General features: G+C 70.9%; 55 protein-coding genes and 1 pseudogene (1 of these 56 running past the window's edge). 35 read left to right on the top strand and 21 right to left on the bottom strand.

From position 1 onward, the window contains the following. Positions 1–536: the 3' portion of an ABC transporter permease gene (locus ACZ7IB_RS24845; protein ID WP_470915773.1), read on the top strand. 211 nt of this gene lie to the left of the window's left edge; only the last 536 of its 747 coding nucleotides appear in the window; the start codon falls outside the window, past its left edge; it ends in the stop codon at positions 534–536. A 202-nt stretch (positions 537–738) separates the two neighbouring features. Here ACZ7IB_RS24845 and ybaK read toward each other — a convergent pair whose 3' ends face one another. The 4 genes from ybaK to ACZ7IB_RS24825 all read right to left on the bottom strand — a co-directional run bounded on the left by ybaK (position 739) and on the right by ACZ7IB_RS24825 (position 4,928). Further along, positions 739–1,239, bottom strand: a complete 501-nt coding sequence (gene ybaK / locus ACZ7IB_RS24840; protein WP_470915771.1) for a Cys-tRNA(Pro) deacylase — start codon at positions 1,237–1,239, stop codon at positions 739–741. Positions 1,240–1,271: 32 nt separating this feature from the next. Next, positions 1,272–2,015, bottom strand: coding sequence for an LON peptidase substrate-binding domain-containing protein (locus ACZ7IB_RS24835; RefSeq protein WP_470915769.1), 744 nt, complete (start codon positions 2,013–2,015; stop codon positions 1,272–1,274). 5 nt (positions 2,016–2,020) lie between these two features. Then, positions 2,021–3,046: a hypothetical protein gene (locus tag ACZ7IB_RS24830; protein ID WP_470915768.1), complete on the bottom strand. Its 1,026-nt coding sequence runs from the start codon at positions 3,044–3,046 to the stop codon at positions 2,021–2,023. Positions 3,047–3,326: 280 nt separating this feature from the next. Further along, positions 3,327–4,928, bottom strand: coding sequence for an oxidoreductase (locus tag ACZ7IB_RS24825; RefSeq protein ID WP_470915766.1), 1,602 nt, complete (start codon positions 4,926–4,928; stop codon positions 3,327–3,329). Between the two features lie 139 nt (positions 4,929–5,067). On the opposite strand from ACZ7IB_RS24825, the gene hisD reads away from it, so the two are divergent. From hisD to ACZ7IB_RS24775, 10 genes are all read left to right on the top strand, one after another. Beyond that, on the top strand, positions 5,068–6,390 hold the full coding sequence (gene hisD / locus ACZ7IB_RS24820) for a histidinol dehydrogenase (protein WP_470915764.1): 1,323 nt from the start codon (positions 5,068–5,070) through the stop codon (positions 6,388–6,390). Beyond that, positions 6,387–7,523 carry a histidinol-phosphate transaminase gene (locus tag ACZ7IB_RS24815; protein WP_470915762.1) on the top strand — a complete coding sequence of 379 codons (1,137 nt, stop codon included), beginning with the start codon at positions 6,387–6,389 and terminating at the stop codon, positions 7,521–7,523. The genes hisD and ACZ7IB_RS24815 overlap by 4 nt, the downstream gene beginning before the upstream one ends. Then, complete coding sequence (hisB, locus tag ACZ7IB_RS24810; RefSeq protein ID WP_389646108.1) at positions 7,520–8,122, top strand: imidazoleglycerol-phosphate dehydratase HisB; 603 nt, start codon at positions 7,520–7,522, stop codon at positions 8,120–8,122. Before ACZ7IB_RS24815 ends, hisB begins: the two co-directional genes overlap by 4 nt. Then, positions 8,119–8,286 carry a hypothetical protein gene (locus tag ACZ7IB_RS24805; protein WP_176740053.1) on the top strand — a complete coding sequence of 56 codons (168 nt, stop codon included), beginning with the start codon at positions 8,119–8,121 and terminating at the stop codon, positions 8,284–8,286. Before hisB ends, ACZ7IB_RS24805 begins: the two co-directional genes overlap by 4 nt. A 10-nt stretch (positions 8,287–8,296) precedes the next feature. After that, positions 8,297–8,953 carry an imidazole glycerol phosphate synthase subunit HisH gene (gene hisH, locus ACZ7IB_RS24800; protein ID WP_470915760.1) on the top strand — a complete coding sequence of 219 codons (657 nt, stop codon included), beginning with the start codon at positions 8,297–8,299 and terminating at the stop codon, positions 8,951–8,953. Then, complete coding sequence (gene priA, locus ACZ7IB_RS24795; RefSeq protein WP_470915759.1) at positions 8,953–9,678, top strand: bifunctional 1-(5-phosphoribosyl)-5-((5-phosphoribosylamino)methylideneamino)imidazole-4-carboxamide isomerase/phosphoribosylanthranilate isomerase PriA; 726 nt, start codon at positions 8,953–8,955, stop codon at positions 9,676–9,678. The genes hisH and priA overlap by 1 nt, the downstream gene beginning before the upstream one ends. Then, on the top strand, positions 9,675–10,073 hold the full coding sequence (locus ACZ7IB_RS24790; RefSeq protein WP_327275742.1) for a RidA family protein: 399 nt from the start codon (positions 9,675–9,677) through the stop codon (positions 10,071–10,073). The genes priA and ACZ7IB_RS24790 overlap by 4 nt, the downstream gene beginning before the upstream one ends. Beyond that, the gene (gene hisF, locus ACZ7IB_RS24785) at positions 10,070–10,825 is read left to right on the top strand and encodes an imidazole glycerol phosphate synthase subunit HisF (RefSeq protein WP_470915758.1); all 756 of its coding nucleotides are present in this window, start codon (positions 10,070–10,072) and stop codon (positions 10,823–10,825) included. The genes ACZ7IB_RS24790 and hisF overlap by 4 nt, the downstream gene beginning before the upstream one ends. A gap of 174 nt (positions 10,826–10,999) precedes the next feature. Further along, positions 11,000–11,587, top strand: a complete 588-nt coding sequence (locus ACZ7IB_RS24780) for an ArsR/SmtB family transcription factor (RefSeq protein WP_470915756.1) — start codon at positions 11,000–11,002, stop codon at positions 11,585–11,587. 26 nt (positions 11,588–11,613) lie between these two features. Further along, positions 11,614–12,858, top strand: coding sequence for an MFS transporter (locus ACZ7IB_RS24775; protein ID WP_470915754.1), 1,245 nt, complete (start codon positions 11,614–11,616; stop codon positions 12,856–12,858). A gap of 15 nt (positions 12,859–12,873) precedes the next feature. Here ACZ7IB_RS24775 and ACZ7IB_RS24770 read toward each other — a convergent pair whose 3' ends face one another. Beyond that, a complete protein-coding gene (locus ACZ7IB_RS24770; protein ID WP_470915752.1) occupies positions 12,874–13,506 on the bottom strand; it encodes a TIGR03085 family metal-binding protein in 633 nt (210 codons plus the stop codon). Positions 13,507–13,590: 84 nt separating this feature from the next. Here ACZ7IB_RS24770 and hisI point away from each other — a divergent pair, with 84 nt between their 5' ends. The 11 genes and pseudogenes from hisI (at position 13,591) to lgt (ending at position 22,540) form a co-directional block, all read left to right on the top strand. After that, complete coding sequence (hisI, locus tag ACZ7IB_RS24765) at positions 13,591–13,971, top strand: phosphoribosyl-AMP cyclohydrolase (RefSeq protein ID WP_470915750.1); 381 nt, start codon at positions 13,591–13,593, stop codon at positions 13,969–13,971. Positions 13,972–13,982: 11 nt separating this feature from the next. Continuing rightward, on the top strand, positions 13,983–15,476 hold the full coding sequence (locus tag ACZ7IB_RS24760; RefSeq protein ID WP_470915748.1) for an anthranilate synthase component I: 1,494 nt from the start codon (positions 13,983–13,985) through the stop codon (positions 15,474–15,476). Between the two features lie 14 nt (positions 15,477–15,490). Next, positions 15,491–16,147: pseudogene (locus ACZ7IB_RS24755) on the top strand (TIGR02234 family membrane protein); the annotation flags it as partial. A gap of 132 nt (positions 16,148–16,279) precedes the next feature. Beyond that, the gene (locus ACZ7IB_RS24750) at positions 16,280–16,528 is read left to right on the top strand and encodes an HGxxPAAW family protein (RefSeq protein ID WP_470915986.1); all 249 of its coding nucleotides are present in this window, start codon (positions 16,280–16,282) and stop codon (positions 16,526–16,528) included. Positions 16,529–16,607: 79 nt separating this feature from the next. Then, positions 16,608–17,147, top strand: a complete 540-nt coding sequence (locus ACZ7IB_RS24745) for a DUF2752 domain-containing protein (protein ID WP_470915747.1) — start codon at positions 16,608–16,610, stop codon at positions 17,145–17,147. Between the two features lie 115 nt (positions 17,148–17,262). Then, positions 17,263–18,072, top strand: coding sequence for an indole-3-glycerol phosphate synthase TrpC (trpC, locus tag ACZ7IB_RS24740; RefSeq protein ID WP_093894906.1), 810 nt, complete (start codon positions 17,263–17,265; stop codon positions 18,070–18,072). A gap of 8 nt (positions 18,073–18,080) precedes the next feature. Continuing rightward, positions 18,081–18,296, top strand: coding sequence for a tryptophan biosynthesis modulator TrpM (gene trpM / locus ACZ7IB_RS24735; RefSeq protein WP_470915745.1), 216 nt, complete (start codon positions 18,081–18,083; stop codon positions 18,294–18,296). 135 nt (positions 18,297–18,431) lie between these two features. After that, a complete protein-coding gene (gene trpB, locus ACZ7IB_RS24730) occupies positions 18,432–19,712 on the top strand; it encodes a tryptophan synthase subunit beta (RefSeq protein WP_470915743.1) in 1,281 nt (426 codons plus the stop codon). Then, positions 19,709–20,521, top strand: coding sequence for a tryptophan synthase subunit alpha (trpA, locus tag ACZ7IB_RS24725; protein ID WP_470915741.1), 813 nt, complete (start codon positions 19,709–19,711; stop codon positions 20,519–20,521). Before trpB ends, trpA begins: the two co-directional genes overlap by 4 nt. A 75-nt stretch (positions 20,522–20,596) precedes the next feature. Next, positions 20,597–21,433 carry a DsbA family protein gene (locus ACZ7IB_RS24720; protein ID WP_470915737.1) on the top strand — a complete coding sequence of 279 codons (837 nt, stop codon included), beginning with the start codon at positions 20,597–20,599 and terminating at the stop codon, positions 21,431–21,433. 99 nt (positions 21,434–21,532) lie between these two features. After that, a complete protein-coding gene (gene lgt / locus ACZ7IB_RS24715; RefSeq protein WP_470915735.1) occupies positions 21,533–22,540 on the top strand; it encodes a prolipoprotein diacylglyceryl transferase in 1,008 nt (335 codons plus the stop codon). 201 nt (positions 22,541–22,741) lie between these two features. Here the strand turns inward: lgt and ACZ7IB_RS24710 are convergent, their stop codons facing one another. From ACZ7IB_RS24710 to ACZ7IB_RS24680, 7 genes are read right to left on the bottom strand one after another with little or no spacing between them, the layout of a single operon-like run. Next, positions 22,742–23,560: an HpcH/HpaI aldolase/citrate lyase family protein gene (locus ACZ7IB_RS24710; protein WP_470915732.1), complete on the bottom strand. Its 819-nt coding sequence runs from the start codon at positions 23,558–23,560 to the stop codon at positions 22,742–22,744. Further along, complete coding sequence (locus ACZ7IB_RS24705; protein ID WP_470915730.1) at positions 23,557–24,756, bottom strand: CaiB/BaiF CoA transferase family protein; 1,200 nt, start codon at positions 24,754–24,756, stop codon at positions 23,557–23,559. Before ACZ7IB_RS24705 ends, ACZ7IB_RS24710 begins: the two co-directional genes overlap by 4 nt. Next, positions 24,753–25,628: a ribokinase gene (locus tag ACZ7IB_RS24700; protein ID WP_470915728.1), complete on the bottom strand. Its 876-nt coding sequence runs from the start codon at positions 25,626–25,628 to the stop codon at positions 24,753–24,755. Before ACZ7IB_RS24700 ends, ACZ7IB_RS24705 begins: the two co-directional genes overlap by 4 nt. Next, positions 25,625–26,986 (bottom strand): ADP-ribosylglycohydrolase family protein, encoded by a 1,362-nt coding sequence (locus tag ACZ7IB_RS24695; protein WP_470915726.1) that lies wholly within the window; start codon positions 26,984–26,986, stop codon positions 25,625–25,627. The genes ACZ7IB_RS24700 and ACZ7IB_RS24695 overlap by 4 nt, the downstream gene beginning before the upstream one ends. Next, a complete protein-coding gene (locus ACZ7IB_RS24690) occupies positions 26,983–28,170 on the bottom strand; it encodes an ADP-ribosylglycohydrolase family protein (RefSeq protein ID WP_470915724.1) in 1,188 nt (395 codons plus the stop codon). Before ACZ7IB_RS24690 ends, ACZ7IB_RS24695 begins: the two co-directional genes overlap by 4 nt. Continuing rightward, on the bottom strand, positions 28,115–29,404 hold the full coding sequence (locus tag ACZ7IB_RS24685) for an ADP-ribosylglycohydrolase family protein (protein WP_470915722.1): 1,290 nt from the start codon (positions 29,402–29,404) through the stop codon (positions 28,115–28,117). Before ACZ7IB_RS24685 ends, ACZ7IB_RS24690 begins: the two co-directional genes overlap by 56 nt. Further along, positions 29,404–30,612: an ADP-ribosylglycohydrolase family protein gene (locus ACZ7IB_RS24680; RefSeq protein ID WP_470915720.1), complete on the bottom strand. Its 1,209-nt coding sequence runs from the start codon at positions 30,610–30,612 to the stop codon at positions 29,404–29,406. The genes ACZ7IB_RS24685 and ACZ7IB_RS24680 overlap by 1 nt, the downstream gene beginning before the upstream one ends. A gap of 264 nt (positions 30,613–30,876) precedes the next feature. On the opposite strand from ACZ7IB_RS24680, the gene ACZ7IB_RS24675 reads away from it, so the two are divergent. The 3 genes from ACZ7IB_RS24675 (at position 30,877) to ACZ7IB_RS24665 (ending at position 38,093) form a co-directional block, all read left to right on the top strand. Beyond that, positions 30,877–31,611: a VIT1/CCC1 transporter family protein gene (locus tag ACZ7IB_RS24675; protein WP_470915716.1), complete on the top strand. Its 735-nt coding sequence runs from the start codon at positions 30,877–30,879 to the stop codon at positions 31,609–31,611. A 442-nt stretch (positions 31,612–32,053) separates the two neighbouring features. Further along, complete coding sequence (gltB, locus tag ACZ7IB_RS24670) at positions 32,054–36,640, top strand: glutamate synthase large subunit (RefSeq protein ID WP_470915712.1); 4,587 nt, start codon at positions 32,054–32,056, stop codon at positions 36,638–36,640. Then, positions 36,633–38,093, top strand: coding sequence for a glutamate synthase subunit beta (locus tag ACZ7IB_RS24665; protein WP_470915710.1), 1,461 nt, complete (start codon positions 36,633–36,635; stop codon positions 38,091–38,093). Before gltB ends, ACZ7IB_RS24665 begins: the two co-directional genes overlap by 8 nt. Positions 38,094–38,212: 119 nt before the next feature. Here the strand turns inward: ACZ7IB_RS24665 and ACZ7IB_RS24660 are convergent, their stop codons facing one another. Further along, positions 38,213–39,136: a rhomboid family intramembrane serine protease gene (locus tag ACZ7IB_RS24660; RefSeq protein ID WP_470915708.1), complete on the bottom strand. Its 924-nt coding sequence runs from the start codon at positions 39,134–39,136 to the stop codon at positions 38,213–38,215. 138 nt (positions 39,137–39,274) lie between these two features. Here ACZ7IB_RS24660 and ACZ7IB_RS24655 point away from each other — a divergent pair, with 138 nt between their 5' ends. The 3 genes from ACZ7IB_RS24655 to ACZ7IB_RS24645 are packed head-to-tail and all read left to right on the top strand — an operon-like array spanning position 39,275 to position 41,145. Further along, positions 39,275–40,018: a vWA domain-containing protein gene (locus ACZ7IB_RS24655; protein ID WP_470915705.1), complete on the top strand. Its 744-nt coding sequence runs from the start codon at positions 39,275–39,277 to the stop codon at positions 40,016–40,018. After that, positions 40,015–40,578, top strand: coding sequence for a HutD/Ves family protein (locus tag ACZ7IB_RS24650; protein WP_470915703.1), 564 nt, complete (start codon positions 40,015–40,017; stop codon positions 40,576–40,578). The genes ACZ7IB_RS24655 and ACZ7IB_RS24650 overlap by 4 nt, the downstream gene beginning before the upstream one ends. A gap of 60 nt (positions 40,579–40,638) precedes the next feature. Next, the gene (locus ACZ7IB_RS24645; RefSeq protein ID WP_470915701.1) at positions 40,639–41,145 is read left to right on the top strand and encodes a pyridoxamine 5'-phosphate oxidase family protein; all 507 of its coding nucleotides are present in this window, start codon (positions 40,639–40,641) and stop codon (positions 41,143–41,145) included. On the opposite strand, the gene ACZ7IB_RS24640 is transcribed toward ACZ7IB_RS24645, so the two are convergent. Genes ACZ7IB_RS24640 through ACZ7IB_RS24630 form a run of 3 tightly spaced genes read right to left on the bottom strand, consistent with a single transcriptional unit; the run spans position 41,125 to position 44,188 of the window. Continuing rightward, a complete protein-coding gene (locus tag ACZ7IB_RS24640) occupies positions 41,125–42,162 on the bottom strand; it encodes an acyl-CoA dehydrogenase family protein (RefSeq protein WP_470915698.1) in 1,038 nt (345 codons plus the stop codon). The genes ACZ7IB_RS24645 and ACZ7IB_RS24640 overlap by 21 nt on opposite strands. Next, on the bottom strand, positions 42,162–43,307 hold the full coding sequence (locus ACZ7IB_RS24635) for an acyl-CoA dehydrogenase family protein (protein WP_470915696.1): 1,146 nt from the start codon (positions 43,305–43,307) through the stop codon (positions 42,162–42,164). Before ACZ7IB_RS24635 ends, ACZ7IB_RS24640 begins: the two co-directional genes overlap by 1 nt. Next, positions 43,307–44,188, bottom strand: coding sequence for an enoyl-CoA hydratase (locus tag ACZ7IB_RS24630; RefSeq protein ID WP_470915694.1), 882 nt, complete (start codon positions 44,186–44,188; stop codon positions 43,307–43,309). The genes ACZ7IB_RS24635 and ACZ7IB_RS24630 overlap by 1 nt, the downstream gene beginning before the upstream one ends. 93 nt (positions 44,189–44,281) lie before the next feature. On the opposite strand from ACZ7IB_RS24630, the gene ACZ7IB_RS24625 reads away from it, so the two are divergent. From ACZ7IB_RS24625 to ACZ7IB_RS24605, 5 genes are all read left to right on the top strand, one after another. After that, complete coding sequence (locus ACZ7IB_RS24625) at positions 44,282–45,064, top strand: SDR family oxidoreductase (RefSeq protein WP_470915692.1); 783 nt, start codon at positions 44,282–44,284, stop codon at positions 45,062–45,064. Between the two features lie 30 nt (positions 45,065–45,094). Next, positions 45,095–45,706, top strand: a complete 612-nt coding sequence (locus ACZ7IB_RS24620) for a TetR/AcrR family transcriptional regulator (RefSeq protein ID WP_176740119.1) — start codon at positions 45,095–45,097, stop codon at positions 45,704–45,706. 31 nt (positions 45,707–45,737) lie between these two features. Beyond that, on the top strand, positions 45,738–46,895 hold the full coding sequence (locus tag ACZ7IB_RS24615; RefSeq protein ID WP_470915690.1) for an acetyl-CoA C-acetyltransferase: 1,158 nt from the start codon (positions 45,738–45,740) through the stop codon (positions 46,893–46,895). Positions 46,896–47,244: 349 nt separating this feature from the next. Beyond that, positions 47,245–47,448, top strand: coding sequence for a cold-shock protein (locus ACZ7IB_RS24610; RefSeq protein ID WP_003969786.1), 204 nt, complete (start codon positions 47,245–47,247; stop codon positions 47,446–47,448). A 178-nt stretch (positions 47,449–47,626) separates the two neighbouring features. Continuing rightward, positions 47,627–49,297, top strand: coding sequence for a DEAD/DEAH box helicase (locus ACZ7IB_RS24605; protein ID WP_470915688.1), 1,671 nt, complete (start codon positions 47,627–47,629; stop codon positions 49,295–49,297). 50 nt (positions 49,298–49,347) lie between these two features. Here the strand turns inward: ACZ7IB_RS24605 and ACZ7IB_RS24600 are convergent, their stop codons facing one another. From ACZ7IB_RS24600 to ACZ7IB_RS24585, 4 genes are read right to left on the bottom strand one after another with little or no spacing between them, the layout of a single operon-like run. Next, positions 49,348–50,412, bottom strand: coding sequence for an NAD(P)H-dependent flavin oxidoreductase (locus tag ACZ7IB_RS24600; protein ID WP_470915685.1), 1,065 nt, complete (start codon positions 50,410–50,412; stop codon positions 49,348–49,350). Next, the gene (locus ACZ7IB_RS24595; RefSeq protein WP_470915684.1) at positions 50,412–51,152 is read right to left on the bottom strand and encodes a CoA-transferase subunit beta; all 741 of its coding nucleotides are present in this window, start codon (positions 51,150–51,152) and stop codon (positions 50,412–50,414) included. The genes ACZ7IB_RS24600 and ACZ7IB_RS24595 overlap by 1 nt, the downstream gene beginning before the upstream one ends. Beyond that, entirely contained in the window at positions 51,149–52,003 is an 855-nt protein-coding gene (locus tag ACZ7IB_RS24590) for a CoA transferase subunit A (protein WP_470915984.1), read from the bottom strand. The genes ACZ7IB_RS24595 and ACZ7IB_RS24590 overlap by 4 nt, the downstream gene beginning before the upstream one ends. Before the next feature lie 47 nt (positions 52,004–52,050). After that, on the bottom strand, positions 52,051–52,794 hold the full coding sequence (locus ACZ7IB_RS24585; RefSeq protein ID WP_470915683.1) for an enoyl-CoA hydratase family protein: 744 nt from the start codon (positions 52,792–52,794) through the stop codon (positions 52,051–52,053). Positions 52,795–52,961: 167 nt separating this feature from the next. On the opposite strand from ACZ7IB_RS24585, the gene ACZ7IB_RS24580 reads away from it, so the two are divergent. After that, positions 52,962–53,882 (top strand): SDR family oxidoreductase, encoded by a 921-nt coding sequence (locus ACZ7IB_RS24580; protein ID WP_470915982.1) that lies wholly within the window; start codon positions 52,962–52,964, stop codon positions 53,880–53,882. Between the two features lie 61 nt (positions 53,883–53,943). Here ACZ7IB_RS24580 and ACZ7IB_RS24575 read toward each other — a convergent pair whose 3' ends face one another. After that, complete coding sequence (locus ACZ7IB_RS24575; protein WP_470915682.1) at positions 53,944–54,870, bottom strand: hypothetical protein; 927 nt, start codon at positions 54,868–54,870, stop codon at positions 53,944–53,946. Positions 54,871–55,107: 237 nt separating this feature from the next. Here ACZ7IB_RS24575 and ACZ7IB_RS24570 point away from each other — a divergent pair, with 237 nt between their 5' ends. After that, entirely contained in the window at positions 55,108–55,884 is a 777-nt protein-coding gene (locus tag ACZ7IB_RS24570) for a S1 family peptidase (protein WP_470915680.1), read from the top strand. The last annotated feature ends 230 nt before the right edge of the window (positions 55,885–56,114 follow it).

Here is a 56,114-nt window from a genome sequence, read left to right as displayed (position 1 = left end):
TCGGGCTCGGACTCCTCTGGCTGTGGCTGGCGCCGCGGGTTCCGCTGATCTCCGACAGCACGGCCGTCTTCCTCAGCGACAGCGAGGGCGAGGAGGCGATCGGCGCCGACGGTACGTTCGTGCTGCTGGCACTGGCTTTCGGTGCTCTCTCCGCGGTGCTGGTCTTCTTGTTCCAGCGGCGTGGCGGTATCGCCCTGGTGGTGGGGCTCGCGCTGGGCGGGCTGCTCGGTTCGCTGCTGGCCTGGCGGCTGGGGGTGTGGCTCGGGCCGGACCAGGACGTGGTCGCGCACGCGCGAGCGGTCGGCAAGGGCGTGGTCTTCGAAGCGCCGCTTCAGCTGAGGGCGAAGGCGGCGTTGCTGGCGTGGCCGCTGGGGGCGATGGCGGTTCATCTCGGGCTGACGGCGTTGTTCGGGCCACGGGATCCGGAGCCGGAGTGGGGGGTGTTCCCGGGGTGGGCCGCGGGTGGGCCTGTGCCGGGGGCGGGGCCGTCGCCCGCGGGTGGGGGTGTGCCGCCTGTGCCGCCGGCTGATTCTTAGGCGGGGTGCGGGGTGGGCCGCTGCGCGGGGCTTGTGCCCTGCCCGTCCCTTCCCGGTCCGGGGCTCCGCCCCGGACCCCGGTCCTCAAACGCCGGACGGAGCCGAAAAGCGCCCTCGAGCGCCGGGCAGGCTGAACGGCATCCCCAAGCGCCGGGCGGGCCGAAAGTACCCTCAAGCGCCAGGCTGAAGGCGCCCAGGGCGGCTACCCCCGGCCGATCTCCGCGAACACCGCCCCCGTCAGGGACGCCAGATCCGTGGGGGAGAGTTCGACCTCCAGGCCGCGGCGGCCCGCCGAGACGCAGATTGTTTGGTGGGACTGTGCCGACGCGTCCAGCACCGTAGGCAGCCGCTTCCGCTGGCCCAGGGGGGAGATGCCGCCCCGTACGTAGCCGGTGGTGCGTTCTGCGGCTGTCGGGTCGGCCATCGCGGCTCGTTTGCCGCCCACCGCGGAGGCCAGGGCCTTGAGGTCCAGGGAGCCGGCCACCGGGACGACCGCCACGGTGAGTGTGCCGTCGACGTCCGCGACCAGCGTCTTGAAGACCCGGTCGGGGGAGACGCCCAGTGCCTCGGCCGCCTCCTCGCCGTAGGAGGCCGACGCCGGGTCGTGGTCGTAGGAGTGGACGGTGAACGCCGTGCCGGCCGCGGTCAATGCGACCGTCGCCGGGGTGCCGCCGGACTGCTGCTTCTTCGGCTTCTTCGCCACGGGGGAGGGTCCTCGGGTCGGTCGGTCGTCAGTCAGTTGGGGTGGGTCGGGGCACGCGTCAGGTCCACCGCGGGCAAGGACGGAAGATGCCGGATGACGGCGGTCTCGGAGCGCAGCAGCGTCAGTTCCTCACGCAGTCGGGTCGCGGTGTCGGGTGCCTGGAGCAGCCGCTGCTTGCACGGGATGTCGAATACGGCCGCCGCCGCGACCAGGTAGGAGACGACGGAGGGGTCGTCGGGCAGGTCCGCACCCGTTGTCAGGGAGCGTTCGCTCGCCCCGGCCAGTCGCTTCTGGTAGTTGTGGAAGGCCCGCAGGACGCCCTCGGCGAGTGCGCCGGCCTCCTCGCCGGGTTCCTCGTCCAGCTCTTCGAGTTCGGCCGTCAGGTAGGGGCCGCTCGCGTCGACGGAGAGCAGCTTGACCCGGGTGGTGCCGGTCGCGAGGACCTCGAAGCTGCCGTCCGGCCGTTCCCGGATCTTCGCCGCGTCGGCGATGCAGCCGACCCGGTGGAAGGTCTGGATCGGGTCGGGGCCGAAGCCGTCCGCAGGACCGCGCTCGGCGGGGGTGCTCACCGCCTCCGGCATTCCGGCGGCCGTCGGGGCGATCTCGCGGCCGTCGCGGATCGCGACCACGGCGAAGCGGCGGGGTTCGTCGCCGTCGGTCTTCAGCAGCTCGCGCATCATGGCGCGATAACGCTCTTCGAAGACGTTCAGCGGCAGCACGAGGCCGGGAAACAGCACCGCGTTCAGCGGGAACAGAGGCAGGCGAGCGGTGGTCACAACGGTCAAGCGTAATGGCCGCGGGGCCGACCACGATCGGCCCGGCCCGACAAGGGCGTCGCACAGGCCACCCGGAGCCGCGCCTCGTCCCTCGCGTCGAGGAACCGGCCGAGCGGATCGTCGGAGACCGACGACCACGGGAACGACGCCGCATGGAGTCCGATCTGCCGGAACTGTTCCAGCGCCTCGCCCCAGCGGCCCCGCGCGACCAGCACGTATGTCAGCAGGTTGCGGACCTCGGCGGGCCAGGGATCGCCGGGCGCGAACGAGGCGGACAGCGCGATCGCCAGATCCGCGGCCGCGTCGATCCGTTCCTCCTGCACCGAGGTGGTTCGTAGGTCCGGCCCCTCGATCAGCAGGGCGAAGGCGGCCCGCAGCGGCAGCGCCTGCACCAGCGAGCTGGGCAGTGAGTCCTCGGCGGCCCGCTCGGCGAAGTCGAAGCACTCGCGGTGCGAGCCGTACCACGCGGCGGAGAGGTACCGCAGCGCCGCGACATGGCAGCCGTAGTGGTGCGAGGAGCGCTGGATCGCCTGCTCCCACAGCGCCTCGAACATGGTGTGCGTGGCATGGGTGCCGCGCGCATGGTCGAGCGCGAGCCGCCACGGCACCGGGTCGCGGGGGTCGCTCTCGGCCGCCGCGGTGATCAGCGGTCCCACTTCGCGCAGCTGCTCTGCCCGGACGGGCGACTCCCAGGCCCGGCGGACCGCCAGCTCGGCCTTGACGAGCAGCGCGTCCGGGTCGTGCGGTGCGGCGGCGAGCCAGTCGGTCAGCCAGCCGTCGCGGTTGCGGGCGAACGTGGCGAGCCGGCCCAGGTAGCGGTCCCGGTTCTCCCACTCGGCGCCGTCCCGGGTGGTGGCGAGGAGTTTCGCGGCCGGTTCGTACTCCCCGAGGGCGGCGGCGACAAGCGCCGGGGAGAGCCGTTCGTCGGGGGCGTCGAGCAGCACCGCGTCGTCCGCGGGCAGTCCGGCGGACCCCTGGGGGGAGCGCCGGATCGTGCGCGCGGTACGGAGCAGAGCGCGAAGGAATGGCATGGTGCAGACCATTGAAAAGCGCTGGTCGGGACGGCGCCAGGGGGGTGCTGTGAAGCTTTGGTGCCGAGTGGATGGGTTGTATCGAGCTGGGTCAATAAAAAGTAAAGGAAAGCGGGGAATCTGGCTTGTTTCCACTGATCCGGCCATCGGTCTCCGACACTTCGGCCGTCGCTCGGCAGATCGTTCGACCACGGCCTCCGGCCACCGCCGCGGCCACTGCGCAGAAGGGCTTCGGCCGGTCGGACGGTCGGTCGTCCGGCCGGCCGTGGCCGGTTTCCGGTCAGCCCCGGCGCAGCAGCCTTGAGGCGCCCGCCGCGACCGTCGTGGCCAGTATCCAACCCAGCAGGACGAGCACGGCCGCCGCCCACTGCCAGCCGTCCTCCATACGCCAGTAGCCGTCCTGGCCGAGATTGATGACCGGCACCAGCAGATCGAGTGCGTAGAGCGCCGGATTCCACTGCGGATGCTCATCCTGTTTGATCGCCGCCGGGACGTGCTGGGAGAAGGCCAGCGCACCCGCCGCCCACAGCACCGCCATCCACACCGCGGCCCGCCCCGGCCGGTAGCCGTACGCCACCGTCCAGTCCTGGAGGAAGCCCCAGAGCTTCGCGGCGGGCGGCAGCGTCTCGCGGCGCCGCCGCTGCTTGGCCAGCAGCACCTCGCGGGCATCCGCGTCCTCCCCGCAGTTGCGCAGCACCGTGGCGAGGCGTTCGTACGGCTCCGGTACGTACTCCGGGGTTGCCGCCGCCACCCACTCCAGGCGCCGGGAGAGCGGGAAGTGCCCGTACGGGACGAGGTTCTCGTACACGAAACCGCCCATCGCCAGACCGCCGGGCCCCGGCCAGCTGGTCGACACATCGATCAGCGTGACGACCTTCGCGCCGTTCAGCACGACCCGGCCCTCCTCCGGCCGTTCCGCGTTGAAACGCAGTTCCGGGGTGATGATCCGGCGCAGCGACAGCTCCTCGTGCCTGGCCAGAACGAACCGTGCCTTGTGCAGATCGACCGCGTCGCCGAACCGTCCGTCGTCCAGGCGTACCCCGCCGCGGCACTCGAAGATCTGCGAACGCGTACCGCGCGCCGGGGTCGGCGCCATGACGATGCCGTACGGGGGAGTGGTGCCCTGGTTCCCGGTGTCGATGCTCACCCACGCCTCGCTCATGTACAGCGTCCGCTCCACGGTCAGCTGAGGGGCGTTCAGTGCGCGCCGCCCCTCCCTGCCCCGCAGCCGGCTGCCGCGCAGACTCAGCGAACCGCCGACCTTCGCCCCGCGCAGGCTCAGTTCGCCGCGCGCCTCGACCATCTCCGCCTGCAGGTCCTGGGCGACCGCCAGTCCGTCACCGGCCAGGGCTCGGCCGCCCCGGTCGGGGCCGATCTCGATCTGGTTGATCAGCAGATCGGTGCCGATCTGTGCGTCGGTGAGCCGGATCCCGCGCTTGATGCGGCAGCGCGGCAGATGCAGATCGCCCTCGGTGCGCAGCCGGGCCGCCTCCAGTCGCGGCATCGCGCAGCCGACCATCCGCAACGTCGTGAAATGGCATTCGGGCAGCACCACCTCGCTCTCGAAGCGGCAGCCGGTCAGCTCGACGTACGGCGCGACGCGCCCGCCCGCGAGATCCAGCGTCCCGGTGATCCGTACACCCCGGAGCTTCAGCGCCGCGACCCGGCCGGGCCGCGGCGGTGGCCCGGACAGCAGCAGCCGGGCGACGACGCGCCCGTCCACACTGCGCTCCGGCCCCCAGGTGCGCGGCGCGAACGGATCGTCCCGCGCCGGGTCGCGGGCGCGCAGATCGTAGGTGCTGCCGTTCCGGAAGGCCTGCCACATGCCCAGCTCGGCCGCGCTGAGACCGTCCGGAAAATCGCCGTCGTGCGGTTCGGTCACGGGTGCCCCTTTCCGCTCGGAGCTGTTCTTCCCTCTGTGTGACGAAGTGAACGCAATTGGTCAGCAGTGACGGCCGGGACATGTATCAGCCAGTGATACGGGCGACCGGACGCCGGAGTCGGTCTGAGAGAATTGCGGTGTGATCTCTCGAATCGATCTGCGCGGCAACGCCCTCCCCGAGGGTGGAGCCCTGCGCGACCTGCTGCCCCGTGCCGAGTTCGACGTGGAGGCCGCCCTGGAGACGGTGCGGCCCATCTGCGAGGACGTACGCCATCGTGGCTCGGCGGCAGTGATCGAGTGGGGGGAGAAATTCGACGGCGTACGGATCGACTCGATCCGCGTCCCGGCCGCGGCGATCGCCGAGGCACTGGAGCGGCTCGACCCCGCCGTACGGGCCGCCCTGGAGGAGTCGATCCGCCGCGGCCGTCTCGTCCACCGCGAGCAGCGCCGCACCACGCACACCACCCAGGTCGTCCCCGGCGGCACCGTCACCGAGAAGTGGGTGCCGGTCGAGCGCGTCGGGCTGTACGTACCGGGCGGGCGCTCCGTCTACCCGTCCTCCGTCGTCATGAACGTCGTACCGGCCCAGGAGGCGGGCGTCGAGGGCATCGCCGTCGCGTCCCCGCCACAGAAGGACTTCGACGGTCTGCCGCACCCGACGATCCTCGCCGCCTGCGCCCTGCTCGGCGTCGACGAGGTTTACGCGGCCGGCGGCGCCCAGGCCATCGCGATGTTCGCGTACGGAACGGCCGAATGTCTTCCGGTGAACCTCGTCACCGGCCCCGGCAACATCTATGTCGCCGCCGCCAAGCGCCTCCTCAAGGGCCGGATCGGCATCGACGCCGAGGCGGGCCCCACCGAGATCGCGATCCTCGCCGACTCCACCGCCGACCCGGTGCACGTCGCCGCCGACCTGATCAGCCAGGCCGAACACGACCCGATGGCCGCCGCCGTCCTCGTCACCGACTCCGAGGAACTGGCCGCAGCCACCGAGGCCGAGCTGAAGCCGCAGGTCGCGGCGACGAAGCACGTCACCGACCGGATCGAGCCCGCGCTGGCCGGCCGCCAGTCCGCGATCGTCCTGGTCAACGACCTGGAGGACGGCCTCGAGGTCGTCGACGCGTACGCCGCCGAGCACCTGGAGATCCAGACCGCCGACGCCGCCGCGCTCGCCGACCGGGTCCGCAACGCCGGGGCGATCTTCGTCGGCCCGTGGGCCCCGGTCTCGCTCGGCGACTACTGCGCGGGCTCCAACCACGTCCTGCCGACGGGCGGCTGCGCCTGCCACTCCTCGGGCCTGTCCGTGCAGTCCTTCCTGCGCGGCATCCACATCGTCGACTACACGCGCGATGCGCTCGCCGAGGTCACCCACCATGTCGTGACCCTCGCCGAGGCGGAGGACCTTCCCGCCCACGGCGCCGCGCTCAAGGCCAGGTTCGGCGGAGAGGTTCCGCAGCAGTGACGCACAGCAACACCACCCGCATGGACGATCTTCCGGTCCGCGACGAACTGCGCGGCAAGTCCCCGTACGGGGCGCCGCAGCTCGACGTACCCGTGCGGCTGAACACCAACGAGAACCCGTACCCGCTGCCCGAGGCGCTCGTAGACCGGATCGCCGAGCGCGTCCGCGAGGCCGCCCGCGACCTCAACCGCTACCCCGACCGGGACGCCGTCGAGCTCCGTACGGAGCTGGCCCGCTACCTCAGCCGCACCGCCGGGCACGAGGTCGGCCTCGCCAACGTCTGGGCGGCCAACGGCTCCAACGAAGTGCTCCAGCAATTGCTGCAGACCTTCGGCGGCCCGGGGCGCACCGCGATCGGCTTCGAGCCCTCGTACTCCATGCACGCCCTCATCGCCCGCTCCACCGGCACCGGCTGGATCTCCGGACCGCGCAACGAGGACTTCACCATCGACGTCGAGGCCGCCCGGAAGACCATCGCCGAGCACCGGCCCGACGTCGTCTTCATCACCTCGCCCAACAACCCCACCGGCACCGCCGTCGACGCCGAGACCGTACTCGCGCTGTACGAGGCCGCCCAGGCGGCCAAGCCGTCGATGGTCGTCGTCGACGAGGCGTACGGCGAGTTCAGCCACCACGCCTCGCTGCTCCCGCTGATCGAGGGCCGGCCGCACATGGTGCTCTCGCGCACGATGTCGAAGGCGTTCGGCGCCGCCGGACTGCGCCTCGGCTACCTCGCCGCCGACCCGGCCGTCGTCGACGCGGTCCAGCTGGTGCGCCTGCCGTACCACCTGTCCTCCATCACCCAGGCCACCGCGCTCGCGGCCCTGGAGCACACGGATACGCTGCTCGGATACGTCGCGCAGCTGAAGAGCGAGCGCGACCGGATCGTCACCCGGCTGCGCGCTCTCGGCTACGACGTCACCGACTCGGACGCCAACTTCGTCCAGTTCGGCCGCTTCGCCGACAGCCACACCGCCTGGCAGCAGATCCTCGACCGGGGCGTCCTGGTCCGGGACAACGGCGTACCGGGATGGCTGCGGGTCTCCGCGGGCACCCCGGCAGAGAACGACGCGTTCCTCGATGCGGTACGCACGCTTGTAAATGAGATCGCCAAGAAGGAGCACGACGCATGACTCGCGCGGCCCGCGTAGGAAGAGTCGAACGCACCACCAAGGAAACCTCGGTACTCGTCGAGATCAACCTTGACGGCACCGGCAAGGTCGACGTGTCGACCGGGGTCGGCTTCTACGACCACATGCTCGACCAGCTCGGCCGGCACGGACTCTTCGACCTCACGGTCAAGACCGACGGCGACCTGCACATCGACTCGCACCACACCATCGAGGACACCGCCCTCGCCCTGGGTGCCGCGTTCAAGCAGGCCCTCGGCGACAAGGTCGGCATCTACCGTTTCGGCAACTGCACCGTCCCGCTGGACGAGTCGCTGGCCCAGGTCACCGTCGACCTGTCCGGACGCCCGTACCTCGTGCACACCGAGCCCGAGAACATGGCGCCCATGATCGGCGAGTACGACACGACGATGACCCGGCACATACTGGAGTCCTTCGTCGCCCAGGCGCAGATCGCCCTGCACGTCCACGTGCCGTACGGGCGCAATGCCCACCACATCGTGGAGTGCCAGTTCAAGGCGCTCGCCCGCGCCCTGCGCTACGCCAGTGAGCACGACCCGCGCGCCGCCGGGATTCTTCCCTCCACGAAGGGCGCACTGTGACCGGCCTCAACACCATCCTGATCCTGGTCGGCCTGTTCCTGGCCGGCGGGGTCTACTCCTTCTCGAAGCAGAAGATGCCCAAGGGCGTCATCGTCCTGCTCGGGCTCGCGTCCGTGATGTGCCTGGTAGCAGGCGTCATGCGGATCCAGGGACTCTGGGACTGAGGTACGACTTGTGAGCGACAAGAAGAAGAGCGGCAAGAAGAAGGTAGTCGTCTTCGACTACGGCTTCGGCAATGTCCGGTCCGCCGAGCGGGCCCTCGCCCACGTCGGCGCGGATGTCGAGATCACCCGCGACTACGAGAAGGCGATGAACGCCGACGGGCTGCTGGTGCCCGGCGTCGGTGCGTTCTCCGCCTGCATGGAAGGGCTGAAGAAGGCCCGCGGTGAATGGATCATCGGCCGCAGGCTCTCCGGCGGACGCCCCGTCATGGGCATCTGCGTCGGTATGCAGATCCTCTTCGAGCGCGGCATCGAGCACGGCGTGGAGACGGAGGGGCTGGACGAATGGCCCGGCACCGTCGCCCCGCTGAAGGCCCCGATCGTCCCGCACATGGGCTGGAACACCGTGCGGTCCCCCGAGGACTCCCAGCTCTTCGCAGGTCTCGACCCCGAGGCCCGGTTCTACTTCGTGCACTCCTACGCCGTGCACGACTGGAGCCTGGAGGTCACCAACGCCAAGATCCGCGCGCCCCGGGTCACCTGGGCCACCCACGGCGAGCCGTTCGTCGCGGCCGTGGAGAACGGCGCCCTGTGGGCCACCCAGTTCCACCCCGAGAAGTCCGGCGATGCCGGCGCCCAGCTGCTGACCAACTGGATCGAGACGCTGTAATGCCGAAGCTTGAACTCCTCCCCGCCGTCGACGTACGCGACGGCCAGGCCGTCCGCCTCGTCCACGGTGAGTCCGGCTCCGAGACCTCCTACGGTGACCCCCTGCAGGCCGCCCTCGCCTGGCAGCAGGCGGGCGCCGAATGGCTGCACCTGGTCGACCTGGACGCCGCGTTCGGCACCGGTGACAACCGGGCGCAGATCGCCGAGGTCGCCCGCTCCATGGACATCAAGGTCGAGCTCTCCGGCGGCATCCGCGACGACGCCTCGCTCGCAGCGGCTCTCGCCACCGGCTGCACTCGGGTCAACCTCGGCACCGCCGCCCTGGAGACCCCTCAGTGGGTCGCCAAGGTCATCGCCGAACACGGTGACAAGATCGCCGTCGGCCTCGATGTCCGCGGCACGACACTCCGCGGCCGCGGCTGGACCCGCGACGGCGGTGACCTCTACGAGACGCTCGCCCGCCTCGACTCCGAGGGCTGCGCCCGCTACGTCGTCACCGACATCGCCAAGGACGGCACGCTCCAAGGCCCCAACCTGGAGCTCCTGAAGAACGTCTGCGCCGCCACCGACAAGCCCGTCGTCGCCTCGGGCGGCGTCTCCTCGCTGGACGACCTGCGGGCCATCTCCTCGCTCGTCCCGGACGGCGTCGAGGGCGCGATCGTCGGCAAGGCGCTGTACGCCAAGGCGTTCACCCTCGAAGAAGCACTGCGGGTGGTCTCCGGATGAGCGACTCCGTCAACCGCATCTCCTCCGGCGCCCCCTGGGAGGACAAGTTCGGCTACTCCCGCGCGGTCGAGCTGCCGAACGGCCTCGTCCTGGTGGCCGGCTGCACGTCGGTGGAGAACGGGCAGATCTCCGCGGGCGGCCCGTACGAGCAGACCGTCACCTCCTTCAAGGTCGCCTTCGACGCCCTGAAGCAGCTCGGTCTGGGCCGCGAGGACGTCGTCCGCACCCGGATGTACATCACGCACGCCCGGGACGTGGACGAGGTCGGCCGCGCCCACAAGGAGCTCTTCGACGACGTCCGCCCCGCGGCGTCGATGATCATCGTGTCCGGTTTCGTGGACCCGAGCCTGGTCGTCGAGGTCGAGGTCGAGGCATACCGGGCAGGTGCGCGATGACCCTCGCGGTACGCGTCATTCCGTGCCTGGACGTCGCCAACGGCCGGGTCGTCAAGGGCGTCAACTTCCAGAACCTGCGCGACGCGGGCGACCCGGTCGAGATGGCGAAGCTGTACGACGCCGAGGGCGCCGACGAGCTGACCTTCCTGGACATCACCGCGTCCAGCGGCGACCGGGAGACCACCTACGACGTGGTGCGCCGCACCGCCGAGCAGGTCTTCATCCCGCTCACGGTCGGCGGCGGCGTCCGTACCGCCGACGATGTCGACAAGCTGCTGCGGGCCGGTGCGGACAAGGTCGGCGTCAACACCGCGGCCATCGCCCGCCCGGACCTCATCCGGGAGATCGCCGAGCGCTTCGGCCGTCAGGTCCTGGTGCTCTCCGTGGACGCCCGGCGCACGCCCGCGGGCACCTTCGAGGTCACCACGCACGGCGGCCGCAGGGGCACCGGCATGGACGCCGTCGAATGGGCGCACCGGGCCGCCGAGCTGGGCGCGGGCGAGATCCTGCTCAACTCGATGGACGCGGACGGCACCAAGGACGGCTACGACACCGAGATGATCGCGGCGGTACGGGAGCACGTGACCGTCCCCGTCATCGCCTCCGGCGGCGCGGGCCGGCTCGAAGACTTCGCGCCGGCCATCGCGGCGGGCGCCGACGCGGTGCTCGCCGCGTCCGTCTTCCACTTCGGTGATCTGCGGATCTCCGAGGTCAAGGGCGCGCTCAGGGAGGCCGGACACCCGGTCCGCTGACCGCAGCAGTCATCGATCGCCGGGCGGAGCCGATTTTTCGGCTCCGTCCGGCGATCGCCGTTTCGAGGGCCGTCTCCTCTCTCCGATCGTGGCGACATCGTCACCGGGAACTCCGCAGCTTTTATTGCGCAATAAAGATTGCGCAAGTTTCTTTTCCTATCTACGGTGGGAGGCATGGCAAGCAATGAATCGCGCCGGATCTCGGATCTGGAGACCCTGAAGGCGTTCGGGCACCCGCTGCGGATGAAGCTCTACCGGGCGCTCTACATCACCCGTAAGGCCACCGCCTCCCAGCTCGCCGAGCAGGTCGACGAGCAGGTCTCGCTGGTCAGTTACCACCTGCGCAAGCTCGCCGACCACGGTCTGATCGAGGAGGCCGAGCAGCAGGGCAAGGACGGCCGCGAGCGCTGGTGGCAGCCCGCCTCGAAGGGGCTGAGCTTCCGTGACGAGGACTTCAGCGACGCACCCGAGAAGGTCGCCACGCACACCGCTGTCGGCCGGCTCTCCTTCGACCAGCGCAGCGAGCTGTACCTCCGCTACCTCGACTCGGCCCAGAGCTGGTCACCCGAGTGGCGCAGCGCCTCCTCCGGCTCCGAGTACCTGGCCCGGCTCACCGCCGAGGAACTCGCCGCGCTCAGCCGCGAGGTGCACGAGCTGATCGACCGGTACGAGGAGCTCGGACGTGCCCGCGACGAAGCGGGCGACACGGAGGGGCGCGAGAACGTCGCCATGCACCTGTACGGATTCCCGTTCCGAACCTGAGCCGGCGCCCCGAGAGGACGACCCTCATGACCGTCACCGTCACGGCCACGAAAGCTCCCGAACGCCCCGCCCACCGCGACGGCAACGTCCTGCGCTGGCTCGGTGCCTACACCGCTTCGATGATCGGCGACAGCGTCTACTACATGGCGCTCGCCTGGGCCGCCGCCCGCACCGGCAGCGCCTCCCAGACCGGACTCGTGCTCGCCGTCGGCTCCATACCCAGGGCCTTACTGATGCTCGGCGGGGGAGTGCTCGCCGACCGGATCGGACCGCGCCGCGTCGTCATCGGCAGCGACGCCGCCCGCTGCCTGGTCGTGCTGGGCCTGGCGGGCGCGCTGCTGCTCACCTCGCCCGCCGTATGGATGCTGATCGCCGTCGCGCTCGTCTTCGGCGTGGTCGACGCCCTCTTCCTGCCCGCCGTCGGCGCCCTGCCGCCCCGGATCACCGCCTCCGGACAGCTGGCCCGAGTCCAGGGGCTCCGCGGACTCGCCTCCCGTACCGCCAATGTCGTCGGAGCCCCGCTCGGCGGCGTCGCGGTGGCCGTCGGCGGCCCGAGGCTCGCGTTCGCCGCGGCCGGGGTGCTCTTCGCCGTATCGCTGCCGCTGCTCCTGTCCCTGCGGATCAGTCCGTCACCCGCCCAGGAGACTGCCGAACCCTCCGGTACCGCCTGGCACGATCTGACCGACGGGCTGCGTCACATCCGCCGTCACCCGGTGCTCGGACCGCTGATGCTCACCGTCGCCCTCAGCGAACTGGGCTTCGCGGGGCCGCTCAACCTCGGACTGATCCTGCTCGTCCGTGAGCGCGGCTGGGGCGCTTCCGGGATGGGCTGGGTCGTCGCCGCGTTCGGGATCGGCGCCGGTGCGTCGGCCCTGCTGCTCGCCGTGCGCGGCCGGGTGCCACGGGCCGGTCTCGTGATGTGTCTGACCGTACTGGTGGGCGCGGTGGCCATCGGGGCACTCGCCTACGTCCCCTCGGTGGGCCTCGCCGCTGCCGTCGCCGTCTGCATCGGGCTCTTCGCCGGCCTCGGCGGCTCCCTGTGCGGCGCCCTGACCCAGACCGTCACCGACCCCGCCTACCTGGGCCGGGTCACCTCGGTCTCGACGCTCTTCACCCACGCGATCGCACCGCTCAGCTACCCGGTCGCGGGAGCCGCCGTCGCCGTATGGGGGACGGGCCCGGTGTTCGTCGCCAGCGCCGCGGTGTGCGCGGCGGGGGCGACGGCCGGTCTGGCCTTCACCCGGCTGCGCCGCGCTGAACTCCCGCGCTGACCCGTCCCTGTACGCCTACATCCCCAGCTCCGCCGTGTGCAGCCGGGCCACCGCCTCCTTGCCGCCCTCGAGGTCCACCGTCGCCGCGTCCTGCCGGCCGAACGCGAAGAGCAGCAGCTCGCCGGGCTCGCCGGTGACCGTCACCACCGGGGTGCCCTTGTGTGCCACCGCCGTCTGGCCGTCCGGGCGGCGCAGCACCAGCCCCACCGGGGATTTGCGGCCCAGCAGCCGGGCCGTCTTCTCGGCGCGCGACCAGAGCACATCGGCGAAGACCGGGTCCAGCTCCCGCCGCGACCAGTCCGGCTGGGCCCGGCGCACATCCTCGGCGTGGACGTAGAACTCGACGGTGTTGGCGGCCTCGTCGATCTGCTTCAGGCCGAACGGGGACATCCGCGGTGGTCCGGTACGGATCAGCTGGATCAGCTCCTCGTACGGCTTCGCCGCGTACTCCGCCTGCACCCGTTCGAGGCGGTTCTTCAGCACGCCCAGCACCACCCCGCCCGCCGCGTCCGGGCGGCGCTCGCGGACCACCACATGGGCGGCCAGGTCCCGGGTCGTCCAGCCGTGGCACAGGGTCGGGGCTTCCGGTCCCGCCGCCTCCAACAGGTCGGCGAACAGAAGTCGTTCACGCTTCGCATGGGTCGACATGCTCGCCAGCGTACGACCGCCGCACGCGGTCCGCCCAGTGGACGCTGCACAGAACCGCTCCCGCGGCCACGGCACAATGGGCGCATGACCAGCGCGCCCACGCCCAGCACTCCGCCGTCCGGCAACCTCGATCCGGCCATCGCGGCCCGCCTCAAGCGCGGTGCCGACGGCCTCGTCCCGGCGATCGCCCAGCAGTACGACACCGGTGAGGTGCTGATGCTCGGCTGGATGGACGACGAGGCCCTGCACCGCACCCTCACCACCGGCCGCTGCACCTACTGGTCCCGCAGCCGTCGGGAGTACTGGGTCAAGGGCGACACCTCGGGCCACATCCAGCAGGTCAAGTCCGTCGCCCTCGACTGCGACGCCGACACCGTCCTCGTCAAGGTCGACCAGACGGGTGCCGCCTGCCACACCGGCGACCGCACCTGCTTCGACGCAGACGTCCTCCCGCTCGCTCAGTAGGGTCAGCCGTCATGGATCTCGATACCTTCCGCAAGCTGGCCGTCGACCGGCGCGTCATCCCCGTCAGCCGCCGGCTCCTCGCGGACGGCGACACCCCGGTCGGGCTCTACCGCAAACTCGCGGGCGAGCGCACCGGCACCTTCCTCCTCGAATCCGCGGAGAACGGCCGCACCTGGTCGCGCTACTCCTTCATCGGGGTACGCAGCGCCGCCACCCTCACCGCCCGCGACGGACAGGCCCACTGGCTGGGCACCCCGCCCGTCGGCGTCCCCGTCGACGGCGACCCGCTGCAGGCCCTGCGCGCCACCATCGAGACCCTGCACACCCCCCACGACCTGGTCGTCGACGACGGGCTGCCCCCGTTCACCGGCGGCATGGTCGGCTATCTGGGTTACGACATCGTGCGCCGCCTGGAGAAGATCGGCGACAGCGTCGAGGACGACCTCCACGTACCCGAGCTGACCATGCTGCTCACCTCGGACCTGGCCGTACTCGACCACTGGGACGGCAGCGTCCTGCTGATCGCCAACGCGATCAACCACAACGACCTCGCGACCGGCGTCGACGAGGCGTACGCGGACGCCGTCGCCCGTCTCGACGCCATGGAGCAGGACCTCTCGCGCCCCGTCGAGAACGCCCCCGCCGCCCTCCCGCCGTCCGAGCTCCCCCCGTACACCGCGCTGTGGGGCGGCAAGGCGTACCAGGACGCGGTCGAGGACGTGAAGGAACGCATCGGGGCCGGCGAGGCCTTCCAGGTCGTCCCCTCCCAGCGCTTCGAAACCCCGTGCACGGCAAGCGCCTTGGACGTCTACCGGGTGCTGCGTGCCACCAACCCGTCGCCGTACATGTACCTCTTCCGCTTCGACGGCTTCGACGTCGCGGGCTCCAGCCCGGAAGCCCTCGTCAAGGTCGAGGACGGACGCGCCATGGTCCACCCGATCGCCGGTACCAGGCACCGCGGCGTCACCCCGCAGGAGGACCAGGCGCTCGCCGACGAACTCCTCGCCGACCCGAAGGAACGCGCCGAGCATCTGATGCTCGTCGACCTCGGCCGCAACGACCTGGGGCGGGTCTGTGAACCCGGCAGCGTCGAGGTCGTCGACTTCATGTCGATCGAGCGGTACTCGCACGTGATGCACATCGTCTCCACCGTCACCGGCCGCGTCGCCGAGGGCCGCACCGCCTTCGACGTCCTCACCGCGTGCTTTCCCGCGGGCACCCTCTCCGGCGCTCCCAAGCCCCGCGCGATGCAGATCATCGAGGAGCTCGAACCGACCCGCCGCGGACTGTACGGAGGCTGTGTCGGCTACCTCGACTTCGCCGGGGACTCCGACACCGCCATCGCGATCCGGACCGCCCTGCTCCGCGGCGGCACGGCGTATGTCCAGGCCGGAGCAGGTGTCGTCGCCGACTCCGACCCGGTCGCCGAGGACACCGAGTGCCGCAACAAGGCCGCCGCAGTGCTCCGCGCGGTGCATACGGCCAACCGGCTCCACGGAGCATGAGGCGGTAAGGGATAGTGGGGTACGTGAGTGCTGTCCCCGTACCCCAGCCCCGTGCCCGAGCCGCCTCCGCGTCCGACGTCGCGGGAAGCCGCCGCAGCCTGGCCGCCGGCCTGCTCCTCGGGGCGGCCGGCGCCACCGTCGTCCTGCTCGCCTCCGGCCAGACGTGGGCCGAGGGCCGGGCGGCCGTCGGTGGCGGCACCCTGCCGCTGACCGCCGACGGCCAGGACGTCACCGGTCTTCCGGCGGCCCTCGCCATCGTCGGCCTGGCCGCCCTCGTCGCCGTCTTCGCCGTCCGCAGCGGCGCGCGGCTGATCGTCGCCGGGCTCCTCGCCCTCAGCGGCCTCGGCGCCGGACTGAGCGCCTACCTCGGCGCCTCCGACAGCTCGGCGCTCGACGAGAAGGCCGCGCAGACCACCGGCGACGCCTCGGCGACCATCGAGGCCCTCAGCCACACCGCGTGGCCCTACGTCACCGCAGCCGGCGGCCTGCTGATCCTGCTCGCCGGGCTGCTCGCCCTGCGGTACGGGAAGCTCTGGCCCACCATGTCGGGACGGTACGAACGGGACGGCACCCCCCGCCCCCGCAAAGCCGCCCGCACCGTCCCGGACCCGGACCGGCCCGAGGACCTGTGGAAGGCCCTGGACCGCGGCGAGGACCCGACGCGCGAGGCATGCCCCCCCCACCTCACGTCCTACCCGCACGTACGGGACAATGAGGCCGAGCTTTCTGCACAGCGGCACCAACAGCGGCACCAGCTTTGCGTACAGCGATACCAACAGCGCATCACCAACAAGGAGCAACTCATGGCGGGCAGCAGCCACGGACACACCCCGGCCGCCTGGACCGGTGTCATCATCTCCTTCTTCGGCTTCTGCGCCGGAGGCGTCTTCATGGTCGCGGCCAACCCGGTCGGCTTCTGGGCCAGTATCGCCGTCATCTTCCTCGGCGGGATCGTCGGCCTCGCGATGAAGGCCGCCGGCCTCGGCATGCCGAAGGAGTCCGCCGAGATGGCCGCGGCCAGGGCGCGGGCCGGACAGGCTCAGATCTCCTGACGCACGCACCACCCGTACGAATGCGAGGCGCAGCCCGGCCCGGGCTGCGCCTTTCCGCATCAGCGGGGACAATCACCGGGTGGACGCATCGCCTACTCCAGCCGCCGCACCGTCGGCGCCGGGCTCCCGGCCCGCCCCCTGCCGCCCGCCGATGTCCGGACACCCGCTGATGCCCGACCAGCAGCCGTCCCCGCCGGTCCTCCCTCCGGCTCCGGTCCCCGTCTCGCGTTTTTGGCGGCTCGCCACCCCGGTGGCAGTCATGGCCGCCGTCGTCGGGGCGTTCGGTTACGTCGGTGCCGTCGATCCCAATCAGCCGGGCCACTACCCGGTCTGCCCACTGCTCCGGTTCACCGGCCTGTACTGCCCGGGCTGCGGCGGGCTGCGCAGCGCCCACGCCGTCGCGCACGGCGACATCGCCGCTGCCCTCGGCTCCAATGCGCTCGCCGTCGTCGGCTACGGAATCTTCGCCGTCCTCTGGGTGGTCTGGATGGCCCGCGCCTGGCGGGGCAGGCCCATGAGCATCGCCGCGAAGCCCGTCGTCTGGTGGGGGATCGGGGCCGTGCTGCTGATCTTCTCAGTCGTCCGGAATCTGCCGTTCGGATCGGCGCTGGCGCCCTGAATGCCCAGGTAGTGGGACATTCGGCGACTGGATTCGGGCCCTTCGGCCTCCTGCGGATAGCATTGACATGGCTGATCCTGTTCCCTCATCACCGTCCCGGAAGGGGGCCGCTCGCGTGAGTGTGCTCGACGAGATCATCGATGGCGTACGCGCCGACCTCGCAGAGCGGCAGGCGCGTGTCAGCCTCGACGAGCTGAAGGAACGCGCGGCGCGCGCTCCCGCGGCCAAGGACGGAGTCGCCGCCCTGCGCGGCGAGGGCGTGACCGTCATCTGCGAGGTCAAGCGCTCAAGCCCCTCCAAGGGGGCACTTGCCGCGATCGCCGACCCGGCCGCGCTCGCCGCGGACTACGAGGCGGGCGGCGCGTCCGTCATCTCGGTCCTCACCGAGGAGCGCCGCTTCGGCGGTTCCCTCGCCGACCTGGAGGCCGTTCGCGCCAAGGTCGACATCCCGATCCTGCGCAAGGACTTCATCGTCACCTCGTACCAGCTCTGGGAGGCCCGCGCCTACGGCGCCGACCTCGCCCTGCTGATCGTCGCCGCCCTCGACCAGGAGGCCCTCGTCTCCCTGATCGAGCGCGCCGAGTCCATCGGCCTGACGCCGCTGGTCGAGGCGCACGACGAGGAGGAGGCGGAACGAGCCGTGGACGCCGGAGCGAAGATCATCGGTGTCAACGCGCGCAACCTGAAGGACCTCAAGGTCGACCGCTCCACCTTCGAGCGCGTCGCCCCCGAGATCCCGAACCACATCGTCAAGGTCGCCGAGTCCGGCGTCCGCGGCCCGCACGACCTGATCGCGTACGCCAACGCGGGCGCCGACGCGGTGCTCGTGGGCGAATCCCTGGTCACCGGACGCGACCCGCGGGCCGCCGTCGCCGACCTGGTCGCCGCCGGCGCCCACCCGGCGCTCCGGCACGGACGGAGCTGACCGCAACCATGTCCGCCGACCGTCCCGGGCCCCGTATCCGGCCGGGCCTGCGCCCCGCCGGAACGACGGCCCGGCTCCCGCACGCGCCGCTGGCGCGCGGCTGCCGCCCCCGCGGCTGCCGCGCCCCCGCCCGGCGCGTGCACGGCAGGCGCGTGCGGTACGTGATCGGCGACGAGCCCGGCCAGGTCAACGGCATGCGATGGCGCACGGGGTCCGCGCTGTAGCGAGCCCCGGCCGACGTACCTGCACCACTCCTGTCGTACGTACGACCGCACGCCCGACCGCTCCCGGTCGCGGCGGCGCTCCGCTCACGGCGCATACGGTGAACCCACCCATTGCAATGTCGAGGAGCACGTCGGATGTCATCTGACTTCTTCATTCCGGACCCGGAGGGTCTGATCCCCAGCGCCGAGGGGTACTTCGGTGCGTTCGGCGGCAAGTTCATCCCGGAGGCGCTGGTCGCCGCCGTGGACGAGGTCGCCGTCGAGTACGGCAAGGCCAAGGCCGACCCGGCCTTCGCCGCCGAGCTCAACGAGCTCATGGTCAACTACACCGGCCGCCCCAGCGCGCTGACCGAGGTCCCGCGCTTCGCCGAGCACGCGGGCGGCGCCCGGATCTTCCTCAAGCGCGAGGACCTGAACCACACCGGCTCGCACAAGATCAACAATGTGCTGGGGCAGGCGCTGCTCACCAAGCGCATGGGCAAGACCCGGGTCATCGCCGAGACCGGCGCCGGCCAGCACGGCGTCGCCACCGCGACCGCCTGCGCGCTCTTCGGCCTCGAATGCACCATCTACATGGGTGAGATCGACACCGAGCGGCAGGCGCTGAACGTGGCGCGGATGCGGATGCTCGGCGCCGAGGTCATCGCCGTGAGGTCCGGCTCCAGGACCCTGAAGGACGCCATCAACGAGGCGTTCCGCGACTGGGTCGCCAATGTGGACCACACGCACTACCTCTTCGGCACCGTCGCCGGACCGCACCCCTTCCCCGTCATGGTCCGCGACTTCCACCGCGTCATCGGTGTCGAGGCCCGCCGACAGATCCTGGAGCGGACCGGCCGGCTGCCGGACGCCGCCATCGCCTGTGTCGGCGGCGGCTCCAACGCCATCGGGCTCTTCCACGCCTTCATCCCGGACGCGCACGTCCGGCTGATCGGCTGCGAGCCCGCCGGACACGGTGTGGAGACCGGCGAGCACGCGGCGACCCTGACCGCGGGCGAGCCCGGCATCCTGCACGGCTCGCGCAGTTACGTCCTCCAGGACGACGAGGGCCAGATCACCGAGCCGTACTCCATCTCGGCCGGCCTCGACTACCCGGGCATCGGCCCGGAGCACGCGTACCTCAAGGACATCGGCCGCGGCGAGTACCGCGCGGTCACCGATGACGCCGCCATGCAGTCGCTGCGCCTCCTCTCCCGTACCGAAGGGATCATTCCGGCCATCGAGAGCGCCCACGCGCTGGCCGGCGCCCTGGAGGTCGGGAAGGAGCTCGGCAAGGACGGACTGCTCGTGGTCAATCTGTCCGGCCGCGGCGACAAGGACATGGACACGGCAGCCCGCTACTTCGGGCTGTACGACGGGACCGACGGGGTCGTCGAGGCCGATGTGGCCGACGGGGAAGAGGAGGTCACCAAGTGAGCGGCAATGTGGAGTTGTTGAGTTCGTCCCTCGCACAGGCGAAGGCGGAGAACAGGGCCGCGCTCATCGCGTACCTCCCGGCCGGCTTCCCGACCGTCGACGGCGCGATCGCCGCCGTGAAGGCGGTCGTGGCGGGCGGTGCGGACATCGTCGAGGTGGGGCTGCCGCACAGCGACCCGGTGCTCGACGGCCCGGTCATCCAGACCGCCGACGACATCGCCCTGCGCGGCGGTGTGAAGATCGCCGATATGATGCGCACGGTCCGCGAGGCGTACGAGGCGACCGGTGTCCCGATCCTCGTCATGACGTACTGGAACCCGATCGACCGGTACGGCGTCGAGCGCTTCACGGCCGAGCTCGCCGAGGCTGGTGGCGCCGGGTGCATCCTGCCCGACCTGCCCGTCCAGGAGTCCGAACTGTGGCGCGAACACGCTGACAAGCACGGTCTGGCGACCGTCTTCGTCGTCGCGCCGAGCAGCAAGGACGAGCGTCTCGCCACCATCACCGCGGTCGGCTCCGGCTTCGTGTACGCGGCCTCGCTGATGGGTGTCACGGGCACCCGCGAGTCCGTCGGCGAGCAGGCCCAGGACCTGGTCGCGCGCACCCGCGCCACCACGTCCCTCCCGGTCTGCGTGGGACTCGGCGTCTCCAACGCCCGACAGGCCGCCGAGGTCGCGGGCTTCGCCGACGGAGTGATCGTCGGCTCGGCCTTCGTCAAGGGCATGCTCGACGCCCCCGACGAGGAGGCGGGTCTGGCCGCGGTCCGCTCCCTGGCGGGCGAACTCGCCGAAGGCGTTCGAAAGCGCTGAAACGGGTGTAATCCAAATGGGTGGACCTGGCCCCGGGGAGGCACGCACGTGCCTCCCCGGGTCGTTGCTGCGGGTGTGAGCGAGAAGAACGAACAGGGAAAAAGGGCCGCGCGAGACCGGCTCGTCCAGCAGCGGGAGCGCCAGAAGGCGCGCGAGCGCCGCAGGCGCATGCTGATCGTCGGCGCCGGCCTGGTGGGTGTGCTGGCGCTGGCCGCCGTCGTCGGCGTGATCGCCGCGAACACGGGCGACAACGGCAGCAAGAGCAAGACGGCGGGCCCCGCCGTCGCGCCGTCCGGCGCGACCGGCAAGGACAGCCTGGCCATCCAGGTCGGCGCGGACGACGCCCCGTCCACACTCACCATCTGGGAAGACTTCCGCTGCCCGGTCTGCGCCCAGTTCGAGAACGCGTTCCGGGACACCATCCACCAGTTGGAGAGCACCGGACAGATCAAGGTCGAGTTCCACCTCGCCACGATCATCGACGGCAATCTCGGCGGCAGCGGCTCGCTGCGGGCGGCCAACGCCGCGGCCTGCGCACAGGACGTCGGCAAGTTCTCCGCGTACCACGACGTCCTCTACCGCAACCAGCCGCAGGAGTCCGTCGACGCCTTCGCCGACAACGCCAAGCTGATCAAGCTCTCCGGGAAGGTCCCGGGACTCGACACCACCGCCTTCCGCAGCTGTGTGGAGGACGGAAAGCACGACAGCTGGGTACAGAAGTCCAACACGGCGTTCCTGAAGGGCGGATTCGAGGGCACGCCGACCGCGCTGCTCAACGGCGAGTCGATCTTCCCGAAGAAGGGGAACGAACCGATGACCGCGGCCAACCTGAAGAAGTGGGTCGCCGAGGCCAACAAGGTCAACAAGGGCAAGAAGCCGGGCACGGTCACCCCGGCACCGTCGGGATCCTGAGCGGTGACCCAAAGGGGGAACAGATGACCTGCCCGTTACCCAGACGTTGCCGGGTGGGTTGCCGTACGCCCCACCCGGCAAGGTAGCGTCGACCCTGCCATGGACCTTGCTTACATTCCCAGCCCGTCGACCGGCGTGATCGAGCTCGGCCCGATCCCGCTCCGCGGCTACGCGTTCTGCATCATCATCGGTGTCTTCGTCGCCGTCTGGTTCAGCAACAAGCGCTGGATCGCCCGGGGCGGCAGAGCCGGCACCGTTGCCGACATCGCCGTCTGGGCTGTGCCCTTCGGCCTTGTCGGCGGCCGGCTCTACCACGTCATCACCGACTACCAGCTGTACTTCGGTGAGGGTGAGAACTGGGTCGACGCCTTCAAGATCTGGCAGGGCGGCCTCGGCATCTGGGGTGCGATCGCGCTCGGCGCCGTCGGTGCCTGGATCGGCTGCCGCCGCCGCGGGATTCCGCTGCCGGCCTATGCCGACGCGCTCGCCCCTGGTATCGCCCTGGCCCAGGCCTGCGGCCGCTGGGGCAACTGGTTCAACCAGGAGCTCTACGGCAAGCCGACCGATGTGCCGTGGGCGCTGAAGATCAGCGAGGGCCCCAACCGGGTCGCCGGTACGTACCACCCGACGTTCCTGTACGAGTCGCTGTGGTGCATCGGCGTCGCCCTGCTGGTGATCTGGGCGGACCGGCGCTTCAGGCTCGGACACGGCCGGGCGTTCGCGCTGTACGTCGCCGCGTACTGCGCGGGCCGGAGCTGGATCGAGTACATGCGGGTCGACGAGGCCCACCACATCCTGGGCGTACGGCTCAATGTGTGGACCGCGGGAATCGTGTTCGTGCTGGCCGTGGTGTACATCGTGATCTCGGCGAAGGTACGGCCGGGGCGCGAGGAGATCGTGGAACCGAACGCGGTGGACGCCGAGGGCGCGGAGGGCGGTGACGTCGCGGGTGACGCGGACGGTGCCGTTGCGTCTGATGCGGACGCGGACCGCGACGCCGTGTCCGAGGCTGCCCCGGACGCGGACGATGGCGCCGGGCACGCCGAGGACAGTGCCGCGGAGGCGCCGGCGAAGAACGGCACCGCGGAGGCGGCGAAGAACGGCTGAGCCGTTGCGCTTGCAGGTGGGGGCTTCGAACCTTCTGGTTCGGGGCCCCCACGCTTTACGCCGGCCTGCGGCCGAGAGCGTGTCCCTCAATCTCCCCCATAGCCTCCAGGGCATGGGAGGGGACCCTCGGCGGGCTTGATTCCGGCCTCGTGCCGTCGGTGTTCGCGGTCGCCGGGCCCGCGCCGGAACCCGTCCAGCACCTCACCCGTCACCCCGCCTCTGTGCCAGCGACAGCGTGCGGCGGGCCGATGCCACTACCGCCGCGTCGACGAACCGGCCGTCGGGGAGAGCCAGCGCGCCCTCGTCCGTCACGGCCGCCGCCACGATCTCCTTCGCCGCCTCGACCTCCTGTGCCGTCGGGCGGAACGCCCGCTCGATGACCGGGAGCTGGCGGGGATGGATCGCTGCCCGGCCCAGGAAACCCAGCGCGCGGCCATGCGCGCAGGACGCCCGGAGGCCGTCCATGTCCCGTACGTCCGGGAACACCGACTGGGTGGGTGGCGCGAGCCCGGCCGCGCGGGCGGCGACCACGACCCGGCTGCGTGACCAGTTGAGCCCGGCGTCCTCCCGTACCCCCAGATCGGCCCGGAGGTCCGCCTCGCCCAGCGCGATGGAGCGGACCTGGGGGTGGGAGGCGGCGACCGTGTACGCGTGCTCGATGCCGAGCGCCGATTCCAGCAGCGGACAGAGCGCGACACCCGGCGCCACAGCCGCGATGTGATGGACGGACGCCGCATGAGTGATCTTCGGCAGCCGGAGTTCGGCGAGGCCCGGCAGCCCGGCCAGGGCGAGGACGTCCGCCTCGGTGTGGACCCGGACATGGATCGGCACTGCCGTCTCCTCGACCGCCTCGGACAGGAGCTCGGCGGTGGCGGACCGTGCGTACTCCTTACGGTCCGGCGCGACCGCGTCCTCCAGATCGACGATCACCACATCCGCTCCCGAGTCGCGCGCCTTGCGCACCACCTCGGGCCGGTCCCCGGGGACGTACAGCAAGGTGAGGGGGACCGTCGCCGTCACAGGACGTGCTCCGCCCGCAGCGCGGCGATCTCCGGGCCCGACAGACCCAGCCCGGTGAGGATCTCGTCGGTGTCCGCACCGTGTGGCCGGCCCGCCCAGCGGATTGCGCCCGGTGTCCGCGAGAGACGGAACAGGACGTTCTGCATCCGCAGCGGCCCCAGCTCCGGGTCGTCTACCTCGGTGATGGAGCCCAGGGCCCGGTACTGCGGATCCTCCATCACGTCCCGGATGTCGTGGATGGGCGCGATCGCCGCCTCCGCCTTCTCGAACGCGGAGACCGCGTCCTCACGGGTGTGCCGGGCGATCCAGTTGCCGACCGCCTCGTCGAGCTCGTCGGAGTGCTCGGCGCGGGTGGTGCCGGAGCCGAACCAGGGTTCGTCGATCAGCTCGGCCCGGCCGACCAGACGCATGACCCGTTCGGCGATCGACTGCGCGGACGTGGAGACGGCCACCCAGTGGCCGTCCGATGTGCGGTACGTATTGCGCGGGGCGTTGTTCCGGGAGCGGTTGCCGGTGCGCGGTTGTACGTAGCCGAGCTGGTCGTACCAGACCGGCTGCGGGCCGAGCACCGTCAGGATCGGCTCGATGATCGCCATGTCGACGATCTGCCCCTCCCCGGTCCTGTCGCGTCCGGCGAGTGCGGCCATCACGGCGTACGCGGTGGCCAGCGCGGCGATCGAGTCGGCGAGCCCGAACGGCGGCAGTGTGGGCGGCCCATCCGGTTCCCCGGTGATCGCGGCGAATCCGCTCATCGCCTCGGCCAGTGTGCCGAAACCGGGGCGGTGCGCGTACGGGCCGAACTGGCCGAAGCCGGTGACCCTGGCCAGCACCAGCCGCGGGTTGACGGCGTGCAGTTCCGCCCAGCCGAGGCCCCAGCGCTCCAGTGTTCCGGGCCGGAAGTTCTCGATGATCACATCGGTGCCGGCGGCCAGCCGGAGCAGGATGTCGCGTCCGCCGGGGCTGGACAGATCGAGGGTCAGATTGCGCTTGTTGCGGCCGAGCAGCTTCCACCACAGGCCGACGCCGTCCTTCGTGGGGCCGTGCCCGCGCGAGGGATCGGGCTTGCGCGGATGCTCGACCTTGATCACCTCGGCGCCGAAGTCGCCGAGCATGGTGGCGGAGAGGGGGCCTGCGAAGAGCGTGGCGAGGTCGATGACCCGCAGTCCGGTCAGAGGTGCCTGCGCAGTCGCGTTCATGCGGCGTCGATCTCGCTGCGGTACGGCATGGAGGTCGAGGCGCCCGGCCTCTGTACGCAGAGTGCGGCGGCGGACGACGCCCAGGCCAGTGACTCCGGTACGGGCCGTCCCTCGCCGAGGGCCACGGCGAGCGCGCCGACGAAGGTGTCCCCGGCCCCGGTGGTGTCGACGGCGGTGACCTCGGGGGCGGGGAAGAGGACGGGTTCGCTGCCCCGGGCCGCGTAGAAGCAGCCCTTCGAGCCGAGTGTGACGACGACCGCCGGGACCTGGCTGAGCAGGATCTGCGCTGCGGCATGGGGATCCGCGGAGCCGGTGAGCTCGGCCGCCTCGTGCTCGTTGGGGATCAGCAGATCGATGCAGTCGAGGAGTTCGGAAGGCAGGGGCTGTACGGGGGAGGGAGTGAGGATGGTCCGTACGCCCTGGGCGTGGGCCACCCGCGCGCCCTCCATCACGGCGGGCAGCGGCAGCTCCAGCTGGAGGAGCACCGGATCGGCTCCGGCGATGGCGGCCATTTCACCGGGGCCGAGAGCGGTGACGGTGCCGTTGGCGCCGGGGATCACCACGATGGAGCTGGGGCCCATGTCGTCGACGACGATGTGCGCGGTGCCGCTGGGGCCATCCGCGGTGTGCAGCAGATCGGTGTCGACGCCGGCGCTCTCCGGATTCGCCCCGAGCAGGGCGCAATGCTCGTCGGCGCCCACCGCACCGCCGGTTGTGGAGCCGCGAAGCGGCGTAGTACGCAGCGCCCCTGCTTCGGCAGCGGTCAGGGCTTGGCCGTCATGAGGGTCTTCGGACGCAAGTGAGAAGCCGCTTCCTTCGGGGAGGGGAGGAGTCACATTGGTGCTGCCGAGCAGCACCGCGATGCCGGTCATGGGCGCAGTACCTCCTGGTAGGTCAGATCGGCGAGGGTGTCGAAGCCGATGGCATCGAAACCCGGGACGGATGTGGCGAGGCGGTTCTTCAGCGGGGCGGTCCAGCGGGCCGGGAGCGCTGTGGGCCGCCCCGCCAGCAGACCGGCGAGCGAACCGGCAGTTGCACCGTTCGAGTCGGTATCCCAACCACCCGACACGGCACGGCAGATGGAGCCGGAGAAGTCGCCGTCGGCGTGCGTGAGGGCGGCGGCGAGCAGTGCGGCATTGGGCAGCACATGGACCCAGTGGTAGCTGCCGTACTCGGTATGCAGCCGGTCGGCCACCGCGTCGAAGCCGCTCTCGCCGCGGGCCGCCCCGACACCGAAACGCACCGCGTGCGCGAACCGTGAACGGGGCGGGACCACACGCAGCCCGGCGGCCAGAGCGCCGTGCACATCACTCTCACCTCCGGCCGCCTCGGCGAGCGCCGCGGCGGTGAACATCGCCCCGTACACCCCGTTGGCGGTGTGGGTGAGGACGGCGTCCCGGTGCGCCTGCTCCGCCGCGGCCGACGGGTCGCCCGGATGCGTCCAGCCGTGCACATCGGCGCGGATCTGGGCGCCGATCCACTCCCGGAACGGGTTGCGGTATCTGGCGGTGTGCGGGGGCTCGATCCCGTCGAGCAGGTTGCGGTACGCGACTCGCTCGGCGGTGAACGTCCGGCCGGCCGGGAGTTCGTCGAGCCAGAGCCGGGCGAGATCGCAGGTGGTGAAGGACGGGCCGTACCGCTGGAGCAACAGCACAGTGAGGAGGGGGTGGTTGAGGTCGTCATCCTCCGGCATGCCGTCGATGTTCTCGGCCAGGGAGGTGTGTGCGGAGCGTCGGTTCCAGGGGTAGGTGGCGGTGAGTTCGGCGGGCAGACCCTTGGCGGTGAACCAGGTGGCCAGCGGCCAGTTGCCGGTGGCGCGCGCCAGTGCGCGGATGCCGGCGAGCGGCAGTTTCTCGACGGGTTTGCCGAGCAGACAGCCGGCGGCCCGGCCCAGCCAGGCGGCGTGCAGACGGTCCTGACTCACCGGCGGCGGGTCCGTGCGGGGGACCGGCCAGTTGGGGCAGGCGGCCCGGATCGCGGTCAGCTCCGTCGGCTCGTCAGCCTCCAATGGTGATTCCAGCAGGGCGAGTTCGTCGAGCAGTCGTTCGGCGAGTGCCCGCAGCTCGGGTGCGGCAGGGGTCGACGCGCCCGCGCGCTCCGGGGCGGGGGCGCCGCCCGCCTCGTGCCACCGGCGCGCGATGGCCCGCGCGTCCCGTCCGTCCTCGGCCGCCTGACGCAGCTCGTGCCCGACCAGGTCCTCGGGCTGCACCCACGTCACCCGTACCTTCATGGCGTACCCACCAGCGCGGCGAACGCCGACTCGTGTGCGCGGCGTCGGGCCGTGTCCCGTACGAACACGTCGCGGGAGACGTCGGCCAGAGTCCGCGCGGGGGCGTGCAGATCGAGCCGACTGGCCTCGGCGACCGTTTTCACCCAGGTGGCGGGGATCGCCCGCTCACCGTGGAGCGCGCCCGCGATCGCGCCGCTCATCGTGGCGATCGAGTCGCAGTCCCGGCCGTAGTTGACCGAGCCGAGGACCGCGTGCCGGTAGTCGCCGTCCGCGACCAGCAGCATGCCGAGCGCGATCGGGAGCTCCTCGATGGAGTGCAGGCGGGACGGCCGGCGGGCGCCGAGGGACGGGGCGCGGTAGTCGGGGCCGACGGTGTCGAAGGGTGCGACGGCGGTACGCAGCGGGGTCAGCGCCGACTCGAAGTCGCGGTGCCGTACGGCCACTTCGCACACCGCCTCGATGGCGGCACGCGTCCCGTCCTTGGCGAGCGACAGACAGGTGTCGACGACGGTGGCCGGCGTCGCGTCCGGGGCGCAGGCGGCGGCGACGGCCGCCGCGAGGACTCCGGCCGCCTCCCTGCCGTACGAGGACTGATGGGCGCCGGCGACATCCAGCGCCTCGGCGTACGCGGCCTGCGGGTGGGCGGCGTTGACCAGCCCGACCGGTGCCATGTACATCGCCGCACCGCAGTTGACGATGTTTCCGGAGCCCGCCTCGCGCGGATCGACATGCCCGTAGTGCAGCCGCGCGACGATCCACTTCTCGGCGAGGAAGATCCGCTGGAGCGGTAGCGCGTCGGCCTCCAGCTCCGGGATCCAGCGGGGGGTGGAGATCAGCTCCGGTACGAGATGATCGGCGACCGCGTACGCGTCGAGATGGTCGCGCACGGCGCCGTACACCCGCACCAGCGCATGGGTCATCAAGGTGTCGTCGGTGACGTGTCCGTCGCCCTTGTGGTACGGGGCGATGGGGCGGGCGGTACGCCAGTCGTCGCCGTCCCACGGGCCGACGAAGCCGCTGATCCGCCCGCCGTGGCGTGCCACGATCTGCTCGGGGGACCGGCCCTCGACCGGACCGCCGAGCGCGTCGCCGACCGCGGCGCCGACGAGCGCTCCCGCGATCCGTTCATCAAGTGTGAGTGCCGTGGTCTTCGCCTCGGACCGCATGGGCGTCGTGGATGTCATGTCCGAATTGTCCACCCGAGGGCTTCGGTTCCGTGTCTGCCAGCAGCCCGGCGAGTTCGATGAGATCGGTCCCCGCGAGTCGGGGCAGCGCGCAGCCCGCCAGGGTGCGGCAGGCCTCGCGCCAGCCGTCCGGGAGGGCGCCGATGCCGCCGAGCGCGCCGGTCAGAGCACCGGCCAGCGCGGGCGCCGAGTCGGCCACCCGTGACAGGCATGCCGCCGCGGGAATGGCCTGGGCGATCTGGCCGCGGGCCGCGGTGGCCAGGGCGAGGGCGACCGGGACGGTCTCGGCGGCGGCGATCCCGTAGCTGTAGACGTGGTCCACGATCTGATGCTCCAGCACCGGTACGAGGGCGAACGCGCCGGCCGCCTCGCCGACGAAGTCGCGGGCGATCCGGACGGCGTGGGCGGCGTTGCGGGCGATCTCCGTGCCGTCGGGGAGCTGGGCGAGCGCGGCGTTCACCGCGGTGTCCACGTCCGCACCGCCCAGGGCTTCGGCGATCGCGGCCGCCATCGCGCGGGCACCGTGCACACCGTCGCCGTCCTGGGTGTAGCGGGCGTCGAACTCGGCGAGGTCGGCGGCTGCGACGGGGTCCGCGGGGTGGACGACGGCGAGCACGGCGGCCCGTACGCAGGCCGCGTCGTCGAAGTAGTGCGGGTTGTCGTGCCCGGTGGCGGGCGGGCGCAACCCGGCGGCGAGATTGCCGAGCCCGGCCCGCACCGAGATCCGGGCGCGCAGGGGGAGCACCGCGGACTCGACCTCGGGGGCACGGGCGGCAGCCGCGGCGACCTCGGCCGCCAGAGCGTTCCAGGCGGCGTCGACGGCGGCCCGCATCCGGCGTTCGGGGGACAGCCCGTGCAGCGGACCGGCCGCCGAGGTGAGCACGGTCCCGGCGGCGAACGCCGCCCATTCGGCGTCGTCGGAGGGCCCGAGGCGCAGGGGTTCGGGCGGCTGGTTGAGCGCGATGGGTACGGGCAGCGTGGTCGTGGCGTTCTGCTCGGCGAAGGTGTCGAGCTCCCGGGTGAGGCGCCGGGTCCACTCGGGCATCCTGGCGGCCCGGTGCCGCGCGGCCGGCCACCCGGCGGCGTCCCCGGAGGCGAGCCCGAGCAACAGCCCCTCGATCCGGGCTCTGTGCCCGGGGGCGGGACGGGTACGGATACGGGAGGCGGCGGTGCGGGGGGCGTCGTGCGGGGCGTCCCGGTGGGGGTCCTCCTGAGTGGCGCGCGCGGTGGTCATCACTCCACCACCGTTCCGCCCGTGGTGGGGGAGGCGGCTGACGAGGTGCCGGGTGGCGCGTACTCGGTGCCGGTGTCGGTGTCCCGCGCCGGGTTGCCCTCCGGTGTACCGGCGTCGTCCCGCGCGTCCTGGTACACCTCGTCCGCGTCGTCCGGGGTGAGCAACTCCGCGATGTCCAGGACGTGGTAGCCCCGCATCGACGGCAGGCAGCTGCCCCGGACCGGGCCGATCGCCTCCCCCCAGTGCCGCGGAATCGCGGATGCCCCGTGCAGGGCGCCGGCCAGTGCCCCCGCCACCGCGGCCGTCGTGTCCGCGTCGCGGCCCATGTTGACCGCGGTCAGCACCGCCGTACGGAAGTCGCCGCGCGCCGCCGCGAACGCGCCGAAGGCCAGGCCGACCGCCTCGGGCGCCAGGTCCGTCCACGGATAGCCGCCGACGACAACCGCGGAGCGCACCGCGCGTTCCCTGGTGAGCCGGTCGGGGTACGTGCGTTGTGCGGCCGCCACCGCGCGCCGCAGCGAACGCGCTGTCCAGGAGTCCATGGGAACGACGGACAGCGCGGCGGCGATCACCGACGCGACCCCGGCACCCACCATCGCAGCGGCCACCCCGGCCGCCACCGCCTGGCCGCCGTAGATGCCCTCCCCGTCATGGCTGACCCGCCCGTCCACCGCGACCAGCCGCGCCGCCTCGTCCGGCCGGCCCGCCGCGAAGACGCCGAACGGCGCCGCCCGCATCGCCAGGCCGTCGCTCCAGGCATGCCGGTGCTGGGCGGAGATCGGGGCGGCGAGGCCCCGGCGCAGATTCTCCAGTGTGCCGCGCTCACTGAACCCGGCGCCGCGGAACGGCCCCTCGTCCAGGTCGGCGATCCACAGATGCCAGGCCCGCTCCACATGGGTGACGGTCAACGCCGAACCGTGCCGGGCGAGCAGCAGCCCGGAGAAGATCGCGTACTCCGTGTCGTCCGTACCCGCGGGGTCGTCGCTCACGAAGCCCTCGATCCGGCCCCAGCGACGACGGATCTCGGACGGCCGCAGATTCTCCGCCGGTGCGCCCAGCGCGTCACCGACCGCGAGACCGAGCAGGGAGCCCCGGGCCCGGTCGCCCAGGTCTCCCCGCGACACCTCGCCCCGGTCCGTGCCGCCCCGTACCGCCGCCTCCGTACCGCCCGTCCGCGGCTCTGCCGGATTTCCTGCAATCAACTCCATCGCGTCGACCCTTCGCTCACACCGAGCCAGTTCTCGTACCTGCTCGATCTGTGCCACGCGGAGCCCCGACAGAGGCCGATAATCGCAACAAAAGGGCCAGTCGGATGACGGCTCAGAGGCAGTAAGTCAGGCCGTACTTACCTGGTCGCAGGGGCAGGTAAGTACGGCCTGCCTTGCTGGCGGGGGGCCTTTTTCGTGCGTACTTTCGATGGTGTTGAGCGGGGGCGGAGCGTGTGAAACCCGCTGCCGGAGAAGGGGAGAGCTGTGTCCATCATCGAGACCGACGCCGTACTGCACGAGGCGCACCGCGACAACCACAGCCACCGCGATGTGAACGGCGGCTGGCTGCGCCCGGCGGTGTTCGGCGCCATGGACGGGCTGGTCTCCAACCTCGCGCTGATGACCGGCGTCGCGGGCGGTGCCGTCTCCCAGCAGACGATTGTGATCACCGGTCTGGCGGGTCTGGCCGCCGGCGCGTTCTCCATGGCGGCGGGCGAATACACCTCCGTCGCCTCGCAGCGCGAGCTCGTCGAGGCCGAACTCGACGTCGAGCGGCGCGAGTTGCGCAAGCATCCCAAGGACGAGGAGCGGGAGCTCGCCCAGCTCTACGAGTCCCGTGGCGTCGAGCCCGAGCTCGCCCGCGAGGTCGCACGGCAGCTGTCGCGCGACCCGGAGCAGGCCCTGGAGATCCACGCCCGCGAGGAGCTCGGCATCGACCCGGGCGATCTGCCCTCGCCGCTCGTCGCCGCCGTTTCGTCGTTCGGCGCGTTCGCGCTGGGGGCCCTGCTGCCCGTACTGCCGTATCTGCTCGGTGCGAGTGCGCTGTGGCCGGCCGTGCTGCTCGCGCTGGTCGGGCTGTTCGCCTGCGGTGCGGTGGTGGCCAGGGTGACGGCGCGCAGCTGGCTGTACAGCGGGCTGCGTCAGCTGGTGCTGGGCGGGGCCGCGGCAGCGATCACCTACGGTCTGGGCACGCTGTTCGGTGTGGCCGCCGGAAGCTAGCTCCCGAGGCAAGAGCGTGACATAGCCCGTCCGGCTGAAAGCTTTGTCCTCCAGATGCCGGTCGGTCTTATTTCCGTAACGTGTCCGCCATCCGTGTGACGTACGTCTTGGCGTCCGCCTCTGGGCGGACGGCTTCACCCGGCGTAAAATGAGTCCCTATACAAGGCTGCGCATAGTTAGCCGTTACCTGGCGGTTTCGTTTCCTTTGCCGCTGGGCATGAGCCGTAGACACCGCAGGCAACGACGCCTGCTCTCTGCGGTCCCCCTCGGGCGCCGATTCTCCGACTGCGACCCACCCTCACCGCCTCACACGGTGTCCGCATGTTGGAACGAGCTATCCGCTTCTTGAGAAGCGCCCCATCATGTAACCAGCACGAAATTTCGCAGAGGGCCAACGTCGTCCCTCGGCACTGCATATGCCACGACGACGACGGGAGAGCCGATGCGTACCGACGCCTGGTCGCCCATGGACGGTCGCCCCGCCCAGCAGGGGATGTACGACCCCCGTAACGAGCACGACGCCTGTGGTGTCGGGTTCGTGGCCACTCTGACCGGTGTGGCCAGCCATGAGCTGGTCGAGCAGGCGCTGACCGTACTGCGCAACCTCGAACACCGCGGTGCCACCGGATCCGAGCCCGACTCCGGCGACGGCGCCGGAATCCTCCTCCAGGTCCCGGACGCCTTCCTCCGCGACGAGGTCGCCTTCGACCTCCCCGAGGCCGGTGCCTACGCCGTCGGAATCGCCTTCCTGCCCGCGGACGACTCCACCGAGGCCGTGCGGAAGCTGGAGAAGATCTCCGTCGAGGAGGGCCTCAAGGTTCTCGGCTGGCGCGAGGTCCCGGTCACCCCGGACATCCTCGGCAACGGCGCCCGCGCCACCATGCCCGAATTCCGCCAGATCTTCGTCGCGGACGGCGAGAGCACCGGCATCGCGCTCGACCGCAAGGCCTTCGTGCTGCGCAAGCGCGCCGAGCGGGAGGCCGGGGTGTACTTCCCCTCGCTGTCCGCCCGCACGATCGTCTACAAGGGCATGCTCACCACGGGGCAGCTGGAGCCGTTCTTCCCGGACCTCTCAGACCGCCGTTTCGCCACCGCCGTCGCACTGGTCCACTCGCGCTTCTCCACGAACACCTTCCCGAGCTGGCCGCTCGCCCACCCGTACCGCTTCGTCGCGCACAACGGCGAGATCAACACGGTCAAGGGCAACCGCAACTGGATGAAGGCCCGTGAGTCCCAGCTCGCCTCCAGCCTCTTCGGGGCTGCGCAGCTGGACCGGATCTTCCCCGTCTGCACCCCGGACGCCTCCGACTCCGCCTCCTTCGACGAGGTCCTGGAGCTGCTCCACCTCGGTGGCCGCTCGCTGCCGCACTCGGTGCTGATGATGGTCCCCGAGGCGTGGGAGAGCCCCGAATCCATGAACGCCATGGACACGGCCCGGCGCGCCTTCTACCAGTACCACTCCACGATGATGGAGCCCTGGGACGGCCCGGCCTGCGTCACCTTCACCGACGGCACCCAGGTCGGCGCGGTCCTGGACCGCAACGGTCTGCGCCCCGGCCGCTACTGGGTCACCGACGACGGCCTCGTTGTGCTTTCCTCCGAGGTCGGTGTCCTGGACATCGACCCCGCGAAGGTCGTCCGCAAGGGCCGCCTCCAGCCCGGCAGGATGTTCCTCGTCGACACGGCCGAGGGCCGCATCATCGAGGACGACGAGATCAAGGCCGGCCTCGCCGCCGAGCAGCCGTACCAGGAGTGGCTGGAGGCCGGCGAGATCGAGCTGGAGGACCTCCCCGAGCGGGAGCACATCGTGCACACGCACGCCTCCGTCACCCGCCGCCAGCAGACCTTCGGCTACACCGAGGAAGAGCTCCGCGTCATCCTCGCGCCGATGGCCCGCACCGCCGGCGAGCCGCTCGGCTCCATGGGCACGGACTCGCCGATCGCCGCCCTCTCCGAGCGTCCGCGACTGCTCTTCGACTACTTCACCCAGCTGTTCGCGCAGGTCACCAACCCGCCGCTGGACGCCATCCGCGAGGAGCTCGTCACCTCGCTGCGCTCCTCGCTCGGCCCGCAGGGCAACCTGCTGGAGCCGACCGCCGCGTCGTGCCGCAGCGTCACGCTGCCGTTCCCGGTGATCGACAACGACGAGCTGGCCAAGCTGATACACATCAATGCCGACGGCGACATGCCGGGCATGAAGGCCGCCACGCTCTCCGGTCTCTACCGGGTCGGCGGCAGCGGTGAGGCGCTCGCCGCCCGGATCGAGCAGATCTGTACCGAGGTCGACGCAGCCATAGAGGACGGCGCCCGTCTGGTCGTCCTGTCCGACCGGCATTCCGACGCCGAGCACGCACCGATCCCGTCGCTGCTGCTCACCTCGGCCGTCCACCACCACCTCATCCGCACCAAGCAGCGCACCCAGGTGGGTCTGCTGGTCGAGGCCGGAGACGTCCGCGAGGTCCACCACGTCGCGCTGCTGATCGGTTACGGCGCCGCCGCGGTCAACCCGTACCTGGCGATGGAGTCCGTCGAGGACCTGGTCCGCGCCGGTACGTTCATCGAGGGCATCGAGCCCGAGAAGGCCATCCGGAACCTGATCTACGCGCTCGGCAAGGGCGTCCTGAAGGTCATGTCCAAGATGGGCATCTCGACCGTCGCCTCCTACCGCGGTGCCCAGGTCTTCGAGGCCGTCGGCCTGGACGAGGACTTCGTCGCGAAGTACTTCAACGGCACCGCGACCAAGATCGGCGGCGCCGGACTCGACGTCGTCGCCAAGGAGGTCGCCGCCCGGCACGCCAAGGGCTACCCCGCCTCCGGCATCTCTGCCTCGCACCGCGCGCTGGAGATCGGCGGCGAGTACCAGTGGCGCCGCGAGGGCGAGCCGCACCTGTTCGACCCGGAGACGGTCTTCCGCCTCCAGCACGCCACGCGCAACAAGCGGTACGACATCTTCAAGAAGTACACGGACCGGGTGAACGAGCAGTCCGAGCGCCTGATGACGCTGCGTGGTCTGTTCGCCCTAAAAACAAACGAGAACGGCAAGAGCGACCGCGAGGCGATCTCGATCGACGAGGTCGAGTCCGTCTCCGACATCGTCAAGCGCTTCTCCACCGGCGCCATGTCGTACGGCTCGATCTCCCGCGAGGCGCACGAGACCCTCGCCATCGCCATGAACCAGCTGGGCGGCAAGTCCAACACCGGTGAGGGCGGCGAGGACGCGGACCGGCTCTACGACCCGGCACGCCGCTCGTCCATCAAGCAGGTCGCCTCCGGCCGCTTCGGTGTGACCAGCGAGTACCTGGTCAACGCGGACGACATCCAGATCAAGATGGCGCAGGGTGCCAAGCCCGGAGAGGGCGGCCAGCTGCCCGGCCACAAGGTCTACCCGTGGGTCGCCAAGACCCGGCACTCCACCCCGGGCGTCGGTCTGATCTCGCCGCCGCCGCACCACGACATCTACTCCATCGAGGACCTGGCTCAGCTGATCCACGACCTCAAGAACGCCAACCCGGCGGCCCGCATCCACGTGAAGCTGGTCTCCGAGGTCGGTGTCGGCACGGTCGCCGCGGGTGTCTCCAAGGCACATGCGGACGTCGTCCTGATCTCCGGCCACGACGGCGGAACCGGCGCCTCCCCGCTCACCTCGCTGAAGCACGCGGGCGGCCCCTGGGAGCTCGGCCTCGCCGAGACCCAGCAGACCCTGCTGCTCAACGGCCTGCGCGACCGCATCGTCGTGCAGACCGACGGCCAGCTGAAGACCGGCCGCGACGTCGTCATCGCCGCGCTGCTGGGCGCCGAGGAGTTCGGTTTCGCGACCGCGCCGCTCGTCGTCTCCGGCTGCGTCATGATGCGTGTCTGCCACCTCGATACCTGCCCGGTCGGGATTGCCACCCAGAACCCGGTCCTGCGGAGTCGTTTCTCCGGCAAGGCCGAGTACGTCGTCAACTTCTTCGAGTTCATCGCCCAGGAAGTCCGCGAGCTCCTCGCCGAGCTCGGCTTCCGTACGATCGAAGAGGCCGTCGGCCACGCCGAACTGCTGGACACCGACCGTGCGATCACGCACTGGAAGGCGCAGGGCCTCGACCTGGAGCCCCTGTTCTACGTCCCGGAGCTGCCCGAGGGCGCGGTCCGCCACCAGCAGATCGAGCAGGACCACGGTCTCGCCAAGGCACTCGACAACGAGCTGATCAAGCTCGCCGCCGACGCCCTGAACGCGGAGAGTGCCGAGGACGCCCAGCCGGTCCGGGCCCAGATCGCGATCCGGAACATCAACCGGACCGTCGGCACCATGCTCGGCCACGAGGTGACGAAGAAGTTCGGCGGTGCGGGCCTGCCCGAGGACACCATCGACGTCACCTTCACCGGCTCCGCCGGCCAGTCGTTCGGCGCGTTCCTGCCGAGCGGTGTGACGCTGCGCCTGGAAGGCGACGCCAACGACTACGTCGGCAAGGGCCTCTCCGGCGGCCGCGTCATCGTCCGCCCGGACCGTGGCGCAGACCACCTCGCCGAGTACTCCACCATCGCGGGCAACACCATCGCCTACGGCGCCACCGGCGGCGAACTGTTCCTCCGCGGCCGGACCGGCGAGCGGTTCTGCGTCCGCAACTCCGGCGCGACGGTCGTCTCGGAAGGCGTGGGCGACCACGGCTGCGAGTACATGACCGGCGGTCACGCCGTCGTACTCGGCGAGACCGGGCGCAACTTCGCCGCGGGTATGTCGGGCGGTGTCGCGTACGTCATCGACCTGGACCGCGACAGCGTCAACGTCGGCAACCTCGACGCGATCGAGGCACTCTCCGACACCGACAAGCAGTGGCTGCACGATGTGGTGCGCCGCCACCAGGAGGAGACCGGTTCCACGGTCGCCGAGAAGCTGCTTGCCGAGTGGGACACCGCGGTGGCCCGCTTCAGCAAGATCATCCCGTCCACCTACAAGGCAGTGCTCGCCGCCAAGGACGCCGCTGAGCTCGCCGGTCTCTCCGAACAGGAGACCACCGAGAAGATGATGGAGGCGGCGACCAATGGCTGACCCCAAGGGCTTCCTGACCACCGGGCGCGAGGTCGCCAAGACCCGCCCCGTGGGAGAGCGCGTCAAGGACTGGAACGAGGTCTACGTTCCGGGCTCGCTGCTCCCGGTCATCAGCAAGCAGGCCGGCCGCTGCATGGACTGCGGCATCCCGTTCTGCCACAACGGCTGCCCGCTCGGAAACCTCATCCCCGAGTGGAACGACTACGCCTACCGCGAGGACTGGACCGCGGCGTCCGAGCGCCTGCACGCCACGAACAACTTCCCGGAGTTCACCGGGCGGCTCTGCCCGGCCCCGTGCGAGTCGGCGTGTGTGCTCGGCATCAACCAGCCGGCCGTCACCATCAAGAACGTCGAAGTCTCCATCATCGACAAGGCGTGGGACAGCGGAGACGTGACCCCGCAGCCGCCCGAGCGGCTCTCCGGCAAGACCGTCGCCGTCATCGGCTCGGGCCCGGCGGGTCTCGCCGCGGCCCAGCAGCTGACCCGGGCCGGCCACACGGTCGCCGTCTTCGAGCGCGCGGACCGCATCGGAGGTCTTCTCCGGTACGGCATCCCCGAGTTCAAGATGGAGAAGTCGCACATCAACCGCCGCATCGAGCAGATGCGTGCGGAAGGCACCAAGTTCCGTACGGAGGTGGAGATCGGCAAGGACGTCGACGCCGCCAAGCTCCGCCGCCGCTACGACGCGGTCGTCATCGCCGCCGGTGCCACCGTCTCCCGCGATCTGCCCGTTCCGGGCCGTGAGCTGAACGGCGTGCACTTCGCCATGGAGTACCTGCCGCTCGCCAACAAGGTGCAGGAGGGCGACCTGACGGTCTCCCCGATCACCGCCGAGGGCAAGCACGTCGTCGTCATCGGCGGCGGCGACACCGGAGCCGACTGTGTCGGCACCGCCCACCGCCAGGGCGCGCTCTCCGTCACCCAGCTGGAGATCATGCCGCGGCCGGGTGAGGACCGGAACGCCAACCAGCCCTGGCCGACCTTCCCGATGCTCTACAAGGTCACCTCCGCGCACGAGGAGGGCGGCGAGAGGGTCTACTCCGTCTCCACCACCCACTTCGAGGGCGACGAGCACGGCAACGTCCAGGCCCTGCACCTGGTCGAGGTGGAGTTCAAGGACGGCAAGCTGGAACAGAAGCCCGGCACCGAGCGGAATATCCCCGCGCAGCTGGTCACCCTCGCGATGGGCTTCACGGGCACCGACCAGTCCAACGGCCTGGTCCAGCAGTTCGGCCTGGAGCTCGACGAGCGCGGCAATGTCGCGCGCGACGAGGACTACGCCACCAACGTCGACGGAGTCTTCGTCGCCGGTGACGCGGGCCGTGGCCAGTCCCTCATCGTGTGGGCCATCGCCGAGGGCCGCTCCGCGGCACGCGGTGTGGACCGCTTCCTGACCGGAGCCAGCGCACTGCCGGCCCCGATCCGCCCGACGGACCGTGCTCTGATGGTCTGATCACGGCACACATAGACGTCCCGTACAAAGGCGTACGGAACTGAACGCGGCGCCTGCCCGTCCCCGACCGGACGATCTCGGCAGGCGCCGTGGCGCGTCCCGGGGACGGGCGCAGGCTCTCACCCCGTCAGCGCGGATGTCTTGAGCACCACCAGCAGCACCAGCACGGCGAGCAGCACCACACCCGCGGCGGCCTGGATCGTCGTACGCCGATTCGCCGGGGCGTACGCGTACGCGACCGTGACGATGCCGCCCGTCAGCAGCCCGCCCAAGTGGCCCTGCCACGAGGTGAATCCGGCCGAGATCAGCATCCAGATCAGGAACCCGGCCATGAACCGGTTCACCGCCTGCATATCGCGTCCGAGGCGCCGGTTGATGACGTAGAACGCCGCACCGAGACCGAAGATCGCACCCGAGGCACCCACCGTGCCGTCGAACGGCGCGATCAGATACACCAGGACCGAACCGCCCAGCGCGGACAGCAGATACAGCGCGAGGTAGCGGGCCCGGCCCAGCTGCTCCTCGACGACCCGGCCCAGATTCCACAGCGCGTACATGTTGAAGAGGATGTGCAGTACTCCGAACGGCAGCGAGCCGAAGGACGACCCGTCCGGCGGGAGATGCAGGAAGGCCCCGGTCAGCAGCCGGTACCACTCGCCGTCCACCACGCCGATCACATCGAAGCCGGGGAAGTCCCCGGCCTCGTAGACGTACTGGTCTCCGTCCGGGCCGTTCAGCCCCGCACCGAGCATCGCGAACCGGTCGACGATCCCCGGGCGGACCAACTCGCCCAGATACGCCAGGATGTTCAGGCCCATCAGTACATACGTGACGAGCGGCACCGCGGTCCTCGACACCGCACCGCCGAACACCGTGCGCGCCTGCCGGACCGAACGCTGCCCCTCCTTCACGCACTCCACGCAGTGGTGACCGACAGCGGCCTCACGCATGCAGTCGGGGCAGATGAACCGTTCACAGCGGGTGCAGCTCACATACGTCTCGTACGACGGATGGCGAAAGCAGGTGGTGACCGCGGCCTCCACGGCAGGCTCCTTCACGGGTGGGCGGACACGAGCGGCCGGTGGGGACGGCGGCGATCAAGATAGCGAACACCGCCGCCCCGGGCATATCCGGGTGCCTTACGCTCAGGGTTCTGACACGTCGAGGATCGGAGAATCCGCATGGCCGGCTCGTCCGCCGCAACAGGTCCGGCCATCAGCCTCCGCAAGATCGAGGAGACCGCACCCGCGCTGGTCAGCCTCTACAAGAGTGCTTCCGTCCCGCTGACGAAGCACGGCTTGGGCGGGGAGCGCGCAGCGGTATATCTGGTGCTCGACTACTCCGGCTCCATGAAGGAGTACTACACGGACGGCAGCGTCCAGGCCCTGGCCGACCGGGTGCTGGGTCTTTCGGCACATCTGGACGACGACGGCCGCGTACCGGTCGTCTTCTTCTCCACCGATGTCGACGCCGTCACCGACATTGCCCTGGACACCCACCGCGGCCGGATCGACGAGATCGTGGCGGGCCTGGGGCACATGGGGAAGACCAGCTACCACCTGGCCATGGACGCCGTCATCGACCACTACATCGACAGCGGCTCGACCGCCCCCGCGCTCGTCGTCTTCCAGACGGACGGCGGCCCGATCAGCAAGCACGCGGCGGAACGCTATCTGTGCAAGGCGGCGAAACTGCCACTGTTCTGGCAGTTCATCGGCTTCGGCAACAAGCGGAGTACGCAGTTCGACTTCCTGCACAGGCTCGACGAACTGGCCGTGCCCGCCAAGCGCCCCATAGACAACGCCGGCTTCTTCCACGCCGGACTCGACCCGCGCAAGGTCCCGGACGCCGAACTGTACGACCGGCTGGTCGCCGAATTCCCGCAGTGGCTGGCTGCGGCCCGGGCACAGGGGATCGTCAAGTGACGGCCCGGGTGCTGCGGGCGGCCGACCGCACGGCCACGCCCTGGAAGAACGGCGGGGGAGTCACCCGCGAGATCGCGGCGTCCCCCGAGGGCGCGCCGCTGGACGCCTTCGACTGGCGGGTCAGCCTCGCCGATGTGTCCCGGGACGGGCCGTTCTCCTCGTTCCCCGGGGTCGACCGCACACTGACCGTGGTCGAGGGTGCCGGGATGGACCTCATGGTGGGCGGCGAGCACCACATCGTCGACGAGCAGTACTGGCCGCACGACTTCCCCGGTGACCTGGAGACGGAGGGCCGGCTGCTCGGTGGCCCGGTCGTGAACTTCAATGTGATGTACCGCAGGGAGCGTACGAGCGCGGAGGTCGCGGTGGTACGCGGCACCGTCCGGCTGTCGGTGCCTCAGGGCGGGACGGTTCTGGCCGTCGCGCTGGAGGACGGTGCGGTGGTCGACGGCCAGGACATCGAACTTGACCGCTACGACGCGTTGCTGGCGCAGGGTGAATCGCCGGGAGCGCTGCGGACGCTGGGTTGGGCGCTGGTGGTCACCCTGTCGAGCAGATGAGCAGGTACAGGCCGGGAAATCCAGACAGAAGATGTCGGGATTCCAGGCTTTCATGGCCTCATGACATCGAGTTCCTGGGAAGAGTTCCGGTCGGCGCAGCCGGCCTTCGCCGACGCCGTTCAGGCCCGTTTCGGGCAGTACAAGCACCATGTCCTGGCGACCCTGCGCAAGGACGGATCGCCGCGCGTGACCGGCCTCGAAGTGGATTTCCGGCTGGGTGAGCCGTTCCTCGGCATGATGCCCAACTCGCGCAAGGCGCTGGACCTGCTGCGCGATCCACGCTTCGCGGTGCAGGCCAATCCGGGACCGGACGCCGAGATGGCGGACGGCGACGTCCGGGTCTCCGGCCGGGCCGTGGAGGTGACCGACCCCGCTGTGCTGGCCCGCTTCATCGAGGAGGTGAAGCCGCCGGAACCTTTCCACCTCTTCCGGGTGGAGCTGACCGAGGTGGTACGCACCGGTCTCGAAGGCGGCGACACCCTGGTCATCCAGGTATGGCGCCCCGGTCACCCGCTGCGCACCTTCCGAAGGGGCAACGACGACGGCTCACTGAGCGAAATCCTCTGACATGGGGGGCCGGGCGGCAGACGCGGCCGGCCCGTCGGCGAGCGCCCGCGCCCGGCACGCCCCCGGCGTCGCCCACGCGTCCCGCAGCGGTCGCGCCTTCCGCAGCCACAGCGACAGATCCAGCTCCTGCGTGTATCCCACCGCACCGTGCAACTGCAGTGCCGCCCGCGCCGCCGCGTACCCCGCCTCGCCCGCCGTCACCTTGGCCGCCGCCACCCCCGCACCGGCGTCCGGCGCATCCCCGGCGAGCGCGAGCGCCGCCCCGTACAGCAACGGGCGGGCGAACTCCAGCCCGATCAGCGTGTCCGCGAGCCGGTGCTTGACCGCCTGGAAGGAGCCGATCGCCGTACCGAACTGGGTGCGCTGCTTCACATACGCGACCGTGGCCCGCAGCAGCGCCTCGCCCGTGCCGAGCGCCTGCGCGGCCGTGGCGAACGCCGCCCACCGAGCAGCCCGCCCCGCGGCCTGCGCCACCCGGGGCCCGGATGCGAGCAGCTCCCCGCCCGGCCCGGGGCGCCACAGCCGCCGGGCCGGGTCGGACGACGCGCTGAGCGCGCCGGGCCCGGGTGCGAGCCGCAGCTCGTCGCCGGTCACAGTGAACACCGCGTCCACGGCATCCGCGTCCAGCGCATACGGCCCGTACCCGTCCATCCGGAGCGTCGCCGATGCCGCACCGGACGCCAGCCGCGGCAGCCACTCCTTGGCCGCCGCGCCGCCCACACCCCCCAGCAGCACCCCGGCCGCAACCGTCTCCACGACCGGCCCCGGCACCGCGTGCCGCCCCAACTCGGTGAAGGCGACCGCGAGTTCGACCGGCAGTGGTCCGACGCCCTCGTACGCCTCCGGTACCGCCAGGGCGAACACCCCCGCCTGTGCCAGCCGTGCCCACAGGGCCCTGCCCGGTCCGTGGTTCCCGGCGGCCCAGGCGCGCACCACCGCAGGGGTGTCCGAGGCGGTCAGCATCGCGTCCAGCGAGCGGGCGAACTCCCGCTGCTCGTCGTCGAGGAGGAAACGCATCAGCGCCGTCCCTTCGGCAGGCCGAGCAGCCGCTCGGCGATGATGTCGCGCTGGATCTCGTTCGTACCGGCGTAGATGGGGCCCGCGAGGGAGAAGACGTACCCCTCGGCCCACTCGGACTCCGCCAGCTCCGCGTCCGGGCCCAGCAGATCGAGCGCCGTCTCGTGCAGAGCGATGTCGTACTCGGACCAGAACACCTTGTTCAGGCTGGACTCCGCGCTGATGTCCGCCCCCGCCGCGAAGCGTGAGGCGTTGGTGCAGGTGAAGAGCTGATACGCGCGCGCCCCGATCACCGCGTCCGCCACCCGGTCCCGCAGCGCCGTGTCGGACGGGTCGCCGTGAGTGCGCCACAGCTCGGCCAGCCGGTCCGCGGCGGCCAGGAAGCGGCCGGGGGAGCGGAGCGTCAGTCCGCGCTCGTTGCCCATTGTCGACATGGCGATACGCCAGCCCTGTCCGGGCTCCCCGATGATGTCCTCGTCCGGTACGAACACCTCGTCCAGGAACAGCTCGGCGAAGGCGGGCTTGCCGTCGAGTCGCCCGATCGGCCGGACCGAAACCCCCGGCGCCGACAGGTCGAACATCAGATACGTCAGCCCGTGGTGCGGCTTCGCGGCCTCGGGATCCGTACGGAAGATGCCGAACGCCCGGTCCGCGAACGCGGCCCGCGAGGACCAGGTCTTCTGCCCCGAGAGCAGCCAGCCGCCGTCCGTGCGCACCGCCCGTGAGCGCAGTGACGCCAGGTCCGATCCCGACTCCGGCTCGGACCAGGCCTGCGCCCAGATCACCTCCCCGCTCGCCATCGACGGCAGGACCCGGGCCCGTTGCTCCTTTGTGGCGTGGTCGAAGAGCGTCGGGGCGAGAAGGCTGATGCCGTTCTGCGAGACCCGGCCGGGGCCGCCCGCCGCGTAGTACTCCTCCTCGAATATCAGCCACCGGAAGATGTCGACGCCCCGGCCGCCGTACTCGGCCGGCCAGGAGACGACCGACCAGCGGTCCGCGTACAGCCGCGCCTCCCACTCCCGGTGCGCGGCGAAGCCCTCGGCGGTCTCCAGCGACGGCAGCGGCTCGGCGGGTACGTTGGCCCGCAGCCACTGCCGCGCCTCGGCCCGGAACTCCTCCTCCTCGGCCGTGTGCGACAGATCCATCACACACCCGCCTTCTTCATCGAGGCGATGTCCATGCCGCCGAGCGGGTCCGCCGCCGTCTCCGCGTTGTGCGCATGGGCGAGATGGTGCAGCCCGAAGACCGAGTCCATGCCGGCGTGCAGCCCCTGAAGGTCCTCGGCCTGGTTGACCGCACGCTTGGTGAGGGCCAGCCCCAGACGCGGCATCCCGGCGATCCGCAACGCCAATTCATGGGTACGTCCGGCGAGTTCGCCGCGCTCCACCACCTGGTTCACCATGCCGACCTCGTACGCCCGGCGGGCGCTCATCCGGTCGCCGGTGAACAGGAACTCCTTCGCGATCCGGGGCGGCATCACCCAGGGGTGTGCGAAGTACTCGACGCCGGGGATGCCCATCCGCACCACCGGATCGGCAAAGAAGGCGTCCTCGCTCGCCACGATCAGATCGCAGATCCAGGCGAGCATCAGCCCGCCGGCCACACACGCGCCCTGGACGCGGGCGACGACCGGCTTCGGCAGCTCGCGCCAGCGCCTGCACATGCCGAGATAGACCTCCGACTCACGGGCGAAGCGGCTCTCCGCGCCGGTCTTGTCGGAGTGGTCCCACCACAGACCGGCCCTGCGCTCGAAGGGCAGATGCGCATCGCGCCCGGGCGTGCCGATGTCATGGCCCGCCGAGAAGTGCTCCCCGGCGCCCGCCAGCACGACCACCTTGACCTCGCAGTCCTCGGCGGCCCGGTAGAACGCGGCGTCCAGGGCGTAGGTCATCGCCGAGTTCTGGGCGTTGCGGTAGCGCGGGCGGTTCAGCGTCACGTACGCGACCGGGCCCCGGCGCTCGTACAGCACGGGACCGGCCTGGAGGTCACCGGCGTCACCGGCAGATGTGTCGTGGGCATCGAGCATCGGCTCATCCTTCCCTAACAAGTGTTTGGTAGGTTAACGTACGAGCACGAGGACCGTCGAGGATCCGCGGGCCGAGACCGAGGAGGCGCGGGCGTGAGCGCACCGCAGTACGTACCCGGACACGGCCTGCTGGCCGGCCGCAGCGCCGTCGTCACCGCTGCCGCGGGCGCCGGAATCGGCGGCGCCACGGCCCGTAAATTCCTTGAGGAGGGCGCCCGCATCGTCATCGGCGACGCGCACGCCCGCCGGCTGAAGGAGACCGAGCAGGCGCTCGCCGAGGAGTTCGGCGCGGACCATGTCGCGTCACTGCCCTGCGACGTCACCGACGAGACCCAGGTCCAGGCACTCTTCGCGCTCGCCGAACAGACCCACGGCGGCCTCGACATCGTCGTCAACAACGCCGGCCTCGGCGGCACCGCCGAACTCACCGAGATGACCGACGAACAGTGGACCAAGGTCCTCGACGTCACCCTGAACGGCACCTTCCGCTGCACCCGGGCCGCCCTGCGCTCGCTCAGGGCGGCGGGCCGCGGCGGCATCGTCGTCAACAACGCCTCTGTCGTCGGCTGGCGCGCCCAGAGCGGCCAGGCCCACTACGCCGCCGCCAAGGCGGGCGTCATGGCGCTCACCCGGTGCGCCGCGATCGAGGCCGCCGAGTACGGCGTACGCGTCAACGCCGTCGCCCCCAGCCTCGCCATGCACCCGCACCTGGTGAAGGTCACCTCCGCCGAACTCCTCGACGAACTGACCGAGAAGGAGGCATTCGGCCGCTATGCCGAGCCGTGGGAGATCGCCAACGTCATCGTCTTCCTCGCCAGCGGCTACTCCTCCTACATGACGGGCGAGGTCGTCTCCGTCAGCAACCGGCATGCCTGACGGGAGGACGGCCGGGCGGAGAATGGGCGGGTGCCTACCAAGAAGAAGCCCCAGGTGACCCCCTCGCCCGAGCGTCGCCGCGAACTGCTCGCCACCGCCGCCGAGGTGTTCGCCGCGCAGGGATACAACGCCACCACCGTCCGCAAGATCGCGGACGCGGCCGGGATGCTCGCGGGCAGCCTCTACTACCACTTCGATTCCAAGGAATCGATGATCGACGAGATCCTCTCGACCTTCCTCACCGAACTCTGGGACGGGTACGACGCGGTGCTCGCCGCCGGACTCGGACCCCGGGAGACCATCGAGGCCCTCGTCACCGAGTCCTTCCGGGAGATCGACCGGCACCGCGCCGCCGTCGCCATCTACCAGAAGGAGTCCAAGCACCTGGCCACCCAGCCGCGCTTCCAGTACCTCGTCGACTCCCAGCAGAAGTTCGAGAAGGCCTGGCTCGGCACGCTGGAACGCGGCGTCGCCGACAAGACCTTCCGCGCCGACCTCGACATCCGCCTCACCTACCGCTTCGTCCGCGACACCGTCTGGGTCGCGGCGTCCTGGTACCGGCCGGGCGGACAGCACAGCCCCGAGGAGATCGCCCGCCAGTACCTCTCGATGGTTCTGGACGGCATCGCCCTCGACACCTGACCCCACCCGAGCTCACCGAGGAGCAGAAGTCATGGCCGAGGCATACATCGTCGAAGCGGTACGCACTCCGGTCGGCCGGCGCAAGGGAGGACTCGGCTCGGTCCACCCCGCCGACCTCGGCGCCCATGTCATCAAGGCCCTCGTCGAGCGGACCGGAATCGACCCGGCGGCCGTCGAGGACGTGGTCTTCGGCTGCCTCGACACCGTCGGACCGCAGGCCGGTGACATCGCCCGCACCTGCTGGCTGGCGGCCGGACTGCCCGAGGAGGTCCCCGGCGTCACCGTCGACCGGCAGTGCGGCTCCTCCCAGCAGGCCGTGCACTTCGCCGCCCAGGGCGTCCTGTCCGGCACTCAGGACCTCGTCGTCGCCGGCGGCACGCAGAACATGACGCAGATCCCGATCGCCTTCGCCTCCCGTCAGGCCGCCGAGCCCCTCGGCCTGACGGACGGCCCGTACGCGGGCAGCGAGGGCTGGCGCGCCCGGTACGGCGACGCACCGGTCAACCAGTTCCACGGCGCCCAGCTGATCGCCGAGAAGTGGGGCATCAGCCGCCAGGACATGGAGGAGTTCGCCCTCCGCTCCCACCGGTGTGCGATCCGCGCCATCAACGAGGGCCGCTTCGCGCGCGAGACCGTCGCCTACGGCGACGTCACCACCGACGAGGGGCCGCGCCGCGACACCACCCTGGAGAAGATGGCGGCCCTCAAGCCGGTCCTGGACGGCGGCACGATCACCGCCGCCTGTTCCTCGCAGGTCTCCGACGGGGCCGCTGCCATGCTCATCGCCTCCGAGCGCGCCGTGGCCGAGCACGGTCTCACCCCGCGCGCCCGCATCCACCACCTGTCGGTGCGTGGCGAGGACCCGATCCGCATGCTTTCGGCGCCGATCCCGGCCACCGCGCACGCGCTCAAAAAGAGCGGAATGACCATCGACGACATCGACCTGGTCGAGATCAACGAGGCATTCGCCCCGGTCGTCCTGGCCTGGCTGAAAGAAACCGGAGCGGATCCGGACAAGGTCAACGTCAACGGCGGCGCGATCGCCCTGGGCCACCCGCTCGGCGCAACCGGTACAAAATTGATGACGACGCTGCTGCACGAGCTGGAGCGCACCGGCGGCCGCTACGGGCTGCAGACCATGTGCGAGGGCGGCGGCCAGGCGAACGTGACCATCATCGAACGGCTCTGACCCCCGCCCCGGCCCACGACCGGCCACTGACCAGGTCACCGAACCGTTCCGACAGGGCTCCGGGAACAAGTTTCGGCAGAGTTCCGAGCTCGCTCCGGGCCAGTTACCCCAAGGGCCCGGGCAAAAAATCCGCCGGCTGGCGGCGCGGCGTGTTCCACCGCCGGTCGGCAGAACGTGCTACGGTTGCCGAGTTGCAGTTTTGGTACCCATGAACTTTATGTGCGCCTGACGGGAATGCTTCCTCAGGCGCATTATTGTTTTCCGGCTTTCTCCGGATGGGGCTCAATGCGGCGACTTGGAATTCGTAAAGTGCGGATTTCCGGCACTGCACCTCTTTTAGGAGAATGACATGGCTACTGGAACCGTGAAGTGGTTCAACTCGGAAAAGGGCTTCGGCTTCATCGAGCAGGACGGCGGCGGCGCCGACGTCTTCGCCCACTACTCCAACATCGCCACCTCGGGCTTCCGTGAGCTCCAGGAGGGCCAGAAGGTCTCCTTCGACGTCACGCAGGGCCAGAAGGGCCCGCAGGCGGAGAACATCGTCCCGGCCTAATTGCCGGACGCGTACCTCGCAGCCGGGGCCCGCACCGTGAAGGTGCGGGTCCCGGCTTGTGCTGTCCCCGGGACATGGCGAAGAAGCGCGCCGTCCCGCAGTGCTCCCCCCAGCAGTCCCACGCAGTTCCCAGGAATCCCTAGGAATCCTCAGGAATCCCCCAGGAGGGCAATTCCGTATGACCCGCTCCGAACGCCAGGACCGACCCGCCCGCAACCGCCCGTCGAGGGGGCGCGGCACGGCCCCGGCAAAGGCAACCGCTAAGGGTTCCGGCAAGGGATCCGGCAAGGCGTCGCCCCGTCGCAGGGCCACGCCGCCGCAGGGCGAATTCGCCCTGCCCGAAACCATGACCCCCGCACTGCCCGCCGTCGAGGCGTTCGCCGAGCTGGACATGCCCGCAGCCCTGCTGAAAACCCTTGCCGCGCAGGGCGTCACCGATCCGTTCCCGATCCAGGGCGCCACCCTGCCGAACTCGCTCGCCGGCCGGGACATCCTCGGCCGCGGCCGCACCGGCTCCGGCAAGACGCTCGCCTTCGGCCTCGCGCTGCTGGCCCGCACCGGCGGACGGCGCGCCGAGCCGCGCGCCCCGCTCGCACTGGTCCTCGTTCCGACCCGTGAGCTCGCCCAGCAGGTCACCGACGCGCTGACGCCGTACGCGACGTCCGTGAACCTGCGCCTGGCCACCGTCGTCGGCGGCATGTCGATCAGCAAACAGTCCGGCACGCTGCGCCGCGGCGCCGAGGTGCTCGTCGCCACGCCCGGACGGCTGAAGGACCTCATCGAGCGCGGCGACTGCCGCCTCGACCAGGTCGCCATCACCGTCCTCGACGAGGCCGACCAGATGGCGGACATGGGCTTCATGCCGCAGGTCGTCGCGTTGCTCAAGCAGGTCGAGCCGGACGGCCAGCGGATGCTCTTCTCCGCGACCCTGGACAAGAACATCGACCGGCTGGTCAAGATGTTCCTGACCGACCCGGTCGTGCATTCGGTCGACCCGTCCGCGGGTGCGGTCACCACCATGGAGCACCACGTGCTGCACGTGGCCGACGAGACCGACAAGAAGGCCGTCGCCACCAGGATCGCCGCCCGCGACGGCCGGGTGATCATGTTCGTGGACACCAAGCGTGCCGCCGACCGCTTCGCCAAACGGCTGCTCGCCAGCGGTGTACGGGCTGCCGCCCTGCACGGCGGGCGTTCGCAGCCGCAGCGCAACCGGACGCTGGACCAGTTCAAGAACGGCCAGGTCACCGCGCTCGTCGCGACGAATGTGGCGGCGCGCGGCATTCATGTCGACGACCTCGACCTGGTCGTGAACGTGGACCCGCCGACCGACCACAAGGACTACCTCCACCGCGGCGGGCGCACGGCGCGTGCCGGGGAGTCCGGCAGCGTCGTCACCCTGGTGCTGCCCGAGGAGAAGCGGGAGATGACCCGGCTGATGGCCGATGCGGGCATCGCTCCCCGGACCACCCGGATCAAGTCCAGCGACGAGGAACTCACCCGGATCACCGGGGCCCGTGAGCCGTCCGGCGTCGCGATCGTCATCGAGGTACCCCAGCCGACCCCGCCGAAGCCGCGCACGCGGTCGGGCGGGGCCGCGGCCGGTGGCGCGGGCTTCCGCTCGGGCAGCCGCGGCCGGGGCCGGCGCGGTGGTGCCGGGCAGGGCGGCGGCGGTGAGGGCCGGGGCACGGGGGGTTCCTCCGCCCGCGGCGGCGGTGCGGGTGGCTCGGCTCGTGGCGCTGGTTCCGGTGCCGGTGGTGGCCGTGGCGAGGCACGCGGGGCCGGGCGTTCCGGGGCCGGGGCCGGACGCGGTGGTGCGGCGGCGGGGCGTGGCCGCAGGGCCGCGTAGCGGTACGGGTGACGTGCGGTGACCGGATCCGTCCGGTCACCGCTCCGTCCTCAATCGCCGGACGGGCTCACGGCGCCCGACACCGCGCCCAGCGCCGCGCAGGCCTCCTCCATCACCCGCTCCACCAGCTCCGCGCAGCTGGGCAGGTCCTCGATCAGGCCCGCCACCTGGCCCGATGCCATCACGCCCAGATCCGTGCGGCCGTCGACCATGGACGCCTTCAGGAGCATCGGGGTGTTGGCGGCCAGCAGGACCTGGCTCCAGGACAGGTCCTTGCCGTGCTTCATCGCGAGACCGTCGCGCACCATCCGGGACCAGCCGGTCCCGGAGATCCGCTTGAATTCCGCCGCCCGGCGCACCGCCTGGGCCAGCGCCCGGATCCGGCCCGCGTTCTCCAGCGCGGCGACCATCTCCGTACGCAGCATCCGGTGCGGGAGCCCGTCCACCGCCGTGGTGACCGTTACGTCCTTGACGCCCGCCGCCAAATAACGGGCCTTCACCGCGTCCGGCACGGTCGAGTCCGACGTCAGCAGGAACCGCGTGCCCATCGCGATGCCCGCCGCCCCGTACGCCAGCGCAGCGACCAGGCCCCGGCCGTCGTGGAAGCCACCCGCCGCGATCACCGGGATGTCCACCGCATCGACAACCTGGGGCAGCAGCACGGTGGTTGCCACATCACCGGTGTGGCCGCCGCCCTCGCCGCCCTGCACGATCACCGCGTCCGCGCCCCACGCCGCGACCTTCTCGGCATGGCGCCGGGCACCTATCGACGGGATCACGACCACGCCCGCGTCCTTCAGCTCGGCGATGAGCTCCTTCGAAGGGGCCAGCGCGAAGGACGCCACCTTCACGCCCTCGTCGATGATGATCCGTACCCGCTCGCGCGCGTCACCGGCGTCGGCGCGCAGATTGACGCCGAACGGCTCGTCCGTACGGGATTTGACCTCCCGTACCGCTGCCAGCAGCTGCTCCACGGTCATCGTCGCGGAGGCCAGGATGCCGAGCGCGCCCGCGCGGGCCGTGGCGGAGACCAGGCGGGGGCCCGCGACCCAGCCCATGCCGGTCTGGACCACGGGGTGGCGGACGCCGACAAGATCCGTGAGCGCGGTCCGCATCAGACCCTGACCTCGCGGTTCCGGGTGCCCTTCGGGTCGATGACCTCGCGGATCAGGCCCAGCTCCTCGGCGGTCGGCTCCCGGGTGTACGGGACGTCGTCCGCGATTGTGAGCGCGAAGCCGGTGGCCTCGCGGATCTCGTCGGCGCTGACGCCGGGGTGCAGCGAGGCGAGACGCATCGAGCGGTCCGGGGTCGCGAAGTCGAGGACGCCGAGATCGGTGACGACGCGCGGGATGCGGTGGTAGCGGGTCGCCGACGGACCGGCCGCCGCGGCACTGTCGTAACCGACCCCGCAGATCATGTCGACGCGCTCGACGAAGACCCGGGGGGAGTGCTTGGGTACCCAGTAACTGACCGGGTTGTTCAGGGTGTTGACCGGGGCGCCGCGTACGCCGAGGAGCTGGCGGGTGGGCTGTTCCCAGTCGCCGATGCAGGAGATGTTCTGGTTGCCGAACCGGTCGATCTGGCTCGCCCCCATCATCACGTGACGCCTGCCGCCCGTGACCATGGTGAGGTGTTGGCGGTACGGCAGCCAGCCCTCCGTTGCGCCGTCCGGGCCGATGATCAGCGCCTCGCCGTCGGTGAGCAGCAGATCGGGCGAGAAGGTGCGTTTGGCGAGCCGGGCGCCGACGGACGGGATGAGTCCCATCGGGCTGGCGAGCACCTCCCCGTTGTCGCGCCAGGCATCGGCGCAGGCGATCACGCAGTACTCGGCCCGGGTCACGCTCCGGTTGCTCACTTCTGCTCCTCGTGCCAGGTCTGGACGGCCGACTGATAGCTCTTCTCGTCGCCCTGTGCGGGCAGGAAGCGGTCGCTGAAGGCCGCCCAGGCGTCGGGGTCGGCGGCCGCGATCGCGTACGCCTTCTGGAACGCCTCGTCGCGCGGGTGGTCGGGGACGCAGGAGGTGAAGTGCGCGCCGTTCGGGGTCTCGACGACGCCGGTGACGGAGTGCCGCTTGACAAGGAGGGTCTGCGGGGCCGCCTTCTCGGTCAACTCGGCAGCTTCCACCAGGCGTTCGCAGGAGACGTACGCGTTGTCGGCGGCCTCGCAGAACAGGTCGTCGAAGTACGGGTCGGGGCCGAGGTACTGGCCGTTGCCGAACCGGTCGGCGCGGTTCATGTGGACCAGCGCCGCGTCCATCCGCAGGGCGGGCATCGCGACGAACTCCTCGCCGTCCGCGTACGGCGAAGTGACCGTACGCAGGCCCGGGTTGACCCGCATCACGTCCGAACCGATACCGGCGCGGACGGGGAGGAACGGCAGCCGGTTCGCGGCGGCGTGCAGCCCCCACATGAACATGGCCTCGTCGACCTCCATCAGCTCGAACGCGCCGCGCTGGCGGGCCGCCCTGAAGTGGGGTTCGAGCGGGATCGAGTCGAGTGTGGCGAAGGCCGCGACCAGTTTGCGGATCTTGCCGGCGGCGGCGAGCAGGCCGACGTCGGGGCCGCCGTACGAGACCACGGTGAGATCGGTGATCCCGGAGCGGAGCAGCGCCCGGACCAGTGCCATCGGCTTTCGGCGGGAGCCCCAGCCGCCGATGCCGATCGTCATCCCGCTGCTGAGCCGGGAGACGACGTCCTGCGCTGTCATGGTCTTGTCGGTCCTGTCGGTCCTGTCGGCACCGATTCCGGTCACGGTCATGCCTCCTTGCCGAAGGTGTCGCGGACGCGGTCGGCGACACCGCTGAGATTGGCCTCGAAGGTGAAGCCCTGCTCGAAGCGGTAGCTGCGGCGTACGTCCACCGGGTCGATGCCGTTGATCGCGGCCTTCGCCAGCCGGATCAGATACCCGTCCTTACGGGCGATCTCGCCCGCCAACTCCATTGCTGCATCCATGAGGTCATCGCTCGGTACAACCTTCCAGACCGAGCCGTGGGCGTGGAGTTCTGCGGCGGTGGCGGTGCGTGAGGTGTAGTACAGCGCGCGCATCAGATGCTGCGGCACGAGCCGGGCGAGATGGGTTGCGGCGCCGAGCGCGCCCCGGTCCAGCTCGGGCAGGCCGAATGTCGCATCGTCGCTCGCCACGATCGCGTCCGCGTTGCCGACGAGGCCGATGCCGCCACCGAGGCAGAAGCCGTTCACCGCGGCGACGACCGGGACCTCGCACTCGTACACGGCCGAAAACGCCTCGTAACAGCCGCGATTGGCGCCGATCAGGGCGGCGTGACCGGTGTCGCGCTGCATCTCCTTGATGTCGACGCCCGCGTTGAATCCACGCCCGGCGGCGGCCAGCACGACACAGCGGACCTCGGGATCGCGGCCCGCGGCACGGAGGGCGTCGGCGAGGTCGTACCAGCCCTGTACGGGGATCGCGTTGACGGGCGGGTAGTCGACCGTGACGAGGGAGATGCCCTTGCCGGGACTTGCGGTGGAGACACCCATGGGCGAATCAGCTACCTTTCCACCAAACATTTGTTAGGTGTGGAAGGTAGCAGCCTGCCCCCGCATCGCCAACAAGGAGATGTGTGATGACCGCAAGCAGCGACGGACGGGACAGGGGAAGTGAAAGGGGAAGCGGAGGGGGAAATGACGGAGGAAGCGTCGGTGGACTGTGCGACGGGCGCGTCGTGATCGTGACGGGTGCCGGGCGCGGGCTCGGCCGTGCCCATGCGCTCGCCTTCGCCGCCGAGGGGGCAAGGGTCGTGGTCAACGATCTCGGTGTCGGCCCGGACGGCGACGGAGGCTCGGCCGGTCCGGCCCGGCAGGTGGTCGACGAGATCGTGGCGGCGGGCGGCGAAGCGGTCGCCCACGGGGGCGACATCGCCACGACGGAGGGGGCGGCGTCGCTGATCACTGCCGCGCTGGAGACCTTCGGGCGGCTGGACACGCTGGTCAACAACGCCGGATTCCTGCGCGACCGGATGCTGGTGAATCTGGACGAGGACGACTGGGACGCGGTGATGCGGGTCCATCTGAAGGGCCACTTCCTGCCGCTGAAGCATGCCGCCGCGCACTGGCGGGCCGAGGTGAAGGCCGGCCGCGCGCCGGTGGCCCGGGTGGTCAACACAAGCTCCGGTGCGGGGCTGCTCGGGAGCGTCGGACAGGGCAATTACTCCGCCGCGAAGGCGGGCATCGTGGGCCTGACGCTCGTCGCGGCCGCGGAGATGGGACGGTACGGGGTCCAGGTCAACGCGATCGCCCCGGCGGCACGGACCCGGATGACCGAGCGGACGTTCGCGGAGACGATGGCGGCGCCGGGGGACGGGGAGTTCGACGCGATGGCCCCCGAGAACGTGTCCCCGCTGGTGGTGTGGCTCGGCTCGGCCGCGAGCGACGGGGTGACCGGGCAGGTCTTCGAGGCGGAGGCCGGCCGGATCACGGTCATGGAGGGCTGGCGTCCCGGTCCCACCGCGGACCGGGGGGCGCGGTGGGCGCCGGCGGAGGCGGGGGAAGCGGCACGGAAGCTGCTGGCGGAGGCGGAGCCGGCGCAGCCGGTGTACGGGGCGAAAACCAGCCGTCGGCGAGGCTGACTATTCATTCTCTCCGGCGTTCGAGGTGCGGGGGCTCGGGTGCGGAGCCCCCCGGGTTGCCTCAGGTGCTGCAGTCCAGGACCGTCCGGCACAACCCGCACCGGGCCCGTACCCGGCCGCGTACCGGAACGCGGATGCGCTGGTGGCAGGTGGGGCAGGCAAAGGAGACCCGGAGTCCTTGCGGGGCGTTCTCGAAGCTGTACGGGGCGTCGGGGCCCGGGGCTGCCCGCGCACCCGGATGGTCCTGGGCGTACCGCCGGTCCTTGGCGTAGCGGTGCCGGCCTGCCCAGCCGGCCGCCGCGAGGGGCGGCTGCCGGGTGTCGTGGAGGGCCTGGGCACGCCCCTTCGTGTACGCCGTGTACGCCTGCGGACTCGTGAACCACGGGGAGGGATCCTCATCGAAGGCGAACGCCCGCTTGGCGAGGACGTATCCGAACTCCTCCGGGGTGAGATAACCGAGCTTCTGGCTGGAGACGGCGTCCTCACGGAAGGCGTCCAGCAGCAGCCAGCCCGCACCCAGATACGTCGTCGCGGTGTCGGTGAGGATCTCGTTGTCGCGCGTACCGGGGAACTCCAGGCCGAGGCGGTGCAGCAGCACATGCATGACCTCGTGCGAGAGTGCGGCGCCGATGTCCCTGCGATGGGTGCGGAAGCGGTCGTTGAGTTCGATGAAGTACTCGGGCCCCGCGGCGAGTTCGACACCGGCGGCGTGTTCCATCGCCCGGAAGCCGACGATCATGCGGGCGTCCGGCAGGTGCAGATGCTGGACCACGGCCCGCGCCACCCGCTGGGCGCCGAGGTGCAGATCGTCCTGGTCGGAGAAAGCGGCGTCGGCGGGGGCCAGGCTCGTGGCGTAACCGCGGACACCGTCGTACGACAGCCTCCGGTACAGCGCCGTGATCGCGGACCGGACGGTGTCCAGATGAGGGAAGCCGTGGACGACCGGACTTCCGCCGCCCCGGCCGTGGTCCCGGTTGTTGTCCGTCACGTCCCCGCCCCCATTCGCGACGATCGACCGGCCTCCACTGTAGCCGCAGCGACGTGAGTGATCTTGGCCGAAAAGTGAACCTTGTGGGGCCCGTGATCATTTCTCGATAATCCGAATCATGTCCTTGTCGGGGGCATGACCAACGGGCTCTGCTGCCCGTGGCCAGAACCCCGGGCGAGGACACGTACCCCCACGTACAACCCCCCACAAGAACCCCCCACGAAAGAAGGCAGTCCGTTGAAGCAGCTTCTGCGCGCCGTGAAGAGATGCTCCGTCATAGCCGCCGTGGTCCTCGCGGCCGTCAGCCTCCAGCCCGCCGGAGCGTCGGCGGCCCCCACCCCGGTCGTCGGCGGAACCCGCGCCGCCCAAGGTGAATTCCCGTTCATGGTCCGGCTGTCGATGGGCTGTGGCGGCGCTCTCTACGCCAAGGACATCGTCCTCACCGCCGCGCACTGTGTGGACGGTTCGGGCAACAACACCTCCATCACCGCCACCGCGGGCGTCGTCGACCTCCAGTCGTCCAGCGCGATCAAGGTCAAGTCCACCAAGGTCCTCCAGGCCCCCGGCTACAACGGCCAGGGCAAGGACTGGGCACTGATCAAGCTCGCCAAGCCCATCGACCTGCCCACCCTGAAGATCGCCACCAACACCACGTACAACAACGGCACCTTCACCATCGCAGGCTGGGGCGCCGCCACCGAGGGCGGAAGCCAGCAGCGGTATCTGCTGAAGGCCGCCGTGCCGTTCGTCTCCGACGCAGACTGCCAGGGCGCATACGGCAGTGATCTCGTCCCCGGCGACGAGATCTGCGCCGGGCTGATCGACACGGGCGGCGTGGACACCTGTCAGGGCGACTCCGGCGGCCCCATGTTCCGCAAGGACAACGCCGGAGCCTGGATCCAGGTGGGCATCGTCAGCTGGGGCCAGGGCTGCGCCGAGCCCGGTTACCCGGGTGTGTACAGCGAGGTCTCGACGTTCGCCGCCAACATCGCCTCCGCGGCGGCCACGCTCTGACGCCCCGGCCGGCCCCACCGCATCAGCTCTGAGCACCCCCGGGGGGGGGGGGGGGGGGGGGGGGCGCCCCGCCCCCCCCCCCCCCCCCCCCCCCCCCCCCCTCCCCCCCCCCCCCACCCCCCCCCCCCCCCCCCCCGCGGCCGCCGACCTGCTCCAAGCGGCACGGAACACCGAGCCCGGGACTGTCATCCCTGGCACCGATCCTGCACTGCGCAGAGCTGTTGCCCCGA

The sequence above is a fragment of the Streptomyces sp. NPDC037301 genome (genome assembly GCF_055602785.1).
Note: the sequence above shows the minus strand (reverse complement) of the source record. Positions and strands in the feature narration are given on the sequence as shown.

Excerpts from the sequence above, each read along its gene's own strand:
- ACZ7IB_RS24830 (WP_470915768.1), bottom strand. The coding sequence starts at position 3,046 with ATGCCATTCCTTCGCGCTCTGCTCCGTACCGCGCGCACGATCCGGCGC.
- hisB (WP_389646108.1), top strand. The coding sequence starts at position 7,520 with ATGACTCGCGCGGCCCGCGTAGGAAGAGTCGAACGCACCACCAAGGAA.
- priA (WP_470915759.1), top strand. The coding sequence starts at position 8,953 with ATGCCGAAGCTTGAACTCCTCCCCGCCGTCGACGTACGCGACGGCCAG.
- ACZ7IB_RS24790 (WP_327275742.1), top strand. The coding sequence starts at position 9,675 with ATGAGCGACTCCGTCAACCGCATCTCCTCCGGCGCCCCCTGGGAGGAC.
- hisF (WP_470915758.1), top strand. The coding sequence starts at position 10,070 with ATGACCCTCGCGGTACGCGTCATTCCGTGCCTGGACGTCGCCAACGGC.
- ACZ7IB_RS24780 (WP_470915756.1), top strand. The coding sequence starts at position 11,000 with ATGGCAAGCAATGAATCGCGCCGGATCTCGGATCTGGAGACCCTGAAG.
- ACZ7IB_RS24775 (WP_470915754.1), top strand. The coding sequence starts at position 11,614 with ATGACCGTCACCGTCACGGCCACGAAAGCTCCCGAACGCCCCGCCCAC.
- ACZ7IB_RS24770 (WP_470915752.1), bottom strand. The coding sequence starts at position 13,506 with ATGTCGACCCATGCGAAGCGTGAACGACTTCTGTTCGCCGACCTGTTG.
- hisI (WP_470915750.1), top strand. The coding sequence starts at position 13,591 with ATGACCAGCGCGCCCACGCCCAGCACTCCGCCGTCCGGCAACCTCGAT.
- ACZ7IB_RS24760 (WP_470915748.1), top strand. The coding sequence starts at position 13,983 with ATGGATCTCGATACCTTCCGCAAGCTGGCCGTCGACCGGCGCGTCATC.
- ACZ7IB_RS24750 (WP_470915986.1), top strand. The coding sequence starts at position 16,280 with ATGGCGGGCAGCAGCCACGGACACACCCCGGCCGCCTGGACCGGTGTC.
- trpM (WP_470915745.1), top strand. The coding sequence starts at position 18,081 with ATGTCCGCCGACCGTCCCGGGCCCCGTATCCGGCCGGGCCTGCGCCCC.
- trpB (WP_470915743.1), top strand. The coding sequence starts at position 18,432 with ATGTCATCTGACTTCTTCATTCCGGACCCGGAGGGTCTGATCCCCAGC.
- lgt (WP_470915735.1), top strand. The coding sequence starts at position 21,533 with ATGGACCTTGCTTACATTCCCAGCCCGTCGACCGGCGTGATCGAGCTC.
- ACZ7IB_RS24705 (WP_470915730.1), bottom strand. The coding sequence starts at position 24,756 with ATGAACGCGACTGCGCAGGCACCTCTGACCGGACTGCGGGTCATCGAC.
- ACZ7IB_RS24700 (WP_470915728.1), bottom strand. The coding sequence starts at position 25,628 with ATGACCGGCATCGCGGTGCTGCTCGGCAGCACCAATGTGACTCCTCCC.
- ACZ7IB_RS24695 (WP_470915726.1), bottom strand. The coding sequence starts at position 26,986 with ATGAAGGTACGGGTGACGTGGGTGCAGCCCGAGGACCTGGTCGGGCAC.
- ACZ7IB_RS24690 (WP_470915724.1), bottom strand. The coding sequence starts at position 28,170 with ATGACATCCACGACGCCCATGCGGTCCGAGGCGAAGACCACGGCACTC.
- ACZ7IB_RS24685 (WP_470915722.1), bottom strand. The coding sequence starts at position 29,404 with ATGACCACCGCGCGCGCCACTCAGGAGGACCCCCACCGGGACGCCCCG.
- ACZ7IB_RS24680 (WP_470915720.1), bottom strand. The coding sequence starts at position 30,612 with ATGGAGTTGATTGCAGGAAATCCGGCAGAGCCGCGGACGGGCGGTACG.
- gltB (WP_470915712.1), top strand. The coding sequence starts at position 32,054 with ATGCGTACCGACGCCTGGTCGCCCATGGACGGTCGCCCCGCCCAGCAG.
- ACZ7IB_RS24665 (WP_470915710.1), top strand. The coding sequence starts at position 36,633 with ATGGCTGACCCCAAGGGCTTCCTGACCACCGGGCGCGAGGTCGCCAAG.
- ACZ7IB_RS24655 (WP_470915705.1), top strand. The coding sequence starts at position 39,275 with ATGGCCGGCTCGTCCGCCGCAACAGGTCCGGCCATCAGCCTCCGCAAG.
- ACZ7IB_RS24645 (WP_470915701.1), top strand. The coding sequence starts at position 40,639 with ATGACATCGAGTTCCTGGGAAGAGTTCCGGTCGGCGCAGCCGGCCTTC.
- ACZ7IB_RS24640 (WP_470915698.1), bottom strand. The coding sequence starts at position 42,162 with ATGCGTTTCCTCCTCGACGACGAGCAGCGGGAGTTCGCCCGCTCGCTG.
- ACZ7IB_RS24635 (WP_470915696.1), bottom strand. The coding sequence starts at position 43,307 with ATGGATCTGTCGCACACGGCCGAGGAGGAGGAGTTCCGGGCCGAGGCG.
- ACZ7IB_RS24630 (WP_470915694.1), bottom strand. The coding sequence starts at position 44,188 with ATGCTCGATGCCCACGACACATCTGCCGGTGACGCCGGTGACCTCCAG.
- ACZ7IB_RS24615 (WP_470915690.1), top strand. The coding sequence starts at position 45,738 with ATGGCCGAGGCATACATCGTCGAAGCGGTACGCACTCCGGTCGGCCGG.
- ACZ7IB_RS24610 (WP_003969786.1), top strand. The coding sequence starts at position 47,245 with ATGGCTACTGGAACCGTGAAGTGGTTCAACTCGGAAAAGGGCTTCGGC.
- ACZ7IB_RS24605 (WP_470915688.1), top strand. The coding sequence starts at position 47,627 with ATGACCCGCTCCGAACGCCAGGACCGACCCGCCCGCAACCGCCCGTCG.
- ACZ7IB_RS24600 (WP_470915685.1), bottom strand. The coding sequence starts at position 50,412 with ATGCGGACCGCGCTCACGGATCTTGTCGGCGTCCGCCACCCCGTGGTC.
- ACZ7IB_RS24590 (WP_470915984.1), bottom strand. The coding sequence starts at position 52,003 with ATGACAGCGCAGGACGTCGTCTCCCGGCTCAGCAGCGGGATGACGATC.
- ACZ7IB_RS24585 (WP_470915683.1), bottom strand. The coding sequence starts at position 52,794 with ATGGGTGTCTCCACCGCAAGTCCCGGCAAGGGCATCTCCCTCGTCACG.